Consider the following 54110-nt stretch of genomic DNA (forward strand, 5'->3'; position numbering starts at 1 on the left):
GTCTCTCAACGACGTGATCCGCACGGTATCGGACGCGACGATGCGGATGCTCTCCGCGCGTTAGACCGACCCTGCCGGACCGGTCTGCCCGCTATGCTGAGCCGACGCCGGAGATGGGACTCGGATCGGATGAACGACGCCTCGGAAGCGCGGGACCGCCCCCGCTACACTCGCGACGAACTGGTCGCCGAACTCGGACTGTCCGCTGATTTCGCCGAGAAAGCTTGGAATGCATTCGGTTTCGTGCGTCAACCGTCCTCGGACAAGGTTTTCTCCGATCGCGACCTCGCCGCGCTCCGGATGTTCGCATCCTCTTCGGCGGCGATGCCGGAGACCAGCCAGATCGCGATGGCCCGGGCAATCGGACAGACGATGTCCCGACTCGCGGAGTGGGAGGCCGACCTGCTGCGTGACATCGTCGACGACCCCGCGGTGCCGTGGGACTTCGACCAGATGAGCCTCGCGCTCGGCCAGATCCAGCAACTCATCTGGCGTCGGCACATGGCGCAGGCGATCGAGCGTCACACCGATCACTCCGACGACGAGGAGATCGACCTGATCGTCGGATTCGCCGACATCGTTGGTTACACAAGCCTTTCCCGGCGTATCGATCTGAATGACCTGGAGTCCCTGCTCGGTTCGTTCGAGGACGACACCTTCGACGTGGTCGTGGATCATGGTGGTCGCGTCATCAAGACGCTCGGCGACGCGGTGATGTTCACCTTCGACGACGCACCCGCCGCCGCGAGTGCCGCGCTCGAGATCCATCAGCTCTCCACGGACGACAGTCTTCCGCCGTTGCGTGTCGGCATGGCGCGCGGCTCCGTCCTCGCCCGGCTCGGAGACGTCTTCGGCGAGCCGGTGAACATCGCTTCCCGCCTCGCCGGATCCGCCCGTCCCGGAACCACACTCATCGACGACGCGATCGCCGATCAGCTCGGCGGTGATGACCGCTTCTACCTCAAATCGATACCGACACTGCGCGTTCGGGGGTACAAGCACCTCAAGGCCCGTGTCCTCGAAGCACACCGCGACGGGCCGCTGAACGACTGACCCACTGGCGAACCTCATTTCGACCGATGGACTTCGATCGAAGTCCATCGGTCGAGTTGAGGTTCGCCGGTCAGAGCGACTCATGGCTGTGGATGGTGACGAGCTGTTTGCGCACTGCCCGACTATCGTCATCGGCGAACATTTATGGTGGTTCGCGAAAGCAAAGGGGCAGTTTTGTCTGACTTGGTCGTCGATCCAGCGGCTGTCGGGGCGTCAGCGACAGAGATCTCGAGGTGCGCATCCCGTCTGATGGCACTGGAGCTCACCGCTCATGCCGGACTGGACGGTACGACAGCGACCTTCAGCCAGCTCGCCGGACAGTTCCGCGGGGCTTCGAGCGATATGTCCGCGGTGGCGGCGGGTGCGGACGAACGGATCGCATCCGCGCTGGCCAATGTGTCCGGCACGGTTTCCTCGTTCTCCGAACTGGTGCTCGGTGCCAAAGACACCACCGTCGAGACCGATCAGGCGAGTGCGAGCACGATCAAGGACGCCACGGCGTATCCCGCACGGCAAGGACAGCAGACCGACCACGTGGTCCCGCTCAGCGTTCTGCTGTCGGTCCAATAGGTCGTGCCGCCCAGCTATGACGACGTCATGTCCTGGAACCCCGAGGTCATGACGTCGATCGCGAATGGGATCACTCGACTGCAGGCACATCTGGAGGTCGAGGCACCAAAGGCCGGAGAACCCGTTCTCAACCTGACGCGTGCTCAGTGGACCGGGATGGCTCGAGGTCCTGCCGATGATCGCGCCGAGGGCCTCACCCGGTGGATTCGCGGTGTGGCCGATGAGTTCGGTGATTTGGCTTTCGTACTCACCAACGGACAGAGCAGCATCCGCGACGCGATGAAGGCTCTCGAGACCCGAACCACCCTTGCCGACTCCGACGGTTACATCCTCGATCGTGGAAGCCGCGAATACACGGTCAACTTCGACAAGTCTCGAGCCCCCGACGATGCGGAGTTCGACGCAGGAAAGGCTTTCGAGCACCACTCGGCTCTGCTCGGTCTCGGCACCGCCGCCGACAACGCCGTGACTGCAACCCGAGACGCGATCAACTCCGCGCTCGGTGAACTCGGCGGCATGACACCCGCTGCGAATGCGGTCAACCGCGGGATCGTCGATTCGAGCCTCGCAGCAAGTGATGCGGCCGCTGTACGCAATGGCACGGCCACTCCGGAGCAGCGTGGGCGATTTCTTCGCGCGATGAATCTGACCCCGGAGCAGTTGGAGAAGTTGAAGGCCGGGCAACCCTCGGACCTGGAGCCATCACGCCTCCAGTACGTCCTCAACGCCTTGGGACTTGCGGGCATGGACCCCAGGAGCGCCGCTGTAACTGGCGCCCTCGGTGCTTTGGAGCGGCGCGGGTCAGATATTGAGAATGCGTACGCGAGACAACGACGGTCCGTGGGGCAAGCCGGGATGAGTGCAGACGATGTCGCGCGGTTGAACTCAGTCGGTAGAAACCTGGCTCGGGGCGCATTCTGGGCCGGGATCGGGTACACCGTTGTGGACGAAGGACTCAAGTACGCCCGTGACGAACAGGACGGCGGCGACGCCACAGCGGCCGTCGTCGGCGCAGTAGGTGGCGGGTATGTTGGCGGCGCCTTGGCGGGTGCGGCCATCGGATCATTCGCGGGCCCCGTAGGAACTGCCGTCGGAGCGGGGATCGGCGCTGCACTCGGAAGTCACTATGGCGCAAGTTTCGGCAAATGGGTGAAAGGTAGGTTCGACTAAATGCAGGCTCAAAACTCCCCTAGCCGCCGACACGCACCTCGGCACCGAGCAGAGTCATTCCCACGCGGGTTCGGCTACTGGCTCGGCGGCCTGGAGACCTACACCAGGAACTTCTTGGTGGTGTTGCCATCTGCCTCGGCATTCGGCGTGGGTGTGTTCACGAGTATCAACATATTCTCCTGAGGCCGTCGATGATCTCTGCCATCGAATACGCGATCGTGAATCTCGGCAGTACGGCGACCCTCCGAGAGTCCACGCCGGCGCTGGATTTTCTTCCGCCCGCGGCCTGGTACGACCTGGACAGCGACGAGGCACACAAGTCGATGGCGAGCCGTGTCCTCCTACGCTCGGAGAGTCCGATACCTGCCTTCGCGTCGAACGTGGTCATCCAGTACTTCGATCTCGGCCAGTGCGAAGTCGTTCGACTCTCCGAAATCGACACCACCCTCGACATCTCCGCACTGGAGCAGTCAGTCGTCCTCGATCACACTGTCGATCTCGATGGATACCTGTGTGTCGACGACGGCACATACCGGACGGGAGGGTTCGATCTCCGAGTTCGTCGAGCTCAGCTCGCCTATCCCACCGCACAGGGCAATTCCATGCTGGCGATCTTCACCGCAACCACCTCCGAGTCGGCGTGGGATAGCACCGAATCGGAGATCACAGAAATGGAAACACGTTGGCTGCAGAAAACCACGAGCCGAACAAGTGGCGGGATATGAAGACCTACTTCAGTGGTCGATTCTCGATGTTCGTCACGTACCCGATCGCGCTGTTCCTGGTCGGCTTGCTCGTCGGCTACCTGATGTCGAGATGACGAACTGGCGTCGGCTGCAGGTCTCGTCCCGGAGCCACCGGCGCAGATACCGGCCTCGCCATCGAGCATCGTCGACCTCCGCTTCGTGGAGCGCGGTGCACTCCCCGCCTGGCCGTCGATATCGGACGTACCTCTCGGATTCGATCATCGACACGCTCAAGTTCGAGCTCGCCTGTATACCGTCCGCCGCCACTTTCGCGCTCGGACTCGTTGTCGGCGGAGGATTGTCGTAGCGTCGCGTTCCCGAACCCCACCCCACCCCCAGACCTCAACTCGACCCCCAGACCTCGATCGAAGTCTGCCGGTCGAGTTGAGGTTCGCCGGTCACAGCGAACCGGGCCCTACGCCGCTGATCCGCACCTCGCTCGCCTTGACCACCAGGTAGACCGCTAGTCCGGTGACGAGTCCGAGGTCGGCGACCGCCGCCCAGGTCACCTCGGCGGCGACCATCTGCTCGCCCACCTCGGCGGTCATCACGGCGTGGTCACCCCGGGGCGCGACGTCACGGACGGTCGCGGCCAGCGTCGTACGCGGACTGCCATGCGGCGCTTCGAGATAGACGGCGACGGCGCGCGGCGAGAACGTGGCCGCTGCCCCGGCCCCCGGTGAGGGTCCATCGACCTCGACACCGCCGACGACCCGATTGCCGGAGGCGTCGACGACGGCGTCGCCCGCGTCCATGCGTCCCACGAACAGGTTGAGCCCGGACAGCGACGCCGCGAAACGACTGGTGGGCCGTGCCAGAACCGCACGCGTCGAACCGGATTCGACGACGCGACCGTCCTCGAGGACCAGGATGTCGTCGGCCAACCCGAGGGCGTCCACCGGGTCGTGGGTGACCATGATCGTCGTGCGGTCCCGATCGGCGAGAAGTGTGCGCAACAGCGCTCGCAATCGGCTCGCGACGTCGACGTCCAGGGCCCGAAACGGTTCATCCAGCAGCAGGATTCGCGGCTGCGCCGCCAGCGCTCGGGCGATGGCAACCCGCTGCGACTGGCCGCCGGAGAGCTGGTGCGGTTTACGGTCGGCGAGGTCGGTGACCTCCGTTGCCGTCAGCCAGCGTTCCACTCGTGCCCTGATCTCGGACCTCCCGAGTCGCTGCGCCGAGGGCGCGAACGCCACGTTGTCGGCGACCGTCAGATGCGGGAACAGGCGCGCGTCCTGCGACAGTAATGCGATTCCGCGCCGGCTGGGCGGCACGAAGGTCGTCGAGTCACAGAACACCCTGTCGCCGAGCACTATCCGGGACCGATCGTCGCCGCGCACCAGTCCGGCGATCGCGCGCAGCACCGTCGACTTGCCGGCGCCGTTGGGCCCGACGACCGCAGTGGTCGCGCCCGCGGCGAACCGGTGCTCGACGCGCAACGCGGGCACCTCGAGGTCGATGAACACCTCCAGATCCGCGCCGGTCACAAACCACCCCCGACGCGCGAACGGCGGCTGTGCACTCCGACGACCACGATCAGGGATACGACAACCAGGATGAGCGACAACGGGATCGCGGCCTGTGGGTCGTCGATGGCCGACACATAGATCGCAAGTGGCGCGGTCTGGGTCACCCCGGGCGCGTTGCCGGCGAACGTGATCGTCGCACCGAACTCGCCCAGCGCCCGCGCGAACGCGAGCACGAGACCCGCGAACAGAGACGGCAGGACCAACGGGAGCGTGACCCGCCAGAGCGTCCGAGTCGGCCCCGCACCCAGGGTCGCGGCGACCTCCTCGTATCGCGTCCCGACGACGCGCACCGCGCCCTCGACGCTGATCACGAGGAAGGGCAGTGCGACGAAACTCTGCGCCAGTACGACCGCCGTTGTCGTGAAAGCGATGTCGATGCCGACCGCATGCAGATGTTCACCGACGACCCCGAGCCGGCCGAAGGTGTACAGCAGGGCAAGACCACCGACCACGGGCGGTAAGACCAAGGGCAACAACACGAGTGCGCGGAGCACCCGGATCACCGGACCGTCGTATCGCGCGAACACCAGTGCCATCGGCACCCCGACCATCAGGCAGATGACGGTGCTGCACGCGGCGGTGATCAGTGACAGCCGTAGCGCGTCGAGCGACGAGGGCGACGAGATCTGATCGACGAAGGTGCCCCACGGCGAACGGAAGAGCAGCGCCAGCGGAGGTAGCACGATCAACACGACGCCGACCAGTGCCAAGCCGTACGTCCAACCGGGCAACCCCGCCGGGTCCCGTCGGGAACGAAGGACCGTGCTCAAGGCGCCCCGAACCCGGCGTCGCGCAGGATGCGCTGACCGTCCGCGCCCAGGACGAGGTCGACGAACTGCGTGGCGAGTTCGCCATCCCCGGCGCCGGCGAGGGCCGCGATCGGATAGGAGTTGACCACGGCGGCGAATGCCGGATCGGTCACGGTGTCCACCTTGTCGCCGGCTCCGCGCGCGTCGGTCACATACACCACGCCCGCATCCGCTTGGCCGGTCGTCACCTTGGTCAGCACCGCGCTCACCGACTGTTCTTCCGAGGCGGCGTCGATGGTGACACCGGTGTTGCGCTCGACGGTCTCGGTCGCGGCGCCGCACGGTTGAGCCGACTGACACACGACCGTCGTCACGTCGGGCTTGTTCAGGTCGGCGAAGGACCTGATACCGAGGGGATTCCCCGGTGCGGTGACGATCGCCAGCGTGTTGGTCGCGAAGGTCTTCGCCCCGGCGGCATCGTCACCGAGTTTGCCCATGTTCTCCTCGTCCGCACTCGCGAACACGTCGGCCGGGGCGCCCTGCAGGATCTGGTTGGCCAGGGTCGACGACCCGTCGAAGGACAGTCGCACGGTGACACCGTCGTGCTGTTCTTCGAACTCGGCGGCGATCGCCGTGAACGTCTTCTTCAACGACGCTGCCGCCGAGACATCGAGCGTCGTCGAGACCGCGGAGTCGCCGGACCCGGAGCCCGTGCTGCCCGCGGACGAGCATCCGGCCACCAACAGGAGTCCGGCGGCGGCGATCGCGACGGTGAGCCTTGTCATCTGATCTCCTTGTTGGTCTCGACGATCACGGTCGTCGCCTTGACGACGGCCGTGGCCACGACGTCGGGCCGTAGATCGAGTTCGTGAACTGCGTCCGCACTCATCAACGACGTCACCTCGAACGGACCGCACTGCAGGGTCACCTGGGCCATGACCACATCGGTGCGCACGTCGGTCACCAGACCTGTGAACCGATTACGCGCCGAGCGTCCGACCGATGCCCCGTCGTCCGGTGCCACCGCGCGCTCGCGGGCCAGCGCGGCGAGCCGTGCGCCATCAACGGTGGCGACCGGTCCGCCATCGGACTGTTCCAAGACGCCGGTGGCCACCCATCGTCGAACCGTGTCGTCACTGACGCCGAGCAGAGTGGCTGCGTCTTTGATCCGAATAGCGGTCACGACGCCATCTTATCCGCAGATGCGGAGATATCGGTCTTCGGCATCCGCAGAAACGGATCTCAAAAGGGTTGACTTCAACTCAACTTGGAGTCTTACGCTCGGTTTCGGTCCGACCGTCGGATTCGCAGCCCCGCAACCGATGAATTCGGTGCGGGCAGACGGTCTGACTTCGAGTACGAGATCGCCACACCCCGAACATGCCCTGAATTGTTCCCTGACGTCACCCGCGCGCCACGTAATTCGGTCGCGGCTGTCACACCCCCTCTATACCGTGGAGAAACATGAGCTCAGTCACAGTTCCCACCACCGCGCCGGGAGAAGTCGCGACGGCCGATGTCGCCATCGAGGCCGTCGACCTGGTGAAACGCTTCGGCGATTTCACGGCGGTCGACGGCGTCAGTTTCACCGTGCCGCGGGGTTCCGTGCTCGGCCTGCTGGGCCCCAACGGCGCCGGCAAGACCACCACCGTCCGAATGATGACCACCCTGTCGCCGCCCACGAGCGGGACAGCCCGCATCGCCGGCTACGACGTGCGGGAACAGCCCGGGATGGTCCGCCAGAACATGGGCCTCACCGGCCAGGCGGCCACGGTCGACGAGATCCTGACCGGCCGCGAGAACCTCCGCATGATCGGCGGTCTGTACGGCATCGGACGCAAGACCCTCGCACGTCGATCGGAGGAACTCCTCGAGCAGTTCTCCCTCTCGGAGGCCGGTGACAAACAGGTCAAGTCCTACTCCGGCGGAATGCGCCGCCGACTCGACCTCGCGGTCAGCCTGCTGGCCACGCCACCGGTGCTCTTCCTCGACGAGCCGACCACCGGCCTCGACCCGCGCAGCCGTTCCGAACTCTGGGACGTCCTGCGCGATCTGGTCGCCGACGGAACCACGTTGCTGCTCACCACGCAGTATCTCGAGGAGGCCGACCAACTCGCCGACGACATCGTCGTCATCGACAAGGGCACCATCATCGCGCACGGCACGTCACTGCAGCTCAAGGAGCAGGCAGGTTCGGCCAGCCTGGTGCTGACCGTCTCGCACGCCGACGACCTGACGACCGCCGAGTCGCTGTTGCGCAAGAACGGGGCGGAGGTGTTCGTCGACGTGGCGGCCCGCCGGCTCACGACAGCCGCAGCCGGCCTGGGCGACCTGCCCCGCGTCGCCGCCTGGTTCGACGAGAGTGGCATCTCCGTCGACGACTTCGGACTCTCCCGGCCGAGCCTCGACGACGTCTTCCTCTCCCTCACCGGCCACCGCGCCGAGGAGTCGAGCAACACCGACGACACCGACAACACCACCGACGAGGAGCGTTCCTGATGACCACCACGGCACAGACCCACGCTGTGGTCGCGGACAAGCCGCGGATCCACCCCACCACGATCTGGCAACAGGCCTGGATCATGGTGAAGCGCAACATGATCCACACCAAACGAATGCCGGAGATGCTCTCCGACGTGACCATTCAGCCGATCATGTTCGTGCTGCTGTTCGCGTACGTGTTCGGCGCGTCGATCCAGACCGACTCGGCGTCGTACAAGGAGTTCCTGCTCCCGGGCATCATGGGTCAGACGATCGTGTTCACCGCGTTCATCGTGTCCACGGGCATCACCGCCGACCTTGAGAAGGGCATCATCGACCGGTTCCGGTCACTGCCCATCCAACGGTCGTCGGTGTTGATCGGACGCAGTATCGCCAGCCTGCTCCACAGTTCGATCGGCATCGTCGTCATGGCCGTGACCGGCCTGGCCATCGGCTGGCGGATCCGGGGCTCGTTCGGTGAGGCGGTCCTCGCATTCGCGCTGCTCCTGCTCTTCGGCTTCGCGATGATCTGGTTCGGCATCCTCATCGGTTCGTGGCTGCGGACGGTCGAGGCCGTCAACGGCTTCATGTTCTCGGTCCTGTTCCCGATCACGTTCCTGTCGAACGCGTTCGTCCCGACCGAGCCGATGCCCACCTGGCTCCGGACGATCGCCGAATGGAACCCGATGTCGTCACTGGTCCAGGCATTGCGTGTGCTGTGGGGTAACGGCCCGGCATTCGGTCCGGATGCGGCTCTCCCGCTGCAATATCCGGTCCTCGCCACCCTGATCTGGACGGTCGCGCTGACGCTCATCTTCGCGCCGTTCGCGCTGCGCGCCTACAACAAGCGAACCTCGGATTAGACCACCACCCGACCGAGGTTCGTCGACGCGACCCGCTCAGGCAGTCAACGTGATTGCTTGCAGCGGGTCGCTGTATATCGCGTCGAGAGACACCGCGCCGGCGGCCTGCTGCTGCACGGTCGCTCCCGAATGTGACACGCGCACATCCCGTTTGCTCACGATCGAGGTCTTGCGCACGGCCTTCGCGACCGTCGGCAGGCCGGCCGCGTAATCGGTGAACGCCTGTCCGCCGAGGATGATGTGATCGGGATTGAAGATGTCGGCGATCAGCCCGACCGTACGTCCGAGCACCTCCGCCCGCTCTTCGAGCAGACGACGTGCCGTGAGGTCACCGCTGCGGGCCAGGGCGTGGACATCTTCCACATCGGCTACCGAGAGGCCGAGTGCGCGTGCAGCTTCCACGACACCGGTGTCGCTCACCGCGGGCTCCAGGCGCCCCGTCCGGTTCGGGTCGAGCAACGTGGTCGATCCGGTCGGGAAGTGACCGATCACCGGCGGTCCCGCGGTCGGCGTGTGCACGGTCCCGCCGACGCTGAACGCGATGCCGAGCATCTCGCGCGCGTAGAAGTACAGGAAGCTCGACTGCTGGTCGTCGGGGTTGAGCACGAGTTCGGCGGCTGCCATGGCCTCGACGTGGGACGCAACCGACACCGGCAGTCCGACGGCCTCGGCGATCGTCCGGCCGACCTGTGCGCCCTCCCAGCCGAGCCGGGGATGGTCGACGATCCCGCCGTCGGCCACGCGCCCACCGAGCGCGACACCGACCCACAGCACCCGCCGGCCCGTCCAGCGCTCGGCGAAACGCCGTGCGCTGACACCGATGGCGGTGAGTGCTTCTTCCGGTGAATCGGCATGCGGGGTAGGGATCTGGATGGCCCCGACGACGCGATGCAGCAGGTCATGGGTGGTGATCGCGGTGACCTTGTATCCGATGTGGATACCGAGGGTGAGGAACTCGGAGATGTTGACCTCGAAGGGCAACCGCGGCCGCCCGATGGCGCCCGAGGGCGCAAGGTCGGCCCGTTCGCGGATCAATCCCGCCTTCAACAGCGCACTGACCTGGCGATTGACCGTGGAGATGCTGAGCCCGGTGCGCTCGGCCGCATCGTCGCGGAACAGCGGGCCGGACAACCGGGCGGCCCGGAGGACGAGCGCCGCGGGTTTGGTCGACAACTCCAGGCGCGGCGTTGCGACGTGCACCCGCTGGTCCCCCTTCACTGGTCCGCGTCGGTCGGCGACCGGACCCGGGGTCCGAGTCGGCGGTACGGAAGTCAACGGTACGGGCTGGCGCGTGCCCTGAGGAGCACGACGCACCGCGCGGGTGACCGGCTGACGCCGGACAGGAGAGGCGGGGGCGTTGCGCAAAGTACGGGTGGAGAGTTCGGGCAGTGTGGCGGTCATGATCGTCCTCGTCGAAAGACCCCGCGCATCGCGGGGCGGAAGCCGGAAGCTGGTGCTCTGAGAAGAGACTCGAGAAGCGACGCCCCGGGGAGGAGATTGACTCGGCGGGGGTCGGTCAGCGCATTCGACGACTACAACAGAGAACGCGTGCAAGCGGCAGACGACAGCCCAGCGCGGTGGTCACGTAGGTGACCTCCGTGAGCCTGTGGTCGGCACTTGTCATGCGGATCAAGCTAGCAACGCGGCCCCGTACCGGCAAGCCCGTCCCACCCCTGGTCACGGGCACCGACGACCGGTCGCACACGCGTCCACCGGCGAGAATAGGCCCGTGGCGCGACGCGGACAGGGGTTGCACTCAGCCTGATCCGAACTCGTCCGGCGTCCGGTCGCTCGACCTGCGAACCGATGGAGAAGCGGACCGTGGTCGGCTTGGCCACTCGGGTCGAGCCTGTCGGTGCACCCCGGTAAATTGTGAGCATGACCACAACCAGCCCCGCGGCTGAGTCCAGCGTCGCGACCGACACCGAGTTTCTCGAGGTCAGCGAGCCGTTCCGCCGCGAGATCATCGCGCACTGCTACCGGATGACGGGGTCCCACCACGACGCCGAGGATCTAGCCCAGGAGACCTTCCTCCGCGCATGGAAGGGCTACGGGAAGTTCGACCATCGGGCGTCCGTGCGCACGTGGTTGCACAAGATCGCTACCAACACGTGTCTGACCGCTCTGCAGAGTTCACAACGACGCCCCCTCCCCTCCGGCCTCGGTGGCGACGCCTTCGACCCGACCGACGACCTGCTGCAGAACCACGAGGTGCCCTGGCTCGAGCCGTATGCCGGCACGGCCGACGAGATCGCGCCCGGCGACGACGCGGACCCCGCGTACGTGGTCGGCGCCCGCGAGTCGGTACGGCTGGCGTTCATCGCGGCACTGCAGCATCTACCCGAACGGCAGCGCGCAGTCCTCGTCCTCCGCGACGTGCTGCAGTGGCGCGCCGCCGAGGTCGCCGACACCATCGGTGTCACCACCGCCACCGTGAACAGTTTGCTGCAGCGGGCCCGCGAGCAGGTCAAGACCGCACGCCCGCAGCAGGATTCGGTCGGAGTCGACGCCGCGACGACACTCGACGACGCCGCCAAGCGCGAGCTGCTGGCCCGCTACGTGTCGGCCTTCGAACGCTACGACGTCGACGCGATGGTGGAGCTCTTCACCGACAAGGCGATCTGGGAGATGCCGCCCTTCACCGGCTGGTACCAAGGCGCGGAGAACATCGGAACCCTCATCCGTTGCAACTGTCCGGCCGAGAAGGCGGGCGATCAGATCATGCTGCCCACGACAGCCAACGGGCAGCCGGCCTACGGGCTGTACATGCGCGAACCGGACGGCGTCCACCGACCGTTCCAGCTCCAGGTGCTCGAGATCGACCCGCAGACAGCCAAGGTCAGCCATGTCGTCGCCTTCTTCAGCGACGACATGGAGAGCGATTTCGCACGCTTCGGTCTGCCGGCGACCCCGTACGACGCACCGGCACGCACGTCGCCGAGCCCCTGGCACTGAGACCGTCCGGTTCGCGCGGCGCCGATCAGTCGTCAGCGGTCTGCGGGATCTGCGAGGGGTCCATCCACACGATCTCCCAGGCATGACCGTCCGGGTCACAGAAACTGCGGCAGTACATGAAGCCCAGGTCCTCGGCTGCGCGGAGTTCCCGGCCGCCGCAACCGAGTGCCGCTTCGGCGAGCCGGTCGGCGTGTGCGCGGCTGTCAGCGGAGATGGCCAGCAACGACTCGCGGCCCTGCAGTGGGTCGGCGACTGCGGTGGCCGCGTAGCCGGCGAATCGTCGTCGCTGCATGAGCACGACCATCGCCGAGTCGTTGATCATCATGCACGCGCTCCCGGCATCGCAGAAGATCTCGTCGAAGTGGAAGCCGAGCGATCCGAAGAACCGACGAGACCGCGCGACGTCTACGACGGGCAGGTTGACGAACAGCATCGGCGTCACGGGCGCACTCCAGACATCTCGGGGTCGCTGATACTGACCGGCCCGACGCCTCGAACTCATCGAAGCCGACATAGGGTGCAGGAATGGGTGTGATCTATCTGGTTCGTCATGGTCAGGCGAACGCATTGGCGTATGGCATCGCCGACGCCACCGTCGATCTGAGCAACGGACCCGGCGGTCTCACCACGGCCGGGGCCACACAGGCCGCGCTGTCCGGTGGATTCCTCGCCGGGCAGATCGGCACCTTCACCGCAGCCGCCAGTGGCGACCTCCCGCGCCAGCAGCAGACGCTGAGCGGCGTGCTGGGGGCTTTCGACACCGGTCGACCTCAGCCGCACGTCGACCCGGGGTGGAACGAGTACTCACTGCCCGCACTGGTCGGCGAGGCCACGCCGGAGATGTATCGCGACGGTCGCAGCTACCAGGAACAGCTCGACAAGGGGCTCGCGGCCTGGATAGCGGCCGGCGAGCACGACGCAGCTCCTGGCCTCGACGGCGGCCCCGCCGAGAGCTACCCCCAGTTCAAGGCGCGCGTCTCCGACGCGGCCGCCCGCGCCACCGAGCTCGCCGGGTCGGGTCAGACGGTGCTCGTGGTGTCCTCGGCCGGCACCATCACCCAGTGGATCGCCCAGTTGTGGGGCATCCCCGACGAGACCTGGCCGGCGATGGCCCGCACGATGGTCAACGCGTCGATCAGCAAACTGATCGTCGGCCGCAGTGGCGTCTCGGTGGTGTCGTTCAACGAGCACGGTCACCTCTCCGACCGCGACGGCGGGATCGCGACCTTCCGGTGACCCTTCGAGGCTCGCTCCGCTCACACCTCAGGGAGCAGTGCGGCTCAAAACCTACGCCCGGTGCAGGTTCTCGCCGGGTCGGGTGATGACAACGTTCGGAAGCACCGCGTACCGCGACAACTGGGTGATCGAGTGGGCGATCACCGCGATGTCGTCGGCCGTGATCATCTCGTCGGCGGGAATGCGGTCTTTGAGCCAGTCGGTCATGTCGGTGTTGACGTAGCCCGGCGCGATCGTCGTCGCGCTGACACCGCTGCGTGACTCCTCGAGATTGAACGTCTCGCACAACGAGATGAGCGCCGCCTTGGTGGCACCGTAGGCGGACAGCTCCGGCTCCGGATAGACGCCGGTGATCGACGCCACGGCAATGACTTTCGCGGCCCCATGGGCCTCTGCGGTGGCGCGCAGGGCGGGCAGCGCGGACTGAAGGAGGATGTAGGGAGCGCGGACATTCACTTCATACAGCCGGTCGAATCGCTTCACCGGGAGGTCGGCGATCGCACCCTTCGAGCCCATCCCGGCGTTGACGATCAGCGCGTCGAACCGCCCGAATGCCTCCGCATGAGCCGTACCGAGCGCGCTGATGGCGTCGGCGTCGGTCATGTCGGCGGGGACGACCTCCACCCGCCCGGCGCCACGCTCGAGAAGCTCGGCCGCCTTCTTCTCCAACGCTTCTCGACCACGGGCACTGATGGTCAGGTCCCAGCCGTCGGCGGCGAACCGGTCGGCGATGGCCGCACCGATCCCCCTCGACGCCCCGGTCACCAGCGCAGAACGATTGTTGTCCGATTCACTCATTGCCTACCCCCTTCGGTGCGCGCACCGCGCGACTGTGTTCTGTTGACGCCGTTGCTCGATCAGCTGATGTGGCCTAGGCCGTCGGCGATGAACGCCGCCGTCGCCTCGGCAGCCTTTTCGGCGCCGTCGCCCGACGACGCCCCCGAGAGTGCGCGGTAGGTGATCCCCTCGGCGATCACGCCGAGCTTCAGGTTCGCCAACCCCAGGTAGAAGTCCCAGTCACCCAGTTCGACACCCGTTGCGGTCGAATACTTCTGAGCGATCTCGTCGACCGACGCATAACGGTCACTGGTCCAGGCCGCGGAGAAGCCGAGAACCTGGTCGAAGGCGCCGGTGCGGTAGACGCACATCAGCGCGACATCGGTGAGCGGATCTCCGAGGGTCGACATCTCCCAGTCGACGACCGCCGCGATCCGGGCCGGGTCGTCGGCGTCGATGATCGTGTTGTCGACCCGGAAGTCACCGTGCACCACCGACTCTCGCGCCTGCTTCGGAACTCGCGCGGCGAGCGCGTCGACGAGACGCTCGACGTCGGGGAGTTCTCGTGTCTTCACGTGCCCCCACTGCCGCGCCCACAGTTTCACCTGGCGGGCGGCGAAACCCGCGGGCCGACCGAACTCGCCGAGCCCGACCTCGCGATAGTCCACCGCGTGCAGGTCGGCCAACGTCTGCACCAAAGCATCGAGATTCCGGGCGACCTCGTCGTCGGAATAGGCGTCGAGGTCTTCCGCGGTCCGGACGACGCGGCCGTCCACGAACTCCACCACGGTGCACGGCGCACCGATGATCGAGCCGTCGGCGTCGAAGGCGACGGTCCGCGCAACCGGGACCGACGTCGACTGCAGCGCACTGGTGACCGCCCATTCACGGCCCATGTCGTGAGCCGAGGGCGTCAGTCCGCCGGTCGGCGGTCGGCGCGCCACCCACGTGGTCACGCCGTCGGTGACCGTGTAGGTGAGATTGGACTTGCCGCCGCTGATGAGGTCGATGGTCAGCTCACCTGCGGGCTCGACCCCGTTGTCGATCAGCAACCGGCGCAGGCGATCCTGGTCGAGCGCTGCGTCCGTGGCGGTCATCGGGCACCCGCCGATGCCTTCGCCTCGAGCGCCTGCTGGGCCTTCTTCGCACGCCCGACGGCGCGACGGGCGATCGCCCACCGGTGGACCTCGGACGGGCCGTCGTAGATGCGGAACGGCCGGAGTTCCTGCGACAGGCGGGCCAACGGGAGGTCGGCGGACACACCGAGACCGCCACACATCTGGATGCTGCGATCGGCGATCCGCGAATACGCCTCGGCAGCAAAGGTCTTCGCGATCGATGTCTCGTCCGACGCGTGGTTGCCCAGATCGAGCTCGTGGCAGGCCTTCAGCAGCAACGCGCGAGTCGCGGCGAGGTCGATCTCGTTGTCGGCGACGAGTTGTTGGATCATGCCCAGATCTCCGAGGCGGCCACCGAATCCCTCACGGCGTGAGACATAGTCGACGGCGACGTCCTGGCAGCGCTTCGCCGAGCCGAGCCAGCGCATCACGTGGGTCATCCGAGCCGGCCCGAGCCGGACCTGGGCGTAGCGATAACCCTCGTTCACCTCGCCGAGGATGTCCTCGTCGGGAACGAATAGGTCGGTGAAGGTCACCTCGCAGTGACCGCCGATCATCGCCTTGTCGATCGTGTTGATGTGGCGCCCGACGGTCAACCCGGGCGCATCGGCGGGCGCGAGGAACATGGTGGCCCCGCCGCGGTCACCGGGCGCACCCGAGGTCCGCGCCATGATGATGAAGAAGCCCGCACCGTCGGCGCCGGTGATGAAGTGCTTGTCGCCGTTGATCTTCCAGCCACCGTCCACGCGGACGGCTTCCGTGCGCAGCGCGTTGGGGTCCGACCCGGCGCCCGGAGCGGGTTCGGTCATGGCGAAAGCCGACCGGACATCTCCGGCGGCCAGCGGGGCGAGGTACTTCTGCCGCTGATCCTCGCTCGCGATGTGCGCGAGCATGTGCACGTTGCCCTCGTCCGGCGCGCCGATGTGCAGCGCGATCGGACCGAACGTGGAATACCCGGCCGCCTCGAACACCGGCGCGCGGTCGCACATGTTGAGACCGAGTCCGCCGTACTCGACCGGGGCATGCGGGCCGAAGACCCCTGCCTCCTTGGCCTTGGCATTCATCTCGCGACGGATGTCGTCACCACCGGCCGCCGCGATGTCACCGGCCGCCTCGTCCTCGATGGGCAGGACGTAGTCGCGGACGAAGGCCTCGGTCTTCGCGACGACGTCGAGCACGTCGTCGTCGTGCCGCAGGTCTATGGGCATGGTGACTCCTTAACGCATGAGCAGGGTGGGGATCCCCGAACACCGACCGATCGATCGCTCGGCGTTGCATACCTTGCCAGGCGATACCCGCCGGGTCAAGCGGCCCAGCAGACGGCGCCCTGCGCGACGGCCGTCAGGGTGTGCGATACCCGACCAGCGCGCGGGCCATCTGGAGATTGCGCGCGATGAGTTCGTCCGGACCCAGCAGACCGTCGAGCTTGAACCAGGTGGACACCCCGACGCACATGGTGGCCACGGCACGCGCCGCATCTTTCGGATACTCGGTGGTGAACTCACCCGTTTCGACGCCGGCGAAGACGATCACGTCGACCATCCGCTGCTGGCGGTCCCGGTGTCCGATGTAGGTGGGCCGGTAGTTGTCGTCGAGGCTGCGGATCTCGGTGGAACCGACGAACGCCTGCTCGCGGCGATACATGTGGAACCGCAGAAGCGACTCGACGACGGCGTCGAACTGCCGGATCGGCTCGGGACCCGCCTCGACGATCGCGGCCTCCGAGCGTGCCAGGAGGTCGGTCATCGTGCGTTCGAGGAGCCCCTGCAGCAACGACTGCTTCGACGGGTAGTGGTGATAGAGCCCTGGCACCGACAGATTGGCCCGCGCGGCGATCTCCCGGACCGAGGTCCCGTGGTAGCCCTGTTCGGCGAACGCCGCCAGCGCCGCCGCCAACGGGACCGGCAGTTCGGGCTCGCCGTAATCCCGCCAGCCGCCCAGTGGCCGCGTCGCCGGACGGATGTCTGCTTCGCCGGTTCCGCCACTCATGCCATCAAACATATCCCGACATGCGGACCTACTCCGCATCGCCGGTGCGACGCGAGAGACTCTTCTCGAGCATCTCGGCGGGTGAGACGAGCAGCGCGATGCTCAGATCCACCACGTCGGCCTTGCCGAGTTCGACCTCACCCTCGAGCCACGCCGCGAGCAACCGGCTGAGTCCGCCGACCTGGTAGTGCGCAACGCCGACCGCTGCCGCCGGCCCGACGTGGACGTCGAGAATCGCCGACGTGCTCTGCAGGGTGAGGCCGGCGAACAACGTCGTCGACTCCATGCGCTTGGCCGCGATCACCGGACTCAACAGCGCCTGCGAGAAGAGCAGCCTGCCTTTGCGGCGGTCCGCGTCGATGACGTCGACGATCGCCGACACCGCACCGGCGACCTTCGCACGCATGCTGGCCCCCTCCGAGAAGGCTGCCAGACTGGCCTGCGCGATCTCTTCGATGACCTCGTCGTACATGACGCCGACCAGCTGATCGACGGATTCGAAGCTCTCGTAGAAGTAACGGGCGGTGAGTCCGGCCTGCCGGCACACGCCGCGCACGGTCACCGCGCCCACGTCATCGGCGCCGAGCAGATCCAGTCCTGCATCGATGAGGGCGGATCGACGCCGCGCGACCCGGGTGTCGCCGCCCTCGCCGCCATAGGCCCGAAGCGTGCCGGCCGCGTCGGAGTCCGCACCGGAACGGCTGTCCGGGGTCGATGGTGCTCGTCCCATGATTCCTATCTTGACACCCCGGTAAGTTAGGTGTGTCATAAAACGGGAAACAGACGTTTCCAGAATTCGAGCAGGAGGGGTGTTCGATGGCAACGGAGCCTATCACCAGTGGAAGTTCGGCACTGTCAGCACAACCGGTGACGGATGTGACCGCCGAAGTGCAGGAGTTTCTCACCGCGGAGCGCCCCGACACCGAGTTCCTCCCCTCCTCCGCCCGGATGTCCCGCGCAGAGCTCGACGCGCTCCCCACCAGCGACCTCGACCCGCTCGGCATCGGCGTGATCGCGGGCGCGGCGAACGTGATCATGCAGCTCAGCCTCCCCGCGGTCGGTTACGGCGTGTACGAGAGCCGCGTCGACTCGGGAAACCTGTTCAAGCATCCGATGAAGCGCGGCCGCACCACGTTGAGCTACCTCGCCGTCGCCGGACTCGGTAGCGCCAAAGACCGAAAGGCCTACCGCAAGGCCATCGGCAAGGCCCATGCGCAGGTCCGTTCGACCGCTGACAGCCCGGTGAAGTACAACGCCTTCGATCCGAAGTTGCAGTTGTGGGTCGCCGCGTGTCTGTACCGAGGCACCGAGGACGTCCATCGCATCTTCGGCGGGGTCACCGAGGTGACCGACGAGCGCTACCAGGCCGGCGCCGTTCTGGGCACGACGCTGCAGGTCCCCCGCGAGATGTGGCCCGCCACCCGCGAGGACTTCGAGACCTACTGGAACGACACGGTCGAGACGCTCGAGATCGACGACACCATCCGCGAGTACCTGATGTCGATCGCGCGCGCCGAGTTCCTCGGCCCGGTGATCTCGCGGCTCTTCGGCTGGCATTTCGAGATCATGGCCATCGGCTTCCTGCCGGAGAACTTCCGCCGCAAGATGCGCGTGCAACTCTCGCCGTGGCAGGAGCTGTACTTCGACAAGCACAACGCGGTCCTGCGCGCGATCATCACGCGGGCCCCGAAGTGGGTGCGCGCATTCCCGTTCAACGTCCTGCTCGCCGACGTCCGCTGGCGCATGCGCACCGGGCGGCCGCTGGTCTGACCCTTCGTGACGCGCCCTCCGCAAGCTCCGGGCGCTCCTCAGGGAGCAGTGGGCATGCTTCGCTTACGCCTCAGGGAGCATCAAGAGGTCAGCCGGCGCAGCGCCTCGCGGTCGAGGTCGGCGACGTCGGTGTGCCCGGACAGTCCGAGGGTGAGGTCCAGTTCGGCGATGATGTCGGCGACCGCGTCGCGGGCACCGTCGGCTCCCGCGAGCGCCAGGCCGTACATATGCGGTCGTCCGATGCAGGCGGCGTCGGCCCCGAGGGCGAGCGCCTTGAACACGTCGGAACCGGTGTAGATCCCGGAGTCGATGAGGACCTTGATGCGACCGTCGACGACCGGCGCGATGGCGTCGAGGGCGTCGATCGTGCTGATCGCGCCGTCGACCTGCCGACCGCCGTGGTTGGAGACGATGATGCCGTCCACCCCGGCGTCCACGGCACGACGCGCATCGTCGGGGTGCAGCACGCCCTTCAGCACGATCGGAAGAGCGGTGCGGGCGCGCAGGCCGGCAAGATCGTCCCAGTTCAGCGACGGTCGCGAGTAGATGTCGAGGAAGGTCTGCACCGCGGCACGCGGTTGCGGCGACCGCAGGTTCTGCAGAAACCGGCCCGGGGCGTTGCGGGTGATGGATAGGAGGGTGGCGATCGCGCCGAGGGAGATCTCCGGACGTTCGTCAGCAGCGCCACGTAGCCGTTCGACGACGATGTCGACGAACCTGCGGTCGGACGTGTACTGGGCGATGCCCTCACCCTGCGCGAACGGCAGCGAACCCAGGTTCAGGTCCTGCGGCCGCCACCCGAGCATCGTCGTGTCCAGGGTGACGACGACGGCCTCGGCGCGGATGGCCGCCGCGCGCTCCAGGAGGCTGTCGACGAGGTCGTCGTCGGTGGACCAGTACAGCTGGAACCAGCGCGGCGCCCCGGCGCTCGTGTCGTCCATCGCGGCCGCGACGTCCTCCATCGAGACGCTCGCCTGATTCGACAAGATGTAGGGGACACCGAGTTCCGCGGCCGCACGGCCGATGAGGGCGTCGGCGTCGGGTGCGGCGAGCGAACCGGCGCCGACCGGCGCGAACAGCACCGGCGCCGGGATGCGGCGACCGAACAGTTCGACCTCGAGGTTGCGCTGCGAGACATCCCGCAGGATGCGCGGCACGATCGCCCAGCGGTCGAGTGCCGCGCGGTTGGCGGCCATGGTGCGTCCCTCACCGGCGCCACCGCCGATGTACGCCCACGCACGCGCCGACATCGCACGTCTCGCACGTCGCTCGAGCTCGGCGAAATCCGTTGGCACACGCGGCTTTCGCCGGTGCACCCCGGCCGTGTAGATCTCGTTCTGCCGTGCGCGCCCGTAACCTGCGGTCATGGGTGGAGATGGTAACGCCGGCGACCGGTGACCGGCCGTCAACGGCGGATCGTGCCGCTCAGCGTGTGGCGACGGCGGTGGCGCCGGCCACGGCGACCGTCACGGCCGCGACCGACGGCCACGCACCGATCTTCTTCGCGAGTGGATGAGATCCGCCGAATGCCGCCAGGTAGCCGGCCAACAGGCCGCCGGCGACCACGGGGCCCTTCGTCAGCGCCCACCGGCGAGTGCACCAGGCGCCGGCTGCGCCGAGCACCACACCACCGAGTTCGCGTCGCCCGCTGTAGCGCGCGACCGCGAAACCACCGACGAGACCGACTGCCACCACGGGCACCGTTGCATCCACAGCCATGCGACTCAGGCTACGTCTGGGTTCCCGAAACCGTTCACAGCCACCTGCCAGCCGATCTCCAGGCTGACGGTGGCGGAGGCGTCGACTCTGGACAGGAATCATCTGAGGAGGACCCATGACCGCAGTACTGGACAAACCACCGGCGCCGTCGCCGTCCGATCCCGCCGCCCCGGCGCACCGACGACGCGTCGCCGCCCGGCCATGGTGGGGACGGCTCGGCCTCGTCGGACTCCTGGCCGTCACCGCGGTGCTCTACCTGTGGAACCTGTCCGCAAGCGGGTACGCCAACACCTTCTACGCCGCTGCGGCGCAGGCCGGATCACAGAGTTGGAAGGCCTGGTTCTTCGGTGCACTCGACGCATCGAACTTCATCACCGTCGACAAGCCGCCGGCCTCACTGTGGGTGAGCGGACTCAGCGTCCGCATCTTCGGGATGAACTCGTGGGCCGTTCTGGCGCCCCAGGCGCTGATGGGCGTGGCCGCGGTCGGGCTCCTGTACGCGACGATGCGTCGGACGATCCGCGACCCCCAACTGGGTGCCGCGGCCGGCCTGATCGCCGGCGCCGTGCTGGCCTTCACCCCGGCGGCCGCGTTGATGTTCCGTTTCAACAACCCGGACGCACTGCTGGTGTTGCTGATGGTCGCCGCGGCGTACGCGCTGACCCGGGCTGTCGCCACCAACTCGGGTCGGTGGCTCGCCCTGGTCGGCGTCGCCCTGGGATTCGCCTTTCTCACCAAGATGCTGCAGGGCCTGCTGATCCTGCCGTTCTTCGGGCTCGCCTACCTGCTGTTCGCGAAGACCGGGTGGCGCAAACGAATCGCCCACCTCATCGGTGCGACCGCCGCATTGCTCGTCTCCGCGTTGTGGTTCCCGATGGTCACGATGCTCGTGCCGGAATCGGCACGTCCTTATATCGGTGGTTCGACGGACAACACGTTCATGGACCTCGTCCTCGGCTACAACGGCGTCGGCCGCATCAGTGGTGCCTCCGGCGGCGGCGGAGGAGGCGGCGGTCAGGCCGGCGGGTCCTTCGGCGGGTCCACCGGGCTGGACCGACTCTTCGGTTCCGAGATGGGCAACGAGATCTCCTGGTTGCTTCCGACCGCACTCATCGCGCTGTTCTTCGCCGGCTACCTGGTGGTGTGCAGCTTCCCGGTCTTCCGCTTCGAACACCGTCTGGCACGCACGGAATCCGCAGCCGTGCTCTCGTGGGGCGGCTGGCTGCTGGTCACCGGCATGATCTTCTCTTTCATGAGCGGGACGATCCACCCGTACTACACGGTGGCACTGGCGCCGGCGATCGGCGCAGTCATCGGACTCGGCGGCGTGCTCGCTTGGCGTCGACGCAACCGCTGGGCGGCCAGGATCGCCCTGGCGGCGATGGTCGGTGCAGCCGCGGCGTGGTCGATTGTCCTGTTGAACCGCAACGACTTCGGCCCGACCTGGTGTCGTTGGCTGATCGGCGTGGTCGCCTCGATCTCGGTGGTGGCCCTCCTCATCGGTGCTGCACGCGGGTGGCGACGTGCGGTTGCCGCGGCACTCATCGCGGGTTCGCTCGCCGGATTCGGCGGGACGGCAGCGTTCTCGATCGCAACCGCGGCGACCCCCCACAACGGCTCGATCCCGACCGCGGTGTCGACCTCGATCGATGGCGGCGGAATGGGCGGCCCCGGCGGTGGCATGGGCAGTGGCCCCGGGGGTCGGGCGGACGGCGGACAGCCCGGTGCCCAGCCGGCCGGCGCCCGCCCGGGCCAACAGGGAAACCCGCCCTCCGCCATGCAGGGCGGCAGCGGAATGACGGGCGGCCCGGGTGGCGACACCGCGTCGAACGCCGAACTCGTTGCCGCGCTGAGGGCAACCACGACAACGTGGGCGGCCGCGACCAACGGGTCGCAATCCGCCGCCGAGATCGAGATCGCCACTGGCACCTCCGTCATGGCGATCGGTGGATGGAGCGGGGACCCGGCCCCCACGCTCGAGCAGTTCATCGCCTACGTCAAGGACGGCAAGATCGCCTATTACCTCGGCAACGACGGCGGCGGTCCGGGCGGCAACTCGGAGATCGCCGAGTGGGTCGCCGCCAACTACACGGCCACAACCATCGGAGGAACGACGGTCTACCAGCTCTTCTGACGTCTCGACACGGTCCTGCCCGTTCCCGACCTTCGGGGGCGGGCAGGACACATGGGCAACCGATCGACGGTGGTTCGGCGTTTCCTGTGCGGCAAACCCCAGGCGCGACGCCGCGGCGTGGCCGACGCCCACATGTCGCCGTCACCCATCCGCTCGCAATCGCGGCTCCGAAGACGGGGTAACCGACCGCTCCCCCGGACTTTCGAAGGGCTCCGTCATGACACCGACCGCCGAGATGACCGACTCGTCGGCGCCGCCTGCACAGTCGGCATCCCCGGCTCCCGATCTGCACCCGATCACCGCCTCGACGACGGATCTCGAACTCGTCGAAGAGGTGCTGGCGGCGCACTTTCGTCGCCACGCCACCACCTTGCAGCAGGTCGGCGGGGAATTGACGCCGGCGATCGATGTCCTCTCGGCGCGGATCGGCGGAGGTAAACGCCTGCGCGCGTCGTTCTGCCTCTGGGGCGCCCGAGGCGCCGCCGGTGGTCGGAGCGTCGCGGGCATCGTCGAGATGGCGGCCGCCATCGAACTGTTCCATCTCGCCGCCCTCGTGCACGACGACGTGATGGACGACAGCGACGTCCGGCGCGGCCTGCCCACCGTGCATCGGCACTTCGCCGACGATCATCTGTGCGGCCGACGCCGTGGGGACGCCGAGCGCCATGGCACCGCCGTCGCGATCCTCGTCGGCGACATGTGCCTGTCCTGGTCCGACGACCTCGCCGCTGCCGCGGTGGACGACGTGTCCGCGGACATCCGACGCGCGGTCCGCGACACCTGGTCGGTGATGCGCGACGAGGCCTACGCGGGCCAGTACCTGGACATGCTGAGTCAGACCGAGGACACCACCGACGCCGATCGCACGGCACGGGTCCTGCGCTACAAGAGTGCGCGGTACACGATCGGTCAGCCGCTGCGTCTGGGCGGCACGCTCGCGGGTGCCCCGTCGGCGCTTCTCGAGGCATACGATCGGATCGGCATCACCGCCGGCGAGGCCTTCCAGCTCCGCGACGACATCCTGGGCGTCTTCGGCGACGAGAAGGTCACCGGCAAACCCGCCATCGACGACCTACGGGAAGGCAAGCGCACGATGCTCATCGCGGCGGCCGAGGAATCGGCGGGACGGATGGAGCGCCGCGTGCTCGCCGACGGTCTTGGCAATCCGGACCTCGACGCCGACGGTGCCGCGCGGATGCGTGAGGTCCTGTACTCCACCGGCGCCGTCGAACGAGTGGAACAGCGTATCGCCGACCTGCACGCGGAAGCGCTCGGCATCGTCGACGCCGCTCCGATGGACCCGGCGAGCCGGCACGCACTGACCGCCCTCATCGAACGTTGCGTGTGGCGGCGCGCATGACCGCTCCCGCCGGGCCGACGGTCGAACTCCGCGTCTGGGGTGTCGACCGCGTGCTACCGGCGCTCGGCCGGATGTCGTCGGGTCGACGGGTGCTGCGCCGTACTCCCGGTCTGCGTTTCGCCAAACTGCTGGGCACCGGCACCGCACGCACGTTCACCCTCGAGAGCGCCGACCTGAGACACTGGGCCGCGTTGACGGTATGGCACGACGCCGACGCTGCTTCGGCCGCAAGCGATTCCGTCGTGTTCCGCCGATGGCGAGAGTCCAGCACGGAGGAACTCCGGATCACCATGCGACCACTCCGGTCGAAGGGCCGTTGGTCGCGCGTCGACCCGTTCGAGACGGTGCGATCGTCGACCGACCACGACGCGTCCGGACCGGATTGGGCGGGCCCGGTCGCCGCGTTGACCCGGGCACGCCTCCGGCCCACGAAGATGGCATCGTTCTGGCGTGCCGTCCCGCCGGTGGCGACCGAACTCGCCGGGGCACAGGGCAATCGATTGGCCCTCGGCGTCGGCGAACTCCCGCTCGGGGTGCAGGGCACGTTCTCGATCTGGAATTCGGCGCAGGACCTCACCGGCTTCGCCTACCGCTCCCCCGCACATCTGTCGGCGGTTCGGCGGACCGCACCGTCGCGCTGGTATGCCGAGGAATTGTTCGCCCGTTTCGCCGTCACCGAGGTCGTCGGCACATATGAGGGGAGACCGGCGTGAGTCTCCTGGACGGCTCCACTTCGCACCGATCGGACCAATCGTCGCGATCGCGGCGTACCGACGGCACCGCGCCCTGGAACCGCGGCCTGGTCACCCTGGCGTGGATCCTGCTGGCGGCGACGATCGGCGTCCAGATCGCGTTTCCGCTGACCGGTGGCGGCACCCTGCCGCTGACCGTCGCGAGCGTGCTGCTCCTGGCGTCGGCCTCGCTCGTCCACGTTGCCGCAACCCGCGGCGCCGCCGCCGCGGTCGCCCTCGCGGTGGTGGCCGGTGGTGGCGGGCTGATCGCCGAATCCGTCGGTGTGAGCACCGGGTTCCCGTTCGGCACATACGAGTACACCGACGGGCTGGGACTGAAGGTCCTCGGCGTCCCGGTCCTGGTCCCGCTGGCCTGGATCATGATGTCGTGGCCCGCGCTGGTCGTGACCCGACGACTCGTCCGTGCGATGGGCATCGCCGGACGGTGGGTTGGGCCCGCCACCGCCGTCGTGGGTGCTTATGCACTCACGGCGTGGGATGTGTTCCTCGATCCGCAGATGGTCGACCAGGGCAACTGGGTGTGGCGGTACCCGACGCCGTCGCTGCCCGGGGTCGCCGACATCCCGCTGACGAATTTCGCGGGCTGGCTGCTGGTCTCGTTTCTCATCGTCGGCATGCTCGACCTCCTCATCCGCCGCGACGATCCCGACGCGACCGGGTCTTCCGGGATGGACGCCGTGCCCGTCACCGCGTACCTGTGGACCTACTTCTCCTCGGTGATGGCGCACGCGGTGTTCTTCGGCCGTCCGTCCGTCGCCCTCACAGGGGGTCTCCTCATGGGTGTCATCGCCATCCCGCTGCTCGTCGTCGAGATCAGGGGTCGCCGTGCGGGTGTCTGACCTGCTGCGGCCGCTGGTCGCGACGGGAACCGCTATGTCGCTGGCGTCGCTGGCCCTGACCCTCGACAACGCCCGCCGGGTCCGTCGGCCCGGTCTCGCCGACATCCCGGCGCCGGAACCACTGTCGGTTCTCATCCCGATGCGCGACGAGGCGCACAACGCCGAACGCTGCCTACTGGCCGTCCTCGAGGCGGCGGATCGCTGGCCAGGACCGGCCCGGATCCACGTGCTCGACGACGGCTCGGCGGATGGAACCGACGCCGTGCTCGCCCGCCTGGCCTCGATGGACGACCGGGTTCGTGTCCACCCCGGCTCGGCGCCTCCTCCCGGGTGGCTCGGAAAGACCTGGGCCTGCGCCCAACTCGCGGAGAAGGCGTTCCCCGGCGGGGTCCACGTCTTCCTCGACGCCGACGTCGTGGTCGAGCCCCACGCGTTCACCTCATCGTTCGCCTTGCTCCGCAACGCCGGACTCGATCTGGTGAGCCCGTACCCCCGGCAGGTCGCGGTCGGCGCGGGCGAGCGACTGGTGCAACCGCTGCTGCAGTGGTCCTGGCTGAGCACCCTGCCCCTCGGTCTCGCCGAGCGCTCACCGCGCGAATCTCTCACCGCCGCAAACGGTCAGTTCCTGGTCGTCGATGCCGCGATGTACCGTCGTGCCGGCGGTCACGAGGCGGTGCACGACGTGGTCCTCGAGGACATCGCCCTGTTGCGCGCCGTCAAGGCGGCCGGCGGTCGCGGCGTCGTGGCCGAGGGAAGCGACGTCGCCACCTGCCGTATGTACCGCGGCTGGGACGAGGTCCGCGCGGGTTACCGCAAGTCGCTGTGGTCGGCCTTCGGGTCTCCGGGCGGGACGCTGGGCGTCACCGGTCTGCTGTGCCTGATGTACGTACTCCCCGCGGCAGCAGCACTGTTCGGCTCCCGGACGGGTCTCGTCGGATACCTGGCCGGGGTGGCCTCACGGGTGGTGTCCGCACGCTGCACCGGCGGACGCGGATGGCCGGACGCCTTCGCCCATCCGCTCTCCATCCTCGTCTTCACCGGTCTCGCAGTCGATTCGACGCTGGCCCGACAGCGCGGCGACCTGCACTGGAAGGGACGCCCCATCGAGGTCCGTCGATGACGCGGGTCGTGGTGATCGGCGCGGGCGTCGGCGGACTCTCCGTCGCGATGCGCCTCGCCGCGACCGGTCACGATGTCACCGTTCTCGAGCAATTCGACGATGTCGGCGGCAAACTCGGGGTCATCGAGCACGACGGGTTCATCTTCGACACCGGGCCGTCGCTCGTCACGATGCCGCACGTCTTCGAAGAACTCTTCGACGCCACGGGCGCGTCGATCCACGACCACCTGACCCTCGAACGGCTCCCCGTCGCCGCGCGCTACCGCTTCCCGGACGGCACCGAACTGGACATGCCCGGAACGCTCGACGACATCCCCGCTGCCCTCGACGCCGCACTGGGGCGTGGGCGAGGCGCTCAGTGGTCATCGTTTCTGGAACGCGCACAACGTGTCTGGGACGTCACGCACGAACCCTTCCTGGAATCGCCGATGAGCATCCGCACGATGATCGGCGGGATCGCCACGCCGACGGATGTGCGGACCGTCGCGCCATGGAGAACGCTGCGTGGACTCGGCGAGGATTACCTCGACGACCCGCGCCTGCGGATGCTGCTGGACCGCTACGCGACCTACACCGGTTCCGACCCGCGCCGCGCGCCGGCGGCGCTCGCGTCCGTGCCGTGGTCCGAGCAGGCATTCGGATCATGGTATGTACGAGGCGGATTGGGCCGCATCGCCACCGCGATGCACGACCGTCTCATCGAACTCGGCGGGCGGGTCGAGCTCGGTGTCGAGGTCGACCGGATCTCCGTGGACCACACCGGTCGGGCCGATGGCGTGGTGCTGTCCGACGGAAGCCGGCGCCCAGCCGATCTGGTCGTCGCGAACGCCGACGCCCAGCAGGTCTACGACCGTCTCGTACCGCGTCGCGCCGCGCGTCGGCCCGCGGCGCTGCTGCGACGGACGACGCCGTCGCTGTCCGGGTTCGTCCTCCTCCTCGCCCTCGACCATCCGCCCGCTGCGCCGCACCACCAGGTGCTGTTCGCCGAGGACTACGACGAGGAGTTCGACGCGGTCTTCGGATTCCGCGGCTCACCGCGTCCGGTCGCTCGACCGACCGTGTACATCTCGGCTCCCGCCGATCCCGAGATCGTGCCCGCCCCGAGAACCGGCGCGTGGTTCGTGCTGGTGAACGCACCCCGCCACGACCCCGAGCACGGCGTCGACTGGGACGCCAAGGGCTTGGCGGACTCTTACGCCGACCAGATTCTCGAGGTGATGGCCGATCGTGGACTCGACGTGACCGGCCACGTGCGCCACCGTCTGATCGTCTCGCCCGCCGACCTCGAACGTCGGACCAGGACACCGGGCGGCTCCATCTACGGGTCGTCGTCGAATGGACCCCGCTCGGCGTTCCTCCGGCCGTCGAACACCTCCCCGGTGCCGGGCCTCTACCTCGTCGGCGGATCGTCGCATCCCGGCGGCGGTCTGCCGCTCGTGGTCATGTCGGCGAAGATCGTGGCGGAGCTGATCGGTCCGGCCGTGAGTCACTGACCGATGGGCCTTGCTCATCGGAGCCTTTAGCGCGGATCGATACGGAACACGGCGCATCGGCCCGCCGCGGCAGCAAAGGCTTCCGGGGTCACGTCGTCGACGACTCCCGCGTCCTTCATCATCTTCGGGCCGTCGGTGCCCGCCAGCTCCGGCCAGGCGCGTAGCACCGGAACGGCCTGATCGGCCGAGAGTTCGACGAGGCGGACATCGCTCATCTCCCCTCCCACCGACAGCTGGGCACGTCCCTCGGCCGCACGGACGTTGCGTGCCCAGTCCGCCCCGGGAAATCCCTCGAGCAGGTAGCGCTCGCCCGTACGGTGATCGAGCACCTGCCTCAACCATCGCCACGATGCGATCAGCGAGTCGTGGGACCTCGAAGCGTCAGATCAGACCCGGTCGCGATAGCTGTACGCATGTCCACCCAGCGACGCCGTCACGACCGCCACCGGAACACGGGAGGCCTGGAGGTTCCGGCGCTCTTCGGGGGTCAGGTGCTGACGAGACCACGTCCATCGCGGGCCGCGCCACCACGCATTCGTCCGTGCCTTCTCCATGTCACCGGTACCTTTCGCGCCGCTCGCTGTGAGCCCTGTCACGCGACCGTACCCGGATGATCTGCGTTCCAAACCTTCCGGCGCAGGTCAGCGTGTCGCGACCGGCATCGGCCCCACCGACCGGTCGCCGCGGAGCTTCTTCCGGATGAGTTCGGCGCTGATCAGGCACATCGGCAGGCCGATGCCGGGACGCGTGCTCGACCCGGCGTAGAAGAGGCCGTCGACCTTGCGTGACCGGTTCGTCGAGCGCAGAAACGCGCTCTGCCGCAGCGTGTGCGCCGGGCCGAGGGCTCCGCCGCACCACGAGTTGACCGAGTCGACGAAGTCCGCGGGGCCGATGGTGCGGCGGACGACGACACGATCGGCGAGGTCGGGAACACCTGCCCACTGTCCGATCATCGCAATGGCCCGGTCGGTCACCTTCTCGATGTCGGGGTCGCCGCCGCCGTCCACGCCGCCGCGGCCGAGACCCGGGTCGGGCGGGACGGGCACCAGGATGAAGAGGTTCTCCGAGTCCGACGGCGCGACCGACGGGTCGGTGGCCGACGGCTTGCACACATAGAGCGACGCCGGGTCCGGTACGCGCGTGGGACTCTCGAAGATGGCGTCGAAGTTGGTCTTCCAGTCCTCGGTGAAGAACAGGGAGTGATGCGCCAACTCGGGAATCTCACCGCGTACGCCGAGGAGTGCGAGCACCGCCCCCGGGCCGGAGGTGGCGCGGTCCCAGTACCGTTCGGGGAAGGTCTGGAGTTCCCGGGGCAGCAACCGAGTCTCGAGATGGTGCAGATCGGTGGCACCGATCACGATGTCCGCGACCAGTTCTCGCGGTGTGCCGTCGGCTCCTTCGACGCGGACGCCGGCCACCTCGGCGCGACGACGCGACGGCGTGGACCGCTTCCCAGCGCGTTCCCGCGTGAGGATGGCGGTCGCGGCCGTGCCGGTGGAGATGCGTACGCCCCGTTCCCGCGCAACCCGCTCCAGCGCGTCGACCAGGGTGGTGAAGCCGCCGTTGGGGTACCGCACACCGTCGGCGAGGTCGAGCCAGCTCATCAGGTGATACATCGCAGGGGTGCGCTCGGGCGAGGAACCGAGGAACACCGCCGGATACCCGAGGACCTGGCGGAGCCGGCGGTCGGTGAAGCGGGCCGCGATGTAGGACTGCAGCGAGGTCGTCAGCAGCGTGACAAGCGTTTTCGCGTGCCGCAACACCGGCAGGCCGAGGAAGGCACGTGGCGAGTCGAAGCTGGTGTACAGGAACCGTTCCACGGCAAGGTCATACGCTTGCCTGCCGGTGCGCAGATAGTCGTCGAGTGCGGCTCCCGCGCCGGGCTCGATCTCGTCGAAGAGCGCACGGTTCCGGTCCTGGTCACCGAACACGTCGATCGGCTTCTCGTCGGACCCGTTGTCGTCGAAGAACACTCGGTAACCGGGGTCGAGGCGGACGAGATCGAGCTGCTCGGCGGTCGACGTCCCGAGCATCTCGAAGAAATGGTCGAACACCTCCGGCATCAACCACCACGACGGACCGGTGTCGAAGCGGAACCCGTCGCGATCCCAGGTACCGGCCCGACCACCGAGGTCGTCGTTCTTCTCCACGAGTTCGACGTCGTGCCCGTCGTGGGCGAGGAGGGCGGCGGTGGCCAGGCCGGCGACTCCGCCACCGATGACGACGACGCGTCGGGACTCGCTCATACGTTGCTCTTCCTTCTGTTCAGACCGGCGGCGTCGGCACGTGCGGGTCGCGGCATACCGCGGCGGGCGACGGCGGCCGCCGCGATCTTCGCCTTCCCGGCGTTCGGGACGCGGACGCGGGTACGGCGGGCCTCGGTGGCCGACGACTCGCGAAGGCGGGCCGTCAGCTCGGCGAACAGGTCGTGCGCGGTGCACACCGCGACGCGGCTGCTCGCCGGCAGGTGCGGGATGGCGGCCGCAGCGGCGGTCAGGTCGAGGTCGATGTCGTCCAGCCAGAGCGACCAGGCGGAGTCCGCCGGATCGTCGGGATCGAGGCCGACCAGGTAGCGCCGCCCCAGCCCGTCGCTGTCCTCGCCGAAGTCGCGGAGGAAGTTGATCTTCTGGAAGGCCGCGCCCAGCCGTTGGGCGCCGGGTGCGAGGTGGTCGTACTGGGCGGCGGATTTCGGCTCGTCGGCGAGGAACGCCCGCAGGCACATCAGACCGACCACCTCGGCCGAGCCGTAGATGTAGGTGGCCAGCGACTCGAAGTCGTGCTGGACCTGGGTCAGATCGCTGCGCATCGAGTCGAAGAACGGGCCGACCAGATCAAGATCGATGCCGACCCGGCGGGCGGTCTGCGCGAAGGCGTGGACGACGAGGTTGCTGCTCGACCCGGTGACGAGCGCGACGCTGGTCTGCTCCTCGAGCTGGTCGAGTTCATTGCTGCGGTCAACGAGCCCCTGCTCCGGGCGCGGGGCGTCGACGATCTCGTCGGCCACCCGCACGAGCGCGTAGATGTTCTGGACGTCGCGCCGAATCCGCGGCGTGAGCAGACGCGAAGCGAGTCCGAACGAACTCGAGTACGACCTGATCACCATCGCCGCACAGGCTTCCGCGACCTCGTCGTATCGCCGGTGCGGTGGGATCACCTGAGTGTGACCGGGAATGTGCATCATCCGACCGCTCCTCGACCTGGTGACTGAACGCCAATTGCCTGACGTCATGAATTCGACGCCCGGGACATCACCGGATGGGTGTCGTAGACCGAACCGGGGTCGTCGGTCGGCAGCTGCCGCACCTGCTCGACGAACCACGGACTGACCGCCCACGGGGTGTTCGCGACGAGCGACCACACGTCGGCGACGTCGGCCCAGGCGTGCTCGGCGACCTCATCGGGATCCGGTCGAAGTGTTCCCAGCGGACGTGCGACGAACACCGGGCAGATCTCGTTCTCCACGATGCCGCTCGCGTCGACCGCCCGGTACCGGAAGTCCGGCAGGATGCAGCGGACATCGGCCACCTCGATACCGAGCTCGCGCCGGGCATACCGGTGCACGGCGTCGACGACGTCCTCGCCGGGGCGCGGATGACCGCAGAACGAGTTGGTCCACACCCCGGGCCAGCTGCGCTTGGACAACGCCCGGCGTGTCATGAGGATGCGGCCGTCGACGACGAGATGGCACGAAAAGGCGAAGTGCAGCGGGGTGTCCGGTCCGTGCACCCCCTCGCGGTCGGCGGTGCCGCACGGGCGGCCGTCGGCGTCGGCGAGAACCACCGAGTCGTTCGTCATCGACATTTCCTCATCGCATCGAGATCGGGCGAGCTGCTCTTCGCACCATTGTTCGTCACCGGAGCGCGAACCGGATGGGAGCCGCCCGCGACGAGAACTCATCCGAGCCGTCGGGTCTGCCTCCGCACCGCGATCCCCAACTGGACCGTCCCGATCAACGCCAGTGCCGCGCCGATTGCCGCGATGAATAGAGCCAGGCCGGACGCGACGGCTGAGCTCAGTCCCGAGCACCACCACGAACCCGCACTCACAGTGGCGACGACCGCCAGTATCACCCGCGACGGCCGCTCCCACACGGTGACCGTCCCTGGCCCCTTCATGCCCACCGCCTGGGCCGTGGCGCGGGTGATCTCGAGGATGAGGGTGAGCACCGCGATCGTCGCGCCGAGCCATGGCGGTGCACCCACGACCACCACGATGCCGACGAGCATCACGTCCGAGAACCGGTCCGCCACCGAGTCGTTGATACGCCCCCACCGCGAGGCCGTTCCGGTCTGGGCCGCGATGGCACCATCGATCCCGTCGAGGAGCGCCGCCAGGACGATGACGAGTGCGGCGAGCAGCGGCCACCAGTCGCCGAGAATGGTCAGGCACAGCGCGATCGCGGTGGCGATGACTCCGAGAGCTGTCACGGTGTTCGGCGTGAGGCCCAGTCGGGCCAACGGTCGCGCGCAGGCGTGGCTGACGAGCACCCAGTTCCGGACCCAGAAACTCGCGCGCGGATCGAGCCCTCCGTGGAGCTTCGACCACGAGTCGAGTGCCTCGTCCCGGGCGCTCGTCGTCCGCTCCGCACCCGACGCCGCCGTGAGGCTCCGGCCCGCTCGCTCAGGCTCCGCGGACACGTCCCCTCCTCTGCTTCTCGATCGCCTGCCCGAACGCCCATCCGATGATGACGATGACGTGCGCGACGTACAGCCACAAACCGACCGCGACCACCCCGCCGATCACCCGGAGACCCCCGTACGGGATCCCGACATCGATCGGCAGGGACAGGAACAGCAGGAAGCCCTGGGTGAATCCGGCGATGAACGACGCGGTGCCGAGAGCGCTGGCCGCCGCCACCCCGAGTGATGGCTCACCGGGCGTCACCTTCCAGTACACCCAGGTCAGGGCCACCGTGACCAGCATCCACACGACGATGAACTCGACCACGATCCGGACCACGAGGTCGCCGAAACCACCCGTTCCGCCTCCCTCGGGCGCAAACGTCGTGAGTGTGCCCGCGACGCCGACGACCACATACGCCAGTGGCGGCACGACGACCACCAATCCCAGCACCCAGATCCGAGACCGCCATCCCGTGAACCGGTCCTCGCGCGGATACAACGTCATACACGCGCGGCGAAGACCCTCGCCGTAGAACGACGCCGGGAACAGCAACACCAGTGCGCCCATCAGCGTCAGTCCGGTACCGACCGCGACGGCCTCGTCGAACACGCCACGGCCGCCCATGGCCGGTGGGATGAGGACGCGCAGCTCCGCCAGGGACTCCTCGGCGGACGGGCCGCGGAGCCAGGTCGTCGACCAGATCCCCAGCAGCGCCCACGGCACGACGGCGATCGCCGCGAAGTAGGTGAGGGTGGCAGCAGCCGCGGCGAGGTCGCCGCGGCCCAGTACATGGCGCACATCGGTCACCAACGCACGCACGTCGAACGTCGTCGTCTGCTCGCGGATCGTGGTGTCGCGAGTCACCGTCGGGGCCGATCGGCGCGGTGTCACCCCTCCGGGATACCCGAAACACCCCACTCGCGCCGCAGCAGTGTCCGATCTGAGTCCTCGGTGACTCCAGCGTGATCACACTGTCGCCTCCACCGCTGTCCTGCACCCGTCCGGCTGCCGGGGGAACCCGGGTGACGACACCGGTCACCGACGAGCGCCCCGCACATGCTCGGAATGCGTGTCAGATCGACGCGAACAGCGCGATCGCCATCCCCAGCATGATGACCGCGACCACCGCGTCGAGCATCTTCCACGCCCGCGGACTCGCGAAGAATCCGGACAGTCTCCGAGCTCCGCCGCCGAGCGCGGTGAACCAGAGGACACTCGCGATGCAGGCACCGAAGGCGAACGCCCACTTGCCGTTTCCGTGGCCGTTGGCGATGGCACCCATGGTGATGACCGTGTCGAGGTAGACGTGCGGGTTGAGCCAGGTCAGAGCCAGGGCCGTACCCACCGCCACCCAGCGGCCGGTGGACTCGGCCCCGATCTCGTCAGCGGCTGCGATGGCCTCGTCACTGCGCACACAGCGTCTGGCGGCCATGACGCCCAACGCCCCGACATACAGTCCGCCGGCCGCTTTCGCGAACGTCACCACCTCCGGGTGCGCGGCGACGAGCGCGCCGAGGCCGGCCACCCCTGCCACGATGAGTACGACGTCGGAGAGGGCGCAGACCGCCACGATCTGACCGGTGTGCCTGCGGGCGACGCCCTGACGCAGCACGAAAACGTTCTGGGGTCCGATGGCGATGATCAGACCGGCGCCGGTGAGAAGCCCGGCAAGTGTCGGTACGAGGTAGGCGGTCACCGGGACGACGCTAGGGCGACACGCCCCGGTCAGTACAGCGAAACTTTTTCACGAATAAACAGTTGAACTTCAGATTGTGGACGCATCGTCGCCCAGTCCGATGCCGCGTAGAACCGCGCACAAGGCCTCGATGTAGTCGGTGACGTCCACGTCGCCGACCAGGCCCTGCTGAACGACCACCCCCTGCATCGCCGAGACCATCACCTGCGCGAGCACCGCAGGCTCCGCGGGCAATTCGTGGCCCGCGGCCCGCCAGGCCGTCAGCACGCGTTCGAAGACGCCCCGCAGCCCACGGATGATGTCGCGCACGGTCTCGCGCAGCTCCGGGTTGTTGGCGGCCTCACCCCATACCGTCAGGACCATCCGGAAGCCGTCGGTCATCGGCGCGATCTCCAGCAGGACCCGTTCGGCCAGCGCGCGTACAACCGCCTCAGGCGACGGGGGTTGCTCTACCGGGTCGTCGAAGCTGCTGATCCCCGACTCGTAGGCGGCGAAGATCGACCGCGCAACGGCGGCGATCAGTTCTTCTTTCGACGAGTAGTACGAGTAGACGGCACCCGCACTGAGCCCGGATTCCCGGATCACGTCAGACATCGACGCACGGTGGAACCCCTTGTCGACGAAGCATCGGCGAGCGGCGGCGAGGATCTGCCGGCTTCTTTCGAGCTTGCGTTCGTCGCTGATCTTGGGCATGCCGACAGTCTAAAACGAATATTCGTTCTTGATTCCTCGCGGCCCTCCGCGCATACTCAGAAAAACGAAGATTCGTTCTTTTTAGGAGTGGTCATGAGCACTGAACTGCACTCGACAGATTCGCGCGATCGGGCGCCCGTTGCGACCGCGGAGGCCGACGGTGCGCCCCCGACCGGGCGGGCACCCAGTTGGCGCCTCGTGGCGGTGATGGCGCTGCTGATCCCGACGTTCGTGATCGCGATCGCCGCGACGTTCGTGTCACTGGCCGTCGATCCCGAGCCGCATCAAGCCCCACTGGGTCTCGTCGCACCGCCGCCCGCGGCACAGGCGATCGAGACGGCGCTCGCCGACCGGGCCGGTGAAGACGCCTTCGCCGTCGAACGATTCGCCGACACCGAGGACGCGCGTGCCGCCATCGAACGGCGCGACCTGGTCGGCGCGATCGCGGTCGGGCCCGGCGGGGTCACGGTGCTGACCGCGGAGGCGGGTTCGCCGGTGCTGGCGCAGGTCGTCGCCGGGGTCGGGAACGGCATCGCCACCGCCCAGCGTGTACCGGTCGCCGTCGAATCCGTGGTCCCCACTCCCGAGACTGATACACGCGGAACGGGTTTCGCCGCCGGACTGTTGCCGTTGCTGATCGCCGGCATGGCACTCGGCGGAGCCGCCGCGATCGGGCTGCGCGGCCCAGTCGCCATGCAGGCGACACTGGCGGTCCTGGGGCCGCTCGTGGCCGGGTTCGGTTTCGCGGCGACGTGGTCATGGTTGGGCGTCATCGACGGCGGTATCGGCCCCGTCGGACTCGCCGCAGCCCTGATGATCGGAGCGATCACCTGGTTCACGGTTGGTGCGGGCAGCCTGCTCGGACCCGCCGGGGTCGGGGTGTCCGCGCTGGTGATGGTGCTGATCTCCAACCCGCTGTCGGGGCTGGCATCGTCGCCGTACCTGTTGCCCGCGCCGTGGGGAACGATCGGCCAGTGGTTGCCGCCCGGCGCCGGCGGCACGCTGCTCCGTTCGGTCGCGTATTTCCCGGCGGCGAGCATCACCGGACAGGTCGCCGTTCTCCTCGGGTGGATTGCCGTCGGCGCCGCGCTCCTCGCACTCGGCATGGTGCGCGGACGGCGGGCCGACTCCGCGGGCGACACCGTCCCCGCCTGATCCGGCCGGCGGTGGTGTGTCTCGACTGTCCGGCGGGACACACCACTAACCTCGGCTCGTGGACATCAGTCAGGAAGGCCTGCGCACGCTGGCCGCGGTCCTGCGCGAGGGCACCTTCGACGCCGCGGCCACCGCCCTGCACATCACCCCGTCGGCGGTGAGCCAGCGGATCAAGGCGCTGGAGTCCGCTGCCGGGCGGGTACTCCTCCGGCGGACCAAGCCGGCGACGGCCACACCCGATGGCGAGGTGCTGGTGCGGTTGGCCAAGCAGTGGGAACTACTGCTCGCCGAGACCCGCGCCGAGTTCGTGGGCGCGCCCGACGACGACTATCTGCCGCTGGTCGAACGTCCCCGTGTCCATCTCCCGGTCGCGACGAATGCCGACTCGCTCGCGACCTGGTTACTGCCCGTGCTCGCGCGATTCCACCGGGAGCACGCGGTGGCGGTCGAGGTCTTCCGAGACGACGAAACCCGCAGCAGCACCCTGCTCCGCACCGGCGACGTGCTCGCCGCGGTGACCTCGGAACCACTCGCGATCCGCGGGTGCGCACTGCAGTCGCTCGGCACGATGCGCTATCTGCCGGTCGCCACACCGGAATTCATCGACACATGGCTACCCGACGGGCCCGATGCCGATGCACTGGCCCGGGCCCCGATGGTGCAGTTCGACCGCAACGATCACATCCAGCGGAACATCTCGGCCGCCCTCGCCGGCCGGCCCGTCGACCCGCCCGCGGTCTACATCCCGGCGTCGACCGAATACCACCGCGCCGTCGCGCTCGGCATCGGCTGGGGCGCCGTCCCGGTCGTCCAGATCGCGGACGCCCTCGACACCGGTCGCGTCCGCCTCATCGCCGACCACCACATCGACGTCCCGCTGTACTGGCAGCACTGGAAGCTGAGTTCGCCTCTGCTGCAGACACTCACGACGAGCGTCGTCGACGGCGCCGCGCGGGTTCTCCAGCACTGATCGCGCTCGACTCGTCGCCGTCCACGACGGGCAGACCCAGCTGTGGACGAATCGGACGTTGTCACACGCCTGAGGTCGACGGTGTTCCCGCGACCGCCGGGCTGTCGTCGACCGTGCGCCGGCCCCGAACGACAGCGACGCCCAGCACGCCCACAGCGACCACGAGGCAGGCGATCACGTAGGGGAGACTCCCGATCGGTGTGTTGTCGGCGGTGATTCCGTCCTCGGCGTCAAGGTAGGCGGGCAACGCGGCGCACCACAGTACGAGGTGCACCCCGAGGAACAGGACCGGGAACACGACGAGGAAGGGCCGAGCGCTGCGAGCGTCGTCGACGCCCAGCGTCGGGTCGCTGCGCATGCGTCGCCATTGCACGTACAGAAGTGTCAGTCCGATCCCCCACACCAGGGCCATCTCCACCCAGTACACGACGGTCTGCGCGTCGTGATTCGCGTTCTCGTCACGGCCGAACAGCGCCGTCGGAATGGACAGGAGTGGCATGCTGACAACGGCCACAACACCGGACACGACGACGCGCCATGACAACGACCATCCGCGCGGGGCGCGTCCTCGGGAGGTGGGGATCTGGACCAAGCGCACCGCGACGTAGACGAGCACGGCGAACGAGACGGTCGCGAAAAGCCAGACGCTCCCCCACGGCACCGCGGCCAGTGTGGGCTCCGCGGCGGGATTGCCGAGCTCGTCGGGGGCGACGCCCTGGGCTCGGAGCTGGGCGAGGGTGTCGCGATAGTACGGCGCGTCGACGTTCCACGCCCACCACTTGAGCTGCGGGCCGAGCTGGTCGAAGATCTCGTAGAAGGTCTGGAACACCAGGGCCAGAACGAGCGAGCCGCGCAGCGCCGAGCGCTTCGACCCGTCGAAGAAGCCCCACGCCCGCACGAGCTCGTAGGCGACCTGGCTCACGGCCGGATAGAACGCGACAATGTACAACGGCAGCCGGTCGTACATGAACATGACCGTGAACACGTTGTGGGAGAACATGAATCCCATCGCTTCTTCGGCGTGGAACCAGTTCGGGAAGTACAGCGGCGGCTCGATCACGAACAGGTAGACCAACGATCCGATCCACACCGTCAGGTTGGTGGGGTCGCCGTCGCGACGCAGTCGGCGGATCGCGTGGATCAGCGCGAGGACGGCACCGAGGATGATCGTGACCTCGAGGACCGGTTGCGTCCAGTGCTCGAGGTCGGCCGGATTCCGGATCGTGACAATCGGATTCGCGCCCTCGCACTCGAACCCCAGGTAGCCGGTGATGATCGACGGGACGTCACCCGGCGTGCAGACCGCCATCGTCTTCGCCTCCTGCAATGGCTGCGCCGAGCCGCCGAGCCCACTCCGCTACGTCACGTCATGCCCTGTGAATGATGTGTCACCGTAGTATGTGCTCCAGGTCACGTCAACGGACCGCAGCGGAGTCGACCAACTTCGGATTCGACTCGTCGACAAGGGGGTTCTCGATCTCGTCGCGCCACATGCCGGCCGCGAAGTAGAACGCCCACGCGATCGGCACCGGGAGCAACCCGGCCAGCACGAACGTGGCGGTCAGGCCGATCGCCGACGAGACCGGGGCGGCGATCGCCATCGACACCGGCATCAGCGCAACCGATACGAAGAAGTCGAGACTGGCGATGCGACCCAACAGTGCCGGCGGCACCCGACGCTGTAAGAGCGTTCCCCACAGCACCATCGGGCCGTCGAAGAGGATGCCCATGGTCACACCGGCGGCGACGAACATCCACGTGGAATCGGCGAGACCCATCAGTACCAGCGGCAGGCTGGAGAACGCCCACAGCGAGAACATGACGGTGAGGTACCGGCGCGGCATCGGGATCGAGGCGAATACCAGTGACGCCGCAGCCGCACCGAGTCCGAATCCAGCGAGCACCCAGGCGTGCTGGGTCGCGCCGCCGTCGATGCGCTCACGTAATGCGAACGGGACGAGCACCTCGATCGGACCGAGCGTCGCCAGTACCAGAACGCAGGCGAAGAGCAGCGTGCCCCACAGCCACGGGGTCCGGGCCATGTAGACGAAACCTTCGGCCAGGTCGCCGACGATCCGACGACCACCCGCACCCTCGACGACCTCCGGCGCGTCCTCGCCCGCCTCGCCGAACCGGCGCGCGGTGACCGGTGCCATCCCGAGATAGCAGACACTCGACAGGATCGCGGCGACCGCCGCCATCAACACCGCGGGTCCCGGGGCCCAGGCACCGATGACCGCGCCGGCGACCATCGGGCCGACTGCCTGGAAGACGACCGGGCGGAAGAAGCCCTCGATCCCGTTGGCCGCCTGCAGCTCCGACGGCGCGACGACGCCGGGCAGCAGCGCCGAATAGGCCGGGTAGTACATCCCGGTGGTGATGCCGCCCAGCAGGGAGGCCACCACCACGTGCCAGAGTTGCAGCACGCCCGCGATCGAGGCCAGACCGATCGCGCCGAACGCGACCATCTTCGCGACCTCGAGGCCGATCATGATGTGGCGCTGCGAAATACGGTCAGCGAGCACACCACCGGCCAGCGTGGAGAACAGCATTCCCACCGCGGCCACGCCAGTTGCCAGCGACACCTGACCCGGCCCGCCGCCGAGCGCGATGATCTGCCAGATCACCGCGATCGTCCACACGCCGTCGGCGAACATGGCGAGGATCAGTCCGGACGCGAGCAGCCGGTACTGCCGACGCGCGAACGGCAGCAGCGCGCGGGGCAGTCGGGAGTCGGCGGCGGAAGTCACCCTTCGAGCTTGCCCGAACCCGCGGGCGTGGTGCCAACCCTTTTCGGACCGCCGTTGCCCGGCGGTGCGGGTCAGCTCGCCTTGCGCGAGGACTTCTTGGCGGGCGCCTTCTTGGCCGTGGACTTGCTCCCGGACTCGCCGGACCCCGGGGAGGTCTTCTTCGCCGTCGACTTGGAAGCGGTCTTCTTGGCCGGCGCCTTCTTCGCGGCCGTCTTCGCCGCAGCCTTCTTGGCCGGTGCCTTCTTGGCCGCGGTGTCCTTCGAGTCCGAACCCTTCGAATCGGATCCCCCGCGATCCTTCACCGACGCGCGCAGCGCGGCGAGGAGATCGGCGACGTCGGAGTCCTCGGTGTCCTTGTCTTCGTCGTCGGATTCGGGGAACGCCTCGCCGCCCTCGGACTTCGCCTCGATGAGCTTCGTCAGCTCGTTCTGATAGGTGTCCTCGAACTCGGAGGGGTCGTAGTCCGACGCCATGGACTCGATCAGCGACGCCGCCATCTGCAGTTCCTGATCGCGGATCTCGGTGTCGTCGTCGAGGAAGCCGAAGTCGGGTTTGCGGACCTCGTCGGGCCACAGCAGCGTCTGCAGCGTCATCACCCCGTCGACGACGCGCAGCGCGGCCACGCGTGTCCGGTTGCGCAAGGTGAAGGAGGCGATCGCGAGCCGGTCCGTCTCCTCCAGCGCCTTGGCCAGCAGGACGTAGGCCTTCGGCGACTTCGACGACGGTTCGAGGTAGTAAGGCTTGTCGAAGTAGATCGGATCGACCTGCTCGGCGGGTACGAACTCCAGGATCGAGATCTCGGGACTCTTCTGCACCGGCAGCGTGGCGAGGTCTTCTTTGGTGAGGATCACGGTCTCGCCGGACTCGGATTCGTAGGCGTTGGCGATGTCGCCGTAGTCGACTTCGGTGTCGGTGCCCTCGCGCACGCGGCGATAGCGGATGCGGGTGCCGTCCGACGAGTCGACCTGATACGACTTCCGGTCGTGACTCTCGGTCGCGGAATAGACCTTGACCGGCACGTTGACCAGGCCAAAGCTGAGGTCGCCCTTCCAGATCGAGCGCATGGGGGCCATTCTGCCAGGGATCCGGGCCGGATGGCGGCAAGCTGCGCGACGTTCTGACCGGCGTTGTGGACAATGGGAGCATGGCAGGCGGCGAGACACTGGAGGTCGACGGTCGGCGGATCTCGATCACCAATCTCTCGAAGGTGCTCTATCCGGCGACGGGGACGCGGAAGTTCGAGGTCATCGACTACTACTCGCGGATCGCCGATGTCCTCCTCCCCCACGTACGCAACCGCCTCATCACCCGTAAGCGGTGGCCCAACGGCGTCGAGTCGACCCCGTTCTTCGAGAAGAACGTTCCCGAGAGCGCACCTGACTGGATCCGACGCCACGGCATCCAGCACAGCGAGCGGGTCATCAACTATGCGATGGCCGACGATCGCGCCACGCTGGTCTGGCTCGCGCAGATGGCCGTGCTCGAGATCCACACGCCGCAGTGGCGGCTTCCCATGGGACCCGACGGCGCGCCGATGGCCAACCGCATCGTCTTCGACCTCGATCCCGGCCCGCGGGTGCCGCTGCACCGGACCGCGGAGGTGGCGTGCGAGATCCGCAACTGGCTCGGCGGTGCGACGACGTACCCGGTGACCAGCGGCGGTAAGGGCATCCACCTCTACGCGCGGCTCCCGAAGCCCGTGACGTCGGATGCGGCGCGCAAGGTGGCGCAGGAGGTCGCCAACGAGTTCGCCCGTCAGCACAGCGATTTCATCACCGCCAAGATGTCCAAATCGCTGCGCGACGACAAGGTCTTCATCGACTGGAGCCAGAACACCGCCGCCAAGACCACTCTCGCGCCGTACTCGATGCGGGGCCGCGAGCAGCCGTGGGTGGCCGCGCCGCGCACCTGGGAGGAGATGGAGGACCCCGGACTCTCCCAACTGCTCTACACCGAGGTGCTGGACCGCGTCGAGGAGTTCGGCGATCTCCTCGACGGCCTGGACGACCCCTACGACGACGAGCCGGAGGTCGTCGTCGAGCCCGCGGCGGGACAGGTCATCAACCTGAAGGAGTACCGGCGCAAGCGCGACCAGTCGAAGACACCCGAACCCTTTGGCGATGAAGCGCATCGACAGCGCATCGAAGCCGAGAGCTCTGCTGCAGAACCTGATTCCACGGACCCGCAGACCGACAGGGCACCGATCTTCGTGATCCAGGAGCACCACGCCCGACGGTTGCACTACGACTTCCGGCTGGAACACGACGGGGTCCTGGTGTCGTGGGCCGTACCGAAGAACCTGCCCACCGACCCTGACCAGAACCGGCTCGCGGTGCAGACCGAGGACCACCCGATGGATTACGCCGACTTCGAAGGCGACATCCCGGCGGGCGAGTACGGCGGCGGTCACGTTTCCATCTGGGACAGGGGCACATTCGAGCTCGAGAAGTGGCGGGACAAAGAGGTCATCGTCCGCCTCCACGGCGAGCGCGTGCAGGGACGGTACGCCTTGATCCGGACCGGTGAGAAGAACTGGCTCGCCCACCTGATGAGCGACGAACCGCGTCCGATCGTCCCCGACAGCCTCACCGACCCGCGCCCGATGCTCGCGACCGACGAGTCGATCGACGGACTCAACGGTCGAGACTGGGCATTCGAGGGCAAATGGGACGGATATCGGCTCCTCATCCGTTCGGTCGGCGGCGAGTTCCGGCTCACCTCCCGATCGGGTATCGACATGACCGCCGACTTCCCCGAACTCGCCGGCCTCGCAGATGATCTCGGTCTGATGGACGTGGTGCTCGACGGCGAGGTCGTCGCGATCGACTCGTCGGGCCGCACCAACTTCACGCTGCTGACCTCGCGTCGGCACACCGACGAGCCGTATTCGTTGCGGCTACACCTGTTCGACATCCTGTTCCTGAACGGTTCGTCGTTGTTGCGCAAGCCGTGGTCGGCTCGGCGCGAACTCCTCGAGGAGCTGGCCCCGGCATTCCGCAACTCCGCCTTCGTCGAAGTGCCGCCGCTGCTTCCCGGACCGGGATCGGCCGCCGTCGAGTACAGCCGGGAACACAATCTCGAAGGCGTTGTCGCCAAACGCCGCAACTCGGTCTATCAGCAGGGGCGCCGGTCGACGACCTGGCTGAAACACAAGAACTGGAGCGACATCGAGGTCGTCGTCGGCGGATATCGGCCGGGCCGCGGCAACCGCGCGCACACCATCGGTTCCCTGCTCATCGGTCTGCCCGAGGAGACCGGACTCCGCTACGTCGGTCGCGTGGGAACCGGCTTCACCGACGCACAGTTGCGTTCGCTTGCAGAGGAACTCGGACCATTGGAGATCTCGCGGTCGCCCTTCCTGGACAAACTCGACAGGCCCGTCGAGTCCAGCGCGGTGTGGGTCCTGCCGAAGATCGTCGGCGAGGTCCGGTTCATGGACTGGACGACGGCCGGGCATCTGCGGCATCCCAGCTGGCGGGGGATCCGGAGGGACAAACTGCCCGGTGATCTGTGACCCGGGGCGTGAACCGAGCAGAGGAGCGTGGACATGACGGGTGAGACGATCACCATCTCGGCGGCCGACGGAGAGACCGAAGCCTATGTGGCGCGGCCCGATTCATCCGGGACGTCACCGGGAGTCCTGTTCCTCACCGATGTGATCGGCCTACGACCTCGCATCGAGGCCATGGCCGACCGCATTGCGTCCTGGGGTTACGTCGTGCTGGTGCCGCACCTGTTCCACCGGTACGGGTCCGCGGCCGAGTGGGCGCCCACCGAGGATCTGCTGCTGCCCGAGGCGCGGACCGCATTCTTCCGATCCGCGATGCCGCGGGCACGGACCCTCACGCCCGAGGCGGTACGTCCCGATCTCGTCGCCTACCTCGACGCGCTGCAATCGCTCCCGGGCGTCACACCCGGACGTGTCGGTGTCACGGGCTACTGCATGGGCGGCCGGCTCGCGCTGAACATCGCCGCCGCCCGGCCCGACGACGTCGCCGCGGTCGGCATGTTCCACACCGGCGGCCTGGTGACCGACGACCGCGACAGTCCGCACCTGCATCTCGTCGGCATCGACGCGTTCGTCCTCGCCATCCACGCCGACAAGGATTCATCACTGCCCGCGATGGCGGTCGCGCAGTTCGAGCACGCCCTGACCGGTGGGGGCGTGGCGCACTCGGCGACCGTCTATCCCGGTGCGCCGCACGGGTATACGATGTCCGATCTGGCAGCGTATCACCACGAGGCCTGCGAACATCACTTCGATGAGCTCAAGGCTCTCTTCCGGCGGACGTTGTCGGGGTGAGGTGGGTCCGCTCCGACTGACGCTCACGACGCGGGTGACGACTCCGGTGCGCCGATCGGCCGTCCCTGACGCAGCGGGAGTTCCTTCCAGGTGACCGTTCCGATGATCGCGAGCAGCGCGACGATCGACACCGCCAAGAACACCCGGTCCATCGAGTCGGCGAACCCCTCCTTGATGGGTTGGGCCAGTTCGGCCGGCAGCCTCTCGATGACCGAGGTGTCACTCATGACACTGTCCGACGATCCGGTTGCAACACCGGGATTCTGAGCGGCCGCGATGAGCGAGTGCCCGAATGCGCTGACCTGCGGGTCGCTGCTCTGCGAGGCCTCTACGACCGCGGCCCGGTATTCGGGTTGGGCTGCCGCCGCGACCATCTCGTCCTTGATGTTCGGCCCCATGACGGAGAACAACAGCGAGAAGAAGACCGCGACACCGAGCGTTCCACCGATCTGACGGAAGAAGGTGGCGGTGCCGGTGGAAAGTCCCATGTCCTTGGGCGGCAGGATGTTCTGCATCGCCAGGGTGATCGGCTGCATCAGATTGCCGAGCCCGAAGCCGAGGAGCGCGGCCATCAGCATGACCAGGTAGAGCGGTGTCTCGGTGCCCACCAGGTGCAGCAGGAAAGTGCCCGCGGTGATCAGCACGGCGCCGATGATCGTGAAGATCTTGTAGCGTCCGGTGCGCGAGATCAGCTGGCCCGACAGGATCGAACCGGCCATCAGACCGAGCACCATCGGCAACATCTGGAGGCCGGCGATCATGGGGCTCGATCCGCGGAGGACCTGGAAATACTGCGGCAGCATCGAGATCCCGCCGAACATGACGGCGCCGATGATGACCGAGATGATGATGCCCTGGCTGAACACCCGGTTGGTGAACACGCGCAACGGGATGAGAGCGTCGTCGCCCATGCGGTGCTCGATCCAGATGAACGCGGCGATGCCGGCGACGCCGATCCCGTAGCAGAGGAACGACAGTCCGGAGGTCCATCCCCACTGGCGCCCCTGTTCGGCGACGATGAGCAGCGGAGCCACGGCGACGGCGAGTGCCGTCGCCCCCCAGTAGTCGGTGCGCCCGCCGACGCCCTTCTGCTGGTCGTAGTTGAGCACCTTGTAGACCACGAACAGCGCGACGAGTCCGATCGGCACGTTGACCAGGAACACCCAACGCCAACCGGACACCCAGAGGATCGTCTCCTGGCCGGCGAACAGACCGCCGAGGACCGGTCCGAGGACGCTGGAGGTGCCGAATACGGCGAGGAAGTAGCCCTGGTATTTGGCGCGTTCCCGCGGCGGGACGATGTCGCCGATGGTCGTCAGTGCGAGCGTCATCAAGCCGCCCGCGCCGAGCCCCTGGAAGGCGCGGAACGCGGCGAGTTGATACATCGACGACGCGATCGTGCACAGCAGCGAACCGACGATGAAGATCGAGATCGCCAGCAGGAAGAACGGTTTCCGGCCGTGGAGATCGGACAGCTTGCCGTACAAGGGGGTCACGATCGTCGCGGTGACGAGGTAGGCCGTGGTCACCCAGGCCTGCAGGTCATACCCTTGCAGATCGTCGGCGATGGTCCGGATCGCCGTCGACACGATGGTCTGGTCGAGGGCGGCGAGGAACATGCCCAGCATGAGTCCGGCCAGGATGGTCAGGATCTGGCGATGGGTCAGTCCGGCGCCGGCGACCTCCTCGTCGTGGTTCACCGTGTCGGCGGCCGAAGAGTCTGTCACTGTCGTCCTTTCGGGTCATTCGCATCTGTGTCCGGGCTGCGGTCCGGGCACGCCGGGTGCAGGGCTGCGTCGGCGGCATCGACGAACCGCCCGAGAAGTGTCACGAGGGTGTGGAGTTCGTCGTCGGTCCAGTCGGCCATGACATCGGCCATGGCGGCGCGACGCATCTCGCGCATGGCCACGACGCGATCCCGTCCGGCGGCGGTGATGACGAGCATGGTGGCGCGCCCGTCGTCCGGGTCCGCCTCGCGGCGGATCAGGCCGTGCTCCACGAGCTGAGCCACGTGCCGACTCACCGTCGACGGGTCGGCATTCATCGTCTCGGCGAGGTCGCGCGATCGCATCGACCGTCGCGCGAGCGGGAAGAGCGCCTTGAACGCCGCGGCCTCGAACTCGCCCTCACGCGTACGGAACGTCGTGTGGACCGCCCGTTCGCGGATGCGGACGAAGCGCAGAAGGGTCTCGAAGAGGTCGTCGATCGCGTGTTGATCGAGCACTGTCCTCACCGCCTACCCGAGAAGTTTTACTTGCTCTTTGCAATTAGTTGCAGAGCGCAACTAACACCGCTCGCCAGTGTGCGCGCGAACTCGGGAGAATGCAAACAGCGCCGAAGTCTTGCATCGACGGAGACAAAGACGGTCGCCGACCTGCCAGGTCGGGGGTTGGCAGGTCGGCGACTCATCGTCGATGTCGCTCGCCGGCCGCTGTGCGTTACAGGGGAGCCGGCACCCGAGCGGGCTGAACCACACCGACGTCATGGGAGTGCGTTGCGCCTCGCGGCCCTGAGGCGATGCGTCGTCGGACCCTGCCTGCGGTTAGCCTCGTGGGAGCCAGGAACCGTGACAGGAGCTCTTCGTGTTCGTTGTCGCCCACATCAGCGACCTGCATTTCAACGGGACGCGGTTCAATCGGGCCCGTATCCAGTCGACGTTGAGCTATATCAACGCCCGCGCCGCCGGGATCGACGTCCTGCTGGTCACCGGTGACATCGCCGATGAAGGTGCCGCGAGCGAGTACCGCGAGGCGTACGGGGTGCTCGAGAGTCCGCTGCCGATGCTCATCACCGCCGGCAACCACGATGTCCGGGAACCGTTCAGCGCGGCCCTGATCGGCACCGAGACCTCTGGTCCGATCAATCACGCGCGGACGGTGCGCGGGCGCGACGGCTCCGACGTCCTCTTCCTGATGTGCGACAGCTCGATGCCCGGACGCAACGACGGTCGTCTCGACGACGCGACCATCTCCTGGCTGTCGGACCGGCTCACCGCGACGTCCGTGGCGACACCGGTGTTCATCGCCTTTCACCATCCGCCGGTCGACCTGCTGATGCCGTTCATGGACTCGATCCGCCAGCGTGACGAGGGCCGTCTCGCCGCCCTGGTGGATCAGCACCCGAACATCGTCGCGTTCCTGTGTGGACACGCCCACACCCCGGCGGTGACCACGTTCGCCGACCGCCCGCTGTGCATCGCGCCGGGTGTGTCGTCGACACTGAACCTGCCGTTCGAAGGCCGGGAGGTCGTCAACCGCGGTCAGCCGCCGGGGATCGCGTTCCATCTCTATGACGACGAGCGGTTCGTCACCCACTTCCGATCGGTGATGTTCTGACATTCAGGACGGTGCCGGCAATCGGCCGTTGCGCTTCGGCGCTCGGCATCGAAAGGCAGGCGAGCTACATCGTCGGCGACACGGCACACTCGGTACCGCCCCCGGCGGGGCGACGACGACGCGTCATCTGACGAACCCGCGCAGCAGGTCGGCCATCGCCTCCGGCTGGTCTTCCGGGATGAGAGTCCACGAATCGTCGACGACGACCTTGGATGCGTCCGGGAAGAGCTCGACGAGGCGGTCCGCATGCTCCAGGGGCATCATCCGGTCTTCGATTGCCCAGACCACGAGCACCGGGCGATCGAACCGCCGCATCATGTCCGACAGTTCGAGCAGCCTCCGGCGGGAGGGCGCGCCTGTGGCGAATTTGACCAGATCCCTTCTGATCGATGCGTTTTCGACAGCGGGGCGGAACCACTCGTCGAACAGCGAGTCCGGGATCCCCGACTTCGTCAGCGCGCCATACGCCCGCGTGCTGTGCCGGAAGAATCGAGTGCCCAGCATCCGGGTGAGAATCCACCCGCCGCCGGGCACTCGGCACAACAGCGCCGCGGGACGCGCCGGCTCGGGAGGATAGTTGTCGAAAGCCGTGCACGATGCCAACACCAATCTCCCAACGCGTTTGTCCCGGCCTTGGGAGATCACGAACTGACCACCGCCCCAGTCGTTCAGGACGAGCGTCACGTCATCGAGGTCGAGGGCATCGAGGAAGTCGGCAAGGATCGATGCCACACCCGTCTCAGTGAGGTCCGCGTCGGCGTGCATCGGCTCCGTGTGCGCCCCCATCGGGAGCGTCGGTGTGATGCAACGAAATTCGGGAAGCAGCGGGATCACCTTGCGCCACTGCCGCCCGTCCATCAGCAACCCGTGGCCGAGTACCAGGATCGGCCCGGGACCGCCGGTGTCTTCGTAGGAGATGGAGCCGGCCGGCACGTCGACTGTGGGCACGTCGCCTCCTAGATAGATCGTTCTACTTAGAAGCAAGATAGGCTGGCATCGGCACGATGCGCAAGGGATGGAGACGTCATGGCAGATTCCGCTACTCGCGACCGGATCCTGGAGGCAGCCGCAGAGCTGTACCGGCGGCAGGGCATGCCGGCCACCGGCATCAAACAGATCTCGGCGGCGGCTGAAGCGCCCTACGGTTCGATCTACCATCACTTCCCCGGCGGCAAGGAAGCGATCAGCGTCGAGGTCATCCGACGCGAAGGGTTGCGCTACGGCGCGTTCGTCGGCGCCCAGCTGGAGACGACCGACCCCCTGACCGGCATCCCGACGCTGTTCGAGAACGCCGGAAAACTGTTGGAGTCGCAGGACTACAGCGAGGCCTGCTCCATCGAGACCATCGCACTGGAGGTCGCGAGTACCAACGAGCGTCTCAGGCTGGAATCGGCCGAGGTTTTCGAGAGCTGGTTGACCGGCCTCGCAACGTGGTTCGGACAACTCGAGATCACCGAGCCGGAGCGTCGTCGGCTGGCGTTGATCACGCTGACCGCGCTGGAAGGTGCGTTCGTGTTGTGCCGCACCCTGCGCTCCATCGAACCGATCGTCGTTGCCGGCCACGGCGTGCAGGCGGCCGTGCAGGCGGCCGTCGGCTCGTAGCAACAGACCGTCGACACCGGCGCCTCAGCCCACACTCGTCCACGGACGGCGCCTTTCCGACCGGCGTTCACGGTCGCGCGGCTGCCGCCTCGACGACCGGTGCGATGCTCTGCTGGGTGACCTCGTAGACCCGCGCGGTGGCGATGTCGAAGTACAGACCGACGATGCGTAGCCGCGCTTCTGCTGCGGCGCGCCCGACGAGCGGGTGCCGCGCCAGGGTCTCGATCTGCTTGGCCACGTTCACGACGGCCAGCTGGTCGACCTCGGCCAGTCCCAGCTCGGCCGCGGCGCGCCCGGCGGGGTGTCCGTGCCGAAAGGCCACCCGGCTGGGGATCGCGTGCTTGAGCCATCGCTGGATCGGCGTGCTCTCGGATCCGGCCGGGAGGTCGGATACATCGACCTGTTCGCTGTCGAGCAGCGCATGCATGGCCCCGCACGACGAGTGGCCGCAGACCACGATCGACGACACACCCAACTCGCCGATGGCGAATTCGAGTGCGGCCTCCACGGATACGTCGTCGTCGCTGTCGGTCGGTATCAGATTGCCCACGTTGCGCACCGTGAAGAGGTCCCCCGGGCCGCTCGCCGTGATGATGTTCGGCATCAATCGCGAATCGGCACACGTCACGAAGAACGAGTCGGGATCCTGAGACTCGGTGACATCGGCGAGCATGGCGCGGAGGGCGTCGGCGTGCTCGTTCTCGTACTCGTCGACGCCGCCGAGAACCGATCTGAGTGCGGCCGGGCGGTCCGGGGACGCGGACGCCTGCGACCCGGTTCGGTTACGCCACGGCGTCAGACCGGCGAATCCGGACGTGTGGCGCCGCGGTGGCCGTCGAGGGGCGTCGACGAGCCGAGCGCGACCCTTCTCCACCAGGAGGACCGTGCCGCCGCCGGCCTCGTGCGCCCAACGGAAGTCCTCGAGCATCTCCATCGCCGCGTGATCGAGGAAGTCGGTGTCGAGTTCCAGTGTCAGGTGCGCCTCGTCCGGCACCTGCGACAACGCCTTGTTCAGTTTCGGCAGCGACAGGAAGCTCAGTGAGCCGCGAACACGTACGGTCCACTGACGCTTGTCGTCGGTACTGCCTGCCTGCGAGGTGATCTCGGCGCGAACCACCCGCCATACGACGAGTCCGATCGCCACTGCCAGACCGATCGCGACGCCTTCGAGCAGGTTGAGGAAGACGACCGCGAGCACCGTGATGACGTACACCCACAGGTCGCCCGTCCGCAGCGCGATCTTCATGTGCGCCAGCTTGACCAGCTGGATACCGATGACCACTAGCAGGCCGGCCAGCGCGGCCATGGGGATCTGCTCGACGAGACCAGTGAGCAGTGCCGCGAAGACGAGCACCCACACGCCGTGCATCACCGCCGAGGCCGACGTTCGCGCCCCGGAGTTGACGTTGGTGGTGCTGCGCACGATCACTCCGGTGACGGGCAACCCGCCGAGCATCCCGGAGGTGATGTTCGCACTGCCCTGACCGAGCAGCTCCCGGTTGAGATCGCTGCGTGGGCCGGTGTGCATCTTGTCCACCGCGACCGCTGACAGCAGGGACTCGACACTCGCGATCAGGGCGACCGTCAACACTCCGAGAAGCACTGCGCCCCAACTGCTGTCCGGTAGTTCCGGAAGCGTAATCGCTTCGAAGAAGTTGCCGTCGATACTGATCCGTTCGACGTCCAGGCCGAAGACGATGGTCAGTGCCGTCGCCCCGACGATACCGACGAGCGGTCCCGGCACCTTGCGCACCGCCGAGGGCATCAGTGGCCAGATGAGGAGAAGCGCGATCACGGTGCCTCCCACGAGCGCGTCCGACGTCTCGATGTCGGCGATCCCGGCCGGCAGCGACGTCACGTTCTCCCATGCACTGCTGGCCGAGCTGCCGCCGAGGAGCACGTGAATCTGCTGCAACGCGATCGTGATGCCGATCCCGGCGAGCATCGCGTGGACGACCACGGGAGCGATGGCCAGCGCGGCACCTGCGACCCGGCTCAGGCCGAACAGGATCTGCAACGCACCCGCACCGACGGTGATGAAACATGTAACGCGCCAACCGAAATTGGCGACCATGTCGGCGACCACCACGGTCAGGCCCGCGGCCGGTCCTGAAACCTGGAGTGCGCTACCGCCTATCAGACCGGCGACGATCCCGCCGACGACCGCGGCGATGAGACCGGCGAGCACGGGGGCATCCGATGCGATCGCGATGCCCAATGACAATGGCAGGGCCACAAGGAAAACGACGAGAGATGCCGGTAGGTCGTACCGCACCACCTCGCGAATTCGGGGGCCCCGACTCCCCTTTGTTCGCATATGTCCGAACTTACCGACGGTTTGTTGACTCCAGATGAACTCTGCCATCGGGAAGCTGTGAAACCGCAGGGCAGCAGCGCAACACTGTGATTCACTTCACCGGACTCGGCCGCCCGGTGCGAGGAGATCGGCCCGTCAGGCCGACGATCCCGCCTTCAGGAGCTCTTGGAGGATCCGGCCGCCGATTTCCGGGATCAATCCGGGGCCGGTCTCGGGTAGGTTCTGCGGCAGGAGCCCGGGCTCATGGGTAGCCGGGATACGCGCGGTCCGGGTGGCCTCCACACGTATGCCGGTCTGCTGCGCCTTGGCCAGCGGTGTCCGGTACTTCTCCAGGTCCGTCGCGGTGGTGAGTGTCCCGACGACGCGCAGACCCATGGCACCGAAGTCTGCCGCCCCGCGCCGGATGTGGTTGGGCGACGTGACGAGAACGATGTCCCGGATTCCCTGTGCGCGCAGGATCTCGGCGGTGTTCTGTGCATTGGCGACCGTCGACCCGGACTTGTCCTCGACGAGGATCCGGTCCGCACTGACACCGTTGTCCACGAGCCAGGTCCGCATCGCGGCTGCTTCGGTGATGCCCTTCTTCGGCACCCCTCCGGTGACGACGATCGGTGTGTTGGTGGTCAGTTCCGCCTGTGCCTTCGCCGCGGAGACGCGATTGACGAGCTCCGGCGCCATCTTTCCGTTCGCGTTCAGGCCGTACCCGAGCACGACGATCGCCGGGCGTCCCGACACCGCCTTGGGAGTGGTGTCGGGGACGATCTGCGCGGCGGTCGCGACGCCCGAGATGATGTTGCGGGCCGTTGTCGCCAGGGACGGATTCATCATCGACAACCGGTTCAGGGCCGAGCGTCCTGCGACGACGTCGTCGACCTGGTCCGACCAGATCGCCTGGAGTGCAAGCGCGTCGGTATCGGCCGGCGCCACCGCAAGGACTTGCTGGAGGAGTTCGAGTCCGCCCGCGACGTCACCTCCGGCGAACTTCGACTGCGCGCTGTTGTACAGGCCGGCCGGGTCGATCGCGGAGGCCGTCGTCACAACCGAGGCGTCCGGTCCGGGCAACGTCCCGACCGCCACCCCGCCGAGGGCGGCGACCGCGATCGTCGCTGCCGCCGCCAGTTTCCTGCGCTTCACTCTGGTCACACCAGTCACTCGCGTAACGGTACGAGAGATGCACAACGACCCCGCACCCGTCCGATCCCAGATCAGTAACGGGTGCGGGGCCGGGCAGCGGCGACGCTCAGCGCTTCAGGCCGGCCACCTTCAGCAACTCAGGGCGGCGCAGGACCAGCCCGATCCACATCAGCACGCCGGTGTAGACCGCGAACAAGACCGTGTCGAACAGCGGTGCCTCGATTCGCATGTTGGCGGTGACCGCGCCTCCGAGGTAAGCCGTGATCCCCAGGGCGCCGAGGACTGCGGTGCGCGGGATTGCGAACACGACGAGACAGACCAGCAGGACGATACCCATGACAAGCGCCTGGTCGATCGGGAAACCGAGTTTCGCCATGGAATCGACCACCTCCTGCGGACGCGTCAGCTTGATCACGATGTCGAAGACCAAGAAGGCGCCGATCAGCACACTGATGACGATTCCCGTTGTGCGACGCCAGTTCCTGCGGGTCGGTTGCGCCTCATCGGAGGCGGTGGTGTCAGTTGCGCCCGCCGGGTCGGCGGTGCCTGCGGTGACGGTGTTGCGGCTCATCATGTTCTCCTGGCGAGTGGTGCGAGTGTGTTGTGCAGGGATAGACATGCCTGCTCGTCAGAACTCATCGCGGGGCCGCGCATCTGGCTTCAGAAGTAGCGCGACGACGATCGACGACTATGCCGCCGACCTGGCTGGGTCGGCGGAGCTTGTCAAGATGTCTGTGTAAGAACGTGACTCCTGGGTTTCCTGTAGTTGCTGGTTGGGTCTAGTTGAGGTGGGGTTCGATGCGGTCGGGGTAGGCCAGGGCGAGTTGCCCGAGGGCCTGTTTCCAGTTCGTCACGACTTGTCCCTCGACGAGCCTGCCGGGGGCTTTGCGGGTGGCGGCGGGCTTGCCGCGTTCCTTCTCGCGTTGCCGGGCACGTTTGTCCTCGATGTCGCAGATCGCCAGCCACAACAGTTTGCGCGCCGCGAGATCGTTGGGGAAGTGGCCGCGGTTCTTGATGACCTTGCGGAGCTGATAGTTCAGCGACTCGATCGAGTTGGTGGTGTAGATGACTTTGCGGAGCTCGGGCGGGAACGCCAAGAACGGAATGAA

General features: G+C 67.5%; 54 protein-coding genes (1 of these 54 only partly in view). 22 read left to right on the top strand and 32 right to left on the bottom strand.

Annotated features, from left to right (window positions below; translation table 11 throughout):
* From B1818_RS15870 to B1818_RS15890, 5 genes are all read left to right on the top strand, one after another.
* Positions 1–64: the 3' end of a TetR/AcrR family transcriptional regulator gene (locus B1818_RS15870; RefSeq protein WP_058252265.1), read on the top strand. 554 nt of this gene lie to the left of the window's left edge; only the last 64 of its 618 coding nucleotides appear in the window; its start codon lies beyond the left edge, outside the window; it ends in the stop codon at positions 62–64.
* Positions 65–129: 65 nt separating this feature from the next.
* Positions 130–1053 carry an adenylate/guanylate cyclase domain-containing protein gene (locus B1818_RS15875; RefSeq protein WP_065630310.1) on the top strand — a complete coding sequence of 308 codons (924 nt, stop codon included), beginning with the start codon at positions 130–132 and terminating at the stop codon, positions 1051–1053.
* Between the two features lie 249 nt (positions 1054–1302).
* Positions 1303–1623 (top strand): hypothetical protein, encoded by a 321-nt coding sequence (locus B1818_RS15880; RefSeq protein ID WP_254859712.1) that lies wholly within the window; start codon positions 1303–1305, stop codon positions 1621–1623.
* 213 nt (positions 1624–1836) lie between these two features.
* Positions 1837–2793, top strand: a complete 957-nt coding sequence (locus B1818_RS15885) for a hypothetical protein (RefSeq protein ID WP_254859714.1) — start codon at positions 1837–1839, stop codon at positions 2791–2793.
* Between the two features lie 191 nt (positions 2794–2984).
* The gene (locus B1818_RS15890) at positions 2985–3518 is read left to right on the top strand and encodes an acetyltransferase (RefSeq protein WP_078113274.1); all 534 of its coding nucleotides are present in this window, start codon (positions 2985–2987) and stop codon (positions 3516–3518) included.
* A 419-nt stretch (positions 3519–3937) separates the two neighbouring features.
* Here the strand turns inward: B1818_RS15890 and B1818_RS15895 are convergent, their stop codons facing one another.
* The 4 genes from B1818_RS15895 to B1818_RS15910 are packed head-to-tail and all read right to left on the bottom strand — an operon-like array spanning position 3938 to position 7000.
* A complete protein-coding gene (locus B1818_RS15895) occupies positions 3938–5026 on the bottom strand; it encodes a sulfate/molybdate ABC transporter ATP-binding protein (RefSeq protein ID WP_078113275.1) in 1089 nt (362 codons plus the stop codon).
* Positions 5023–5838: an ABC transporter permease gene (locus tag B1818_RS15900; RefSeq protein ID WP_217700287.1), complete on the bottom strand. Its 816-nt coding sequence runs from the start codon at positions 5836–5838 to the stop codon at positions 5023–5025. The genes B1818_RS15895 and B1818_RS15900 overlap by 4 nt, the downstream gene beginning before the upstream one ends.
* On the bottom strand, positions 5835–6602 hold the full coding sequence (modA, locus tag B1818_RS15905; RefSeq protein ID WP_078113277.1) for a molybdate ABC transporter substrate-binding protein: 768 nt from the start codon (positions 6600–6602) through the stop codon (positions 5835–5837). Before modA ends, B1818_RS15900 begins: the two co-directional genes overlap by 4 nt.
* Entirely contained in the window at positions 6599–7000 is a 402-nt protein-coding gene (locus B1818_RS15910; RefSeq protein WP_078113278.1) for a molybdopterin-binding protein, read from the bottom strand. The genes modA and B1818_RS15910 overlap by 4 nt, the downstream gene beginning before the upstream one ends.
* 281 nt (positions 7001–7281) lie before the next feature.
* Here B1818_RS15910 and B1818_RS15915 point away from each other — a divergent pair, with 281 nt between their 5' ends.
* Positions 7282–8316, top strand: a complete 1035-nt coding sequence (locus B1818_RS15915; protein WP_078113279.1) for an ATP-binding cassette domain-containing protein — start codon at positions 7282–7284, stop codon at positions 8314–8316.
* A complete protein-coding gene (locus B1818_RS15920; RefSeq protein ID WP_058252273.1) occupies positions 8316–9161 on the top strand; it encodes an ABC transporter permease in 846 nt (281 codons plus the stop codon). Before B1818_RS15915 ends, B1818_RS15920 begins: the two co-directional genes overlap by 1 nt.
* A 36-nt stretch (positions 9162–9197) precedes the next feature.
* Here B1818_RS15920 and B1818_RS15925 read toward each other — a convergent pair whose 3' ends face one another.
* Positions 9198–10361 carry an ROK family protein gene (locus B1818_RS15925; RefSeq protein ID WP_058252323.1) on the bottom strand — a complete coding sequence of 388 codons (1164 nt, stop codon included), beginning with the start codon at positions 10359–10361 and terminating at the stop codon, positions 9198–9200.
* Between the two features lie 678 nt (positions 10362–11039).
* Here B1818_RS15925 and B1818_RS15930 point away from each other — a divergent pair.
* The gene (locus B1818_RS15930) at positions 11040–12116 is read left to right on the top strand and encodes a sigma-70 family RNA polymerase sigma factor (protein WP_078113280.1); all 1077 of its coding nucleotides are present in this window, start codon (positions 11040–11042) and stop codon (positions 12114–12116) included.
* A 25-nt stretch (positions 12117–12141) separates the two neighbouring features.
* On the opposite strand, the gene B1818_RS15935 is transcribed toward B1818_RS15930, so the two are convergent.
* On the bottom strand, positions 12142–12558 hold the full coding sequence (locus B1818_RS15935) for a VOC family protein (protein WP_078113281.1): 417 nt from the start codon (positions 12556–12558) through the stop codon (positions 12142–12144).
* Between the two features lie 83 nt (positions 12559–12641).
* Here B1818_RS15935 and B1818_RS15940 point away from each other — a divergent pair, with 83 nt between their 5' ends.
* Positions 12642–13352, top strand: a complete 711-nt coding sequence (locus tag B1818_RS15940; RefSeq protein WP_078113282.1) for a histidine phosphatase family protein — start codon at positions 12642–12644, stop codon at positions 13350–13352.
* A 51-nt stretch (positions 13353–13403) separates the two neighbouring features.
* Here B1818_RS15940 and B1818_RS15945 read toward each other — a convergent pair whose 3' ends face one another.
* The 5 genes from B1818_RS15945 to B1818_RS15965 all read right to left on the bottom strand — a co-directional run bounded on the left by B1818_RS15945 (position 13404) and on the right by B1818_RS15965 (position 17966).
* The gene (locus B1818_RS15945) at positions 13404–14150 is read right to left on the bottom strand and encodes an SDR family oxidoreductase (protein ID WP_058252277.1); all 747 of its coding nucleotides are present in this window, start codon (positions 14148–14150) and stop codon (positions 13404–13406) included.
* 59 nt (positions 14151–14209) lie between these two features.
* Positions 14210–15226, bottom strand: a complete 1017-nt coding sequence (locus tag B1818_RS15950) for a phosphotransferase family protein (protein WP_078113283.1) — start codon at positions 15224–15226, stop codon at positions 14210–14212.
* Entirely contained in the window at positions 15223–16455 is a 1233-nt protein-coding gene (locus B1818_RS15955; protein ID WP_068971412.1) for an acyl-CoA dehydrogenase family protein, read from the bottom strand. The genes B1818_RS15950 and B1818_RS15955 overlap by 4 nt, the downstream gene beginning before the upstream one ends.
* A gap of 133 nt (positions 16456–16588) precedes the next feature.
* The gene (locus B1818_RS15960) at positions 16589–17236 is read right to left on the bottom strand and encodes a TetR/AcrR family transcriptional regulator (RefSeq protein ID WP_171011686.1); all 648 of its coding nucleotides are present in this window, start codon (positions 17234–17236) and stop codon (positions 16589–16591) included.
* Between the two features lie 28 nt (positions 17237–17264).
* A complete protein-coding gene (locus B1818_RS15965) occupies positions 17265–17966 on the bottom strand; it encodes a TetR/AcrR family transcriptional regulator (RefSeq protein ID WP_058252281.1) in 702 nt (233 codons plus the stop codon).
* Positions 17967–18052: 86 nt separating this feature from the next.
* Between B1818_RS15965 and B1818_RS15970 the strand changes: the two genes are divergently transcribed.
* Positions 18053–19006, top strand: a complete 954-nt coding sequence (locus B1818_RS15970) for an oxygenase MpaB family protein (RefSeq protein ID WP_078113284.1) — start codon at positions 18053–18055, stop codon at positions 19004–19006.
* A gap of 80 nt (positions 19007–19086) precedes the next feature.
* Here B1818_RS15970 and B1818_RS15975 read toward each other — a convergent pair whose 3' ends face one another.
* Both B1818_RS15975 and B1818_RS15980 read right to left on the bottom strand, forming a co-directional pair.
* Positions 19087–20373, bottom strand: a complete 1287-nt coding sequence (locus B1818_RS15975; RefSeq protein WP_078113285.1) for an alpha-hydroxy-acid oxidizing protein — start codon at positions 20371–20373, stop codon at positions 19087–19089.
* 58 nt (positions 20374–20431) lie between these two features.
* Entirely contained in the window at positions 20432–20725 is a 294-nt protein-coding gene (locus tag B1818_RS15980) for a hypothetical protein (protein WP_176455936.1), read from the bottom strand.
* Between the two features lie 115 nt (positions 20726–20840).
* On the opposite strand from B1818_RS15980, the gene B1818_RS15985 reads away from it, so the two are divergent.
* From B1818_RS15985 to B1818_RS16010, 6 genes are all read left to right on the top strand, one after another.
* Positions 20841–22859: a glycosyltransferase family 39 protein gene (locus tag B1818_RS15985; RefSeq protein ID WP_058252284.1), complete on the top strand. Its 2019-nt coding sequence runs from the start codon at positions 20841–20843 to the stop codon at positions 22857–22859.
* Between the two features lie 217 nt (positions 22860–23076).
* A complete protein-coding gene (locus tag B1818_RS15990) occupies positions 23077–24219 on the top strand; it encodes a polyprenyl synthetase family protein (protein WP_058252285.1) in 1143 nt (380 codons plus the stop codon).
* Entirely contained in the window at positions 24216–24932 is a 717-nt protein-coding gene (locus B1818_RS15995) for a monooxygenase (protein WP_078113307.1), read from the top strand. Before B1818_RS15990 ends, B1818_RS15995 begins: the two co-directional genes overlap by 4 nt.
* On the top strand, positions 24929–25810 hold the full coding sequence (locus tag B1818_RS16000; protein ID WP_058252286.1) for a carotenoid biosynthesis protein: 882 nt from the start codon (positions 24929–24931) through the stop codon (positions 25808–25810). Before B1818_RS15995 ends, B1818_RS16000 begins: the two co-directional genes overlap by 4 nt.
* Positions 25797–26930, top strand: a complete 1134-nt coding sequence (locus tag B1818_RS16005) for a glycosyltransferase family 2 protein (protein ID WP_058252287.1) — start codon at positions 25797–25799, stop codon at positions 26928–26930. Before B1818_RS16000 ends, B1818_RS16005 begins: the two co-directional genes overlap by 14 nt.
* The gene (locus tag B1818_RS16010; RefSeq protein WP_058252288.1) at positions 26927–28423 is read left to right on the top strand and encodes an NAD(P)/FAD-dependent oxidoreductase; all 1497 of its coding nucleotides are present in this window, start codon (positions 26927–26929) and stop codon (positions 28421–28423) included. The genes B1818_RS16005 and B1818_RS16010 overlap by 4 nt, the downstream gene beginning before the upstream one ends.
* A 26-nt stretch (positions 28424–28449) precedes the next feature.
* Here B1818_RS16010 and B1818_RS16015 read toward each other — a convergent pair whose 3' ends face one another.
* The 9 genes from B1818_RS16015 to B1818_RS16050 form a co-directional block, all read right to left on the bottom strand.
* On the bottom strand, positions 28450–28752 hold the full coding sequence (locus tag B1818_RS16015; RefSeq protein ID WP_231742446.1) for a hypothetical protein: 303 nt from the start codon (positions 28750–28752) through the stop codon (positions 28450–28452).
* Positions 28753–28809: 57 nt separating this feature from the next.
* Entirely contained in the window at positions 28810–28977 is a 168-nt protein-coding gene (locus B1818_RS24205; protein WP_156422435.1) for a hypothetical protein, read from the bottom strand.
* Positions 28978–29064: 87 nt separating this feature from the next.
* The gene (gene crtI / locus B1818_RS16020; protein ID WP_058252289.1) at positions 29065–30669 is read right to left on the bottom strand and encodes a phytoene desaturase family protein; all 1605 of its coding nucleotides are present in this window, start codon (positions 30667–30669) and stop codon (positions 29065–29067) included.
* Positions 30666–31604 (bottom strand): squalene/phytoene synthase family protein, encoded by a 939-nt coding sequence (locus tag B1818_RS16025; RefSeq protein WP_058252290.1) that lies wholly within the window; start codon positions 31602–31604, stop codon positions 30666–30668. The genes crtI and B1818_RS16025 overlap by 4 nt, the downstream gene beginning before the upstream one ends.
* 44 nt (positions 31605–31648) lie before the next feature.
* Positions 31649–32218, bottom strand: coding sequence for an isopentenyl-diphosphate Delta-isomerase (gene idi / locus B1818_RS16030; RefSeq protein WP_058252326.1), 570 nt, complete (start codon positions 32216–32218; stop codon positions 31649–31651).
* 98 nt (positions 32219–32316) lie between these two features.
* On the bottom strand, positions 32317–33060 hold the full coding sequence (locus B1818_RS16035) for a CDP-alcohol phosphatidyltransferase family protein (RefSeq protein ID WP_058252291.1): 744 nt from the start codon (positions 33058–33060) through the stop codon (positions 32317–32319).
* Positions 33044–33910, bottom strand: a complete 867-nt coding sequence (locus B1818_RS16040) for a YhjD/YihY/BrkB family envelope integrity protein (RefSeq protein WP_058252292.1) — start codon at positions 33908–33910, stop codon at positions 33044–33046. The genes B1818_RS16035 and B1818_RS16040 overlap by 17 nt, the downstream gene beginning before the upstream one ends.
* A gap of 208 nt (positions 33911–34118) precedes the next feature.
* The gene (locus B1818_RS16045) at positions 34119–34742 is read right to left on the bottom strand and encodes a LysE/ArgO family amino acid transporter (RefSeq protein ID WP_058252293.1); all 624 of its coding nucleotides are present in this window, start codon (positions 34740–34742) and stop codon (positions 34119–34121) included.
* Between the two features lie 69 nt (positions 34743–34811).
* The gene (locus B1818_RS16050) at positions 34812–35435 is read right to left on the bottom strand and encodes a TetR/AcrR family transcriptional regulator (protein ID WP_058252294.1); all 624 of its coding nucleotides are present in this window, start codon (positions 35433–35435) and stop codon (positions 34812–34814) included.
* A 93-nt stretch (positions 35436–35528) separates the two neighbouring features.
* On the opposite strand from B1818_RS16050, the gene B1818_RS16055 reads away from it, so the two are divergent.
* Positions 35529–36590 carry an ABC transporter permease gene (locus B1818_RS16055; protein WP_058252327.1) on the top strand — a complete coding sequence of 354 codons (1062 nt, stop codon included), beginning with the start codon at positions 35529–35531 and terminating at the stop codon, positions 36588–36590.
* A gap of 58 nt (positions 36591–36648) precedes the next feature.
* A complete protein-coding gene (locus tag B1818_RS16060) occupies positions 36649–37560 on the top strand; it encodes a LysR family transcriptional regulator ArgP (RefSeq protein ID WP_078113286.1) in 912 nt (303 codons plus the stop codon).
* 61 nt (positions 37561–37621) lie between these two features.
* On the opposite strand, the gene B1818_RS16065 is transcribed toward B1818_RS16060, so the two are convergent.
* The 3 genes from B1818_RS16065 to B1818_RS16075 all read right to left on the bottom strand — a co-directional run bounded on the left by B1818_RS16065 (position 37622) and on the right by B1818_RS16075 (position 41383).
* Positions 37622–38869, bottom strand: coding sequence for a hypothetical protein (locus B1818_RS16065; protein WP_078113287.1), 1248 nt, complete (start codon positions 38867–38869; stop codon positions 37622–37624).
* A 106-nt stretch (positions 38870–38975) separates the two neighbouring features.
* Positions 38976–40310 carry an MFS transporter gene (locus B1818_RS16070; protein ID WP_078113288.1) on the bottom strand — a complete coding sequence of 445 codons (1335 nt, stop codon included), beginning with the start codon at positions 40308–40310 and terminating at the stop codon, positions 38976–38978.
* 71 nt (positions 40311–40381) lie between these two features.
* Complete coding sequence (locus B1818_RS16075; RefSeq protein ID WP_176455937.1) at positions 40382–41383, bottom strand: Ku protein; 1002 nt, start codon at positions 41381–41383, stop codon at positions 40382–40384.
* Between the two features lie 71 nt (positions 41384–41454).
* On the opposite strand from B1818_RS16075, the gene B1818_RS16080 reads away from it, so the two are divergent.
* On the top strand, positions 41455–43824 hold the full coding sequence (locus tag B1818_RS16080; RefSeq protein ID WP_078113290.1) for an ATP-dependent DNA ligase: 2370 nt from the start codon (positions 41455–41457) through the stop codon (positions 43822–43824).
* 33 nt (positions 43825–43857) lie between these two features.
* Positions 43858–44613 carry a dienelactone hydrolase family protein gene (locus B1818_RS16085; protein WP_078113291.1) on the top strand — a complete coding sequence of 252 codons (756 nt, stop codon included), beginning with the start codon at positions 43858–43860 and terminating at the stop codon, positions 44611–44613.
* 23 nt (positions 44614–44636) lie between these two features.
* Here B1818_RS16085 and B1818_RS16090 read toward each other — a convergent pair whose 3' ends face one another.
* Both B1818_RS16090 and B1818_RS16095 read right to left on the bottom strand, forming a co-directional pair.
* Positions 44637–46340 carry an MDR family MFS transporter gene (locus tag B1818_RS16090; protein ID WP_058252301.1) on the bottom strand — a complete coding sequence of 568 codons (1704 nt, stop codon included), beginning with the start codon at positions 46338–46340 and terminating at the stop codon, positions 44637–44639.
* On the bottom strand, positions 46337–46837 hold the full coding sequence (locus B1818_RS16095; RefSeq protein ID WP_058252302.1) for a MarR family winged helix-turn-helix transcriptional regulator: 501 nt from the start codon (positions 46835–46837) through the stop codon (positions 46337–46339). Before B1818_RS16095 ends, B1818_RS16090 begins: the two co-directional genes overlap by 4 nt.
* 358 nt (positions 46838–47195) lie before the next feature.
* On the opposite strand from B1818_RS16095, the gene B1818_RS16100 reads away from it, so the two are divergent.
* A complete protein-coding gene (locus tag B1818_RS16100) occupies positions 47196–47948 on the top strand; it encodes a metallophosphoesterase (protein WP_058252303.1) in 753 nt (250 codons plus the stop codon).
* A gap of 123 nt (positions 47949–48071) precedes the next feature.
* Here B1818_RS16100 and B1818_RS16105 read toward each other — a convergent pair whose 3' ends face one another.
* Positions 48072–48896: an alpha/beta fold hydrolase gene (locus B1818_RS16105; protein ID WP_058252304.1), complete on the bottom strand. Its 825-nt coding sequence runs from the start codon at positions 48894–48896 to the stop codon at positions 48072–48074.
* Positions 48897–48974: 78 nt separating this feature from the next.
* On the opposite strand from B1818_RS16105, the gene B1818_RS16110 reads away from it, so the two are divergent.
* Positions 48975–49550, top strand: coding sequence for a TetR/AcrR family transcriptional regulator (locus tag B1818_RS16110; protein WP_058252305.1), 576 nt, complete (start codon positions 48975–48977; stop codon positions 49548–49550).
* Between the two features lie 67 nt (positions 49551–49617).
* Here B1818_RS16110 and B1818_RS16115 read toward each other — a convergent pair whose 3' ends face one another.
* The 4 genes from B1818_RS16115 to B1818_RS16130 all read right to left on the bottom strand — a co-directional run.
* Complete coding sequence (locus tag B1818_RS16115) at positions 49618–51867, bottom strand: bifunctional SulP family inorganic anion transporter/carbonic anhydrase (RefSeq protein WP_078113292.1); 2250 nt, start codon at positions 51865–51867, stop codon at positions 49618–49620.
* A gap of 135 nt (positions 51868–52002) precedes the next feature.
* The gene (locus B1818_RS16120) at positions 52003–53010 is read right to left on the bottom strand and encodes a YdcF family protein (protein WP_058252307.1); all 1008 of its coding nucleotides are present in this window, start codon (positions 53008–53010) and stop codon (positions 52003–52005) included.
* A gap of 97 nt (positions 53011–53107) precedes the next feature.
* Complete coding sequence (locus tag B1818_RS16125; RefSeq protein ID WP_058252328.1) at positions 53108–53572, bottom strand: DoxX family protein; 465 nt, start codon at positions 53570–53572, stop codon at positions 53108–53110.
* A 208-nt stretch (positions 53573–53780) separates the two neighbouring features.
* Positions 53781–54110 (bottom strand): transposase (locus tag B1818_RS16130; RefSeq protein WP_176455938.1); only part of this gene is annotated, 330 nt, incomplete at its 5' end.

This window comes from Gordonia sp. IITR100, from assembly GCF_002009645.1.
Lineage (GTDB): Bacteria > Actinomycetota > Actinomycetes > Mycobacteriales > Mycobacteriaceae > Gordonia > Gordonia hongkongensis.

What these genes read in the sequence shown, in the direction of transcription:
- B1818_RS15875 (WP_065630310.1), top strand. Translation starts at nt 130, where the DNA reads ATGAACGACGCCTCGGAAGCGCGGGACCGCCCCCGCTACACTCGCGAC.
- B1818_RS15880 (WP_254859712.1), top strand. Translation starts at nt 1,303, where the DNA reads ATGGCACTGGAGCTCACCGCTCATGCCGGACTGGACGGTACGACAGCG.
- B1818_RS15890 (WP_078113274.1), top strand. Translation starts at nt 2,985, where the DNA reads ATGATCTCTGCCATCGAATACGCGATCGTGAATCTCGGCAGTACGGCG.
- modA (WP_078113277.1), bottom strand. Translation starts at nt 6,602, where the DNA reads ATGACAAGGCTCACCGTCGCGATCGCCGCCGCCGGACTCCTGTTGGTG.
- B1818_RS15915 (WP_078113279.1), top strand. Translation starts at nt 7,282, where the DNA reads ATGAGCTCAGTCACAGTTCCCACCACCGCGCCGGGAGAAGTCGCGACG.
- B1818_RS15920 (WP_058252273.1), top strand. Translation starts at nt 8,316, where the DNA reads ATGACCACCACGGCACAGACCCACGCTGTGGTCGCGGACAAGCCGCGG.
- B1818_RS15930 (WP_078113280.1), top strand. Translation starts at nt 11,040, where the DNA reads ATGACCACAACCAGCCCCGCGGCTGAGTCCAGCGTCGCGACCGACACC.
- B1818_RS15940 (WP_078113282.1), top strand. Translation starts at nt 12,642, where the DNA reads ATGGGTGTGATCTATCTGGTTCGTCATGGTCAGGCGAACGCATTGGCG.
- B1818_RS15945 (WP_058252277.1), bottom strand. Translation starts at nt 14,150, where the DNA reads ATGAGTGAATCGGACAACAATCGTTCTGCGCTGGTGACCGGGGCGTCG.
- B1818_RS15950 (WP_078113283.1), bottom strand. Translation starts at nt 15,226, where the DNA reads ATGACCGCCACGGACGCAGCGCTCGACCAGGATCGCCTGCGCCGGTTG.
- B1818_RS15955 (WP_068971412.1), bottom strand. Translation starts at nt 16,455, where the DNA reads ATGCCCATAGACCTGCGGCACGACGACGACGTGCTCGACGTCGTCGCG.
- B1818_RS15960 (WP_171011686.1), bottom strand. Translation starts at nt 17,236, where the DNA reads ATGAGTGGCGGAACCGGCGAAGCAGACATCCGTCCGGCGACGCGGCCA.
- B1818_RS15965 (WP_058252281.1), bottom strand. Translation starts at nt 17,966, where the DNA reads ATGGGACGAGCACCATCGACCCCGGACAGCCGTTCCGGTGCGGACTCC.
- B1818_RS15970 (WP_078113284.1), top strand. Translation starts at nt 18,053, where the DNA reads ATGGCAACGGAGCCTATCACCAGTGGAAGTTCGGCACTGTCAGCACAA.
- B1818_RS15975 (WP_078113285.1), bottom strand. Translation starts at nt 20,373, where the DNA reads ATGACCGCAGGTTACGGGCGCGCACGGCAGAACGAGATCTACACGGCC.
- B1818_RS15980 (WP_176455936.1), bottom strand. Translation starts at nt 20,725, where the DNA reads ATGGCTGTGGATGCAACGGTGCCCGTGGTGGCAGTCGGTCTCGTCGGT.
- B1818_RS15985 (WP_058252284.1), top strand. Translation starts at nt 20,841, where the DNA reads ATGACCGCAGTACTGGACAAACCACCGGCGCCGTCGCCGTCCGATCCC.
- B1818_RS15990 (WP_058252285.1), top strand. Translation starts at nt 23,077, where the DNA reads ATGACACCGACCGCCGAGATGACCGACTCGTCGGCGCCGCCTGCACAG.
- B1818_RS15995 (WP_078113307.1), top strand. Translation starts at nt 24,216, where the DNA reads ATGACCGCTCCCGCCGGGCCGACGGTCGAACTCCGCGTCTGGGGTGTC.
- B1818_RS16010 (WP_058252288.1), top strand. Translation starts at nt 26,927, where the DNA reads ATGACGCGGGTCGTGGTGATCGGCGCGGGCGTCGGCGGACTCTCCGTC.
- B1818_RS24205 (WP_156422435.1), bottom strand. Translation starts at nt 28,977, where the DNA reads ATGGAGAAGGCACGGACGAATGCGTGGTGGCGCGGCCCGCGATGGACG.
- crtI (WP_058252289.1), bottom strand. Translation starts at nt 30,669, where the DNA reads ATGAGCGAGTCCCGACGCGTCGTCGTCATCGGTGGCGGAGTCGCCGGC.
- B1818_RS16025 (WP_058252290.1), bottom strand. Translation starts at nt 31,604, where the DNA reads ATGATGCACATTCCCGGTCACACTCAGGTGATCCCACCGCACCGGCGA.
- idi (WP_058252326.1), bottom strand. Translation starts at nt 32,218, where the DNA reads ATGACGAACGACTCGGTGGTTCTCGCCGACGCCGACGGCCGCCCGTGC.
- B1818_RS16050 (WP_058252294.1), bottom strand. Translation starts at nt 35,435, where the DNA reads ATGCCCAAGATCAGCGACGAACGCAAGCTCGAAAGAAGCCGGCAGATC.
- B1818_RS16055 (WP_058252327.1), top strand. Translation starts at nt 35,529, where the DNA reads ATGAGCACTGAACTGCACTCGACAGATTCGCGCGATCGGGCGCCCGTT.
- B1818_RS16065 (WP_078113287.1), bottom strand. Translation starts at nt 38,869, where the DNA reads ATGGCGGTCTGCACGCCGGGTGACGTCCCGTCGATCATCACCGGCTAC.
- B1818_RS16075 (WP_176455937.1), bottom strand. Translation starts at nt 41,383, where the DNA reads ATGGCCCCCATGCGCTCGATCTGGAAGGGCGACCTCAGCTTTGGCCTG.
- B1818_RS16080 (WP_078113290.1), top strand. Translation starts at nt 41,455, where the DNA reads ATGGCAGGCGGCGAGACACTGGAGGTCGACGGTCGGCGGATCTCGATC.
- B1818_RS16085 (WP_078113291.1), top strand. Translation starts at nt 43,858, where the DNA reads ATGACGGGTGAGACGATCACCATCTCGGCGGCCGACGGAGAGACCGAA.
- B1818_RS16110 (WP_058252305.1), top strand. Translation starts at nt 48,975, where the DNA reads ATGGCAGATTCCGCTACTCGCGACCGGATCCTGGAGGCAGCCGCAGAG.
- B1818_RS16115 (WP_078113292.1), bottom strand. Translation starts at nt 51,867, where the DNA reads ATGCGAACAAAGGGGAGTCGGGGCCCCCGAATTCGCGAGGTGGTGCGG.
- B1818_RS16125 (WP_058252328.1), bottom strand. Translation starts at nt 53,572, where the DNA reads ATGAGCCGCAACACCGTCACCGCAGGCACCGCCGACCCGGCGGGCGCA.